Origin of the sequence: Bradyrhizobium genosp. L, assembly GCF_015624485.1 — a bacterium.
GTDB lineage: Bacteria > Pseudomonadota > Alphaproteobacteria > Rhizobiales > Xanthobacteraceae > Bradyrhizobium.
In genome coordinates, this window is the sequence record NZ_CP061378.1 from 625,713 (window position 1) to 681,419 (window position 55,707).

Annotated in this window: 54 protein-coding genes (2 of these 54 running past the window's edge); 25 read left to right on the forward strand and 29 right to left on the reverse strand. The window is 65.6% G+C overall.

What is annotated here, in order from left to right; all coding sequences use genetic code 11:
* Positions 1–362 carry the beginning of an HlyD family secretion protein gene (locus IC762_RS02870; RefSeq protein ID WP_195787151.1) on the reverse strand. 799 nt of this gene lie to the left of the window's left edge, so the window shows 362 of its 1,161 coding nt (coding positions 1–362); its start codon is at positions 360–362; its stop codon lies beyond the left edge, outside the window.
* The gene (locus IC762_RS02875; RefSeq protein ID WP_195787152.1) at positions 355–834 is read right to left on the reverse strand and encodes a MarR family winged helix-turn-helix transcriptional regulator; all 480 of its coding nucleotides are present in this window, start codon (positions 832–834) and stop codon (positions 355–357) included. The genes IC762_RS02870 and IC762_RS02875 overlap by 8 nt, the downstream gene beginning before the upstream one ends.
* 177 nt (positions 835–1,011) lie before the next feature.
* On the opposite strand from IC762_RS02875, the gene IC762_RS02880 reads away from it, so the two are divergent.
* Both IC762_RS02880 and IC762_RS02885 read left to right on the forward strand, forming a co-directional pair.
* A complete protein-coding gene (locus IC762_RS02880; RefSeq protein WP_195787153.1) occupies positions 1,012–1,497 on the forward strand; it encodes a Fur family transcriptional regulator in 486 nt (161 codons plus the stop codon).
* A gap of 153 nt (positions 1,498–1,650) precedes the next feature.
* Complete coding sequence (locus IC762_RS02885; RefSeq protein ID WP_195787154.1) at positions 1,651–2,607, forward strand: DMT family transporter; 957 nt, start codon at positions 1,651–1,653, stop codon at positions 2,605–2,607.
* A 173-nt stretch (positions 2,608–2,780) separates the two neighbouring features.
* Here the strand turns inward: IC762_RS02885 and IC762_RS02890 are convergent, their stop codons facing one another.
* On the reverse strand, positions 2,781–3,656 hold the full coding sequence (locus IC762_RS02890) for a sulfurtransferase (protein WP_195787155.1): 876 nt from the start codon (positions 3,654–3,656) through the stop codon (positions 2,781–2,783).
* A 258-nt stretch (positions 3,657–3,914) separates the two neighbouring features.
* On the opposite strand from IC762_RS02890, the gene ispG reads away from it, so the two are divergent.
* The 3 genes from ispG to IC762_RS02905 all read left to right on the forward strand — a co-directional run bounded on the left by ispG (position 3,915) and on the right by IC762_RS02905 (position 7,802).
* A complete protein-coding gene (gene ispG / locus IC762_RS02895; protein ID WP_195787156.1) occupies positions 3,915–5,201 on the forward strand; it encodes a flavodoxin-dependent (E)-4-hydroxy-3-methylbut-2-enyl-diphosphate synthase in 1,287 nt (428 codons plus the stop codon).
* A 248-nt stretch (positions 5,202–5,449) separates the two neighbouring features.
* Positions 5,450–6,343, forward strand: a complete 894-nt coding sequence (locus IC762_RS02900; RefSeq protein WP_195787157.1) for a TauD/TfdA dioxygenase family protein — start codon at positions 5,450–5,452, stop codon at positions 6,341–6,343.
* Positions 6,344–6,461: 118 nt separating this feature from the next.
* Positions 6,462–7,802 carry a Rieske 2Fe-2S domain-containing protein gene (locus IC762_RS02905; protein ID WP_195787158.1) on the forward strand — a complete coding sequence of 447 codons (1,341 nt, stop codon included), beginning with the start codon at positions 6,462–6,464 and terminating at the stop codon, positions 7,800–7,802.
* A gap of 164 nt (positions 7,803–7,966) precedes the next feature.
* Here the strand turns inward: IC762_RS02905 and IC762_RS02910 are convergent, their stop codons facing one another.
* Together IC762_RS02910 and IC762_RS02915 are read right to left on the reverse strand one after the other, a co-directional pair.
* Positions 7,967–9,574, reverse strand: coding sequence for a Na+/H+ antiporter (locus IC762_RS02910; RefSeq protein ID WP_195787159.1), 1,608 nt, complete (start codon positions 9,572–9,574; stop codon positions 7,967–7,969).
* Between the two features lie 265 nt (positions 9,575–9,839).
* Positions 9,840–10,214 carry a nuclear transport factor 2 family protein gene (locus tag IC762_RS02915; protein WP_195787160.1) on the reverse strand — a complete coding sequence of 125 codons (375 nt, stop codon included), beginning with the start codon at positions 10,212–10,214 and terminating at the stop codon, positions 9,840–9,842.
* A 101-nt stretch (positions 10,215–10,315) separates the two neighbouring features.
* Between IC762_RS02915 and IC762_RS02920 the strand changes: the two genes are divergently transcribed.
* Both IC762_RS02920 and IC762_RS02925 read left to right on the forward strand, forming a co-directional pair.
* A complete protein-coding gene (locus tag IC762_RS02920) occupies positions 10,316–10,750 on the forward strand; it encodes a GFA family protein (protein WP_195787161.1) in 435 nt (144 codons plus the stop codon).
* A 186-nt stretch (positions 10,751–10,936) separates the two neighbouring features.
* Entirely contained in the window at positions 10,937–12,817 is a 1,881-nt protein-coding gene (locus IC762_RS02925; protein ID WP_195787162.1) for a caspase family protein, read from the forward strand.
* A gap of 11 nt (positions 12,818–12,828) precedes the next feature.
* On the opposite strand, the gene IC762_RS02930 is transcribed toward IC762_RS02925, so the two are convergent.
* Positions 12,829–13,506: a DUF1345 domain-containing protein gene (locus IC762_RS02930; protein WP_195787163.1), complete on the reverse strand. Its 678-nt coding sequence runs from the start codon at positions 13,504–13,506 to the stop codon at positions 12,829–12,831.
* Positions 13,507–13,526: 20 nt separating this feature from the next.
* A complete protein-coding gene (locus IC762_RS02935) occupies positions 13,527–14,447 on the reverse strand; it encodes a polyprenyl synthetase family protein (RefSeq protein ID WP_195787164.1) in 921 nt (306 codons plus the stop codon).
* Positions 14,448–14,633: 186 nt separating this feature from the next.
* On the opposite strand from IC762_RS02935, the gene mtgA reads away from it, so the two are divergent.
* The 3 genes from mtgA (at position 14,634) to IC762_RS02950 (ending at position 16,442) form a co-directional block, all read left to right on the forward strand.
* Entirely contained in the window at positions 14,634–15,305 is a 672-nt protein-coding gene (mtgA, locus tag IC762_RS02940; protein WP_195787165.1) for a monofunctional biosynthetic peptidoglycan transglycosylase, read from the forward strand.
* A gap of 156 nt (positions 15,306–15,461) precedes the next feature.
* Positions 15,462–15,647: a 50S ribosomal protein L32 gene (gene rpmF / locus IC762_RS02945; protein ID WP_021077536.1), complete on the forward strand. Its 186-nt coding sequence runs from the start codon at positions 15,462–15,464 to the stop codon at positions 15,645–15,647.
* 165 nt (positions 15,648–15,812) lie between these two features.
* The gene (locus tag IC762_RS02950) at positions 15,813–16,442 is read left to right on the forward strand and encodes a hypothetical protein (RefSeq protein WP_195787166.1); all 630 of its coding nucleotides are present in this window, start codon (positions 15,813–15,815) and stop codon (positions 16,440–16,442) included.
* 13 nt (positions 16,443–16,455) lie between these two features.
* On the opposite strand, the gene IC762_RS02955 is transcribed toward IC762_RS02950, so the two are convergent.
* Positions 16,456–16,737: a hypothetical protein gene (locus tag IC762_RS02955; RefSeq protein WP_195787167.1), complete on the reverse strand. Its 282-nt coding sequence runs from the start codon at positions 16,735–16,737 to the stop codon at positions 16,456–16,458.
* A 232-nt stretch (positions 16,738–16,969) separates the two neighbouring features.
* Here IC762_RS02955 and IC762_RS02960 point away from each other — a divergent pair, with 232 nt between their 5' ends.
* The gene (locus IC762_RS02960; RefSeq protein ID WP_195787168.1) at positions 16,970–18,679 is read left to right on the forward strand and encodes a putative bifunctional diguanylate cyclase/phosphodiesterase; all 1,710 of its coding nucleotides are present in this window, start codon (positions 16,970–16,972) and stop codon (positions 18,677–18,679) included.
* Positions 18,680–18,802: 123 nt separating this feature from the next.
* On the opposite strand, the gene phaR is transcribed toward IC762_RS02960, so the two are convergent.
* A complete protein-coding gene (phaR, locus tag IC762_RS02965; protein WP_195787169.1) occupies positions 18,803–19,396 on the reverse strand; it encodes a polyhydroxyalkanoate synthesis repressor PhaR in 594 nt (197 codons plus the stop codon).
* A 312-nt stretch (positions 19,397–19,708) separates the two neighbouring features.
* Here phaR and IC762_RS02970 point away from each other — a divergent pair, with 312 nt between their 5' ends.
* From IC762_RS02970 to yddG, 3 genes are all read left to right on the forward strand, one after another.
* Positions 19,709–20,887: an acetyl-CoA C-acetyltransferase gene (locus IC762_RS02970; RefSeq protein WP_195787170.1), complete on the forward strand. Its 1,179-nt coding sequence runs from the start codon at positions 19,709–19,711 to the stop codon at positions 20,885–20,887.
* Positions 20,888–21,118: 231 nt separating this feature from the next.
* On the forward strand, positions 21,119–21,844 hold the full coding sequence (gene phbB, locus IC762_RS02975) for an acetoacetyl-CoA reductase (RefSeq protein ID WP_195787171.1): 726 nt from the start codon (positions 21,119–21,121) through the stop codon (positions 21,842–21,844).
* Between the two features lie 245 nt (positions 21,845–22,089).
* Entirely contained in the window at positions 22,090–22,962 is an 873-nt protein-coding gene (gene yddG / locus IC762_RS02980) for an aromatic amino acid exporter YddG (RefSeq protein WP_195787172.1), read from the forward strand.
* 86 nt (positions 22,963–23,048) lie between these two features.
* Here yddG and IC762_RS02985 read toward each other — a convergent pair whose 3' ends face one another.
* Together IC762_RS02985 and gloB are read right to left on the reverse strand one after the other, a co-directional pair.
* Positions 23,049–23,486: a cupin domain-containing protein gene (locus IC762_RS02985; RefSeq protein ID WP_195787173.1), complete on the reverse strand. Its 438-nt coding sequence runs from the start codon at positions 23,484–23,486 to the stop codon at positions 23,049–23,051.
* A complete protein-coding gene (gene gloB, locus IC762_RS02990; protein WP_195787174.1) occupies positions 23,483–24,250 on the reverse strand; it encodes a hydroxyacylglutathione hydrolase in 768 nt (255 codons plus the stop codon). Before gloB ends, IC762_RS02985 begins: the two co-directional genes overlap by 4 nt.
* Before the next feature lie 126 nt (positions 24,251–24,376).
* On the opposite strand from gloB, the gene IC762_RS02995 reads away from it, so the two are divergent.
* Positions 24,377–25,111, forward strand: a complete 735-nt coding sequence (locus tag IC762_RS02995; RefSeq protein ID WP_195787175.1) for a class I SAM-dependent methyltransferase — start codon at positions 24,377–24,379, stop codon at positions 25,109–25,111.
* A 431-nt stretch (positions 25,112–25,542) separates the two neighbouring features.
* On the opposite strand, the gene IC762_RS03000 is transcribed toward IC762_RS02995, so the two are convergent.
* Positions 25,543–26,292 (reverse strand): DUF4167 domain-containing protein, encoded by a 750-nt coding sequence (locus IC762_RS03000; RefSeq protein WP_195787176.1) that lies wholly within the window; start codon positions 26,290–26,292, stop codon positions 25,543–25,545.
* A 475-nt stretch (positions 26,293–26,767) separates the two neighbouring features.
* Positions 26,768–27,658 (reverse strand): peptide chain release factor N(5)-glutamine methyltransferase, encoded by an 891-nt coding sequence (prmC, locus tag IC762_RS03005; protein ID WP_195787177.1) that lies wholly within the window; start codon positions 27,656–27,658, stop codon positions 26,768–26,770.
* 104 nt (positions 27,659–27,762) lie between these two features.
* On the opposite strand from prmC, the gene IC762_RS03010 reads away from it, so the two are divergent.
* Both IC762_RS03010 and IC762_RS03015 read left to right on the forward strand, forming a co-directional pair.
* Positions 27,763–28,188, forward strand: a complete 426-nt coding sequence (locus tag IC762_RS03010) for an HIT family protein (protein WP_195789971.1) — start codon at positions 27,763–27,765, stop codon at positions 28,186–28,188.
* 199 nt (positions 28,189–28,387) lie between these two features.
* The gene (locus tag IC762_RS03015) at positions 28,388–29,530 is read left to right on the forward strand and encodes an ISNCY family transposase (protein WP_210338412.1); all 1,143 of its coding nucleotides are present in this window, start codon (positions 28,388–28,390) and stop codon (positions 29,528–29,530) included.
* 260 nt (positions 29,531–29,790) lie between these two features.
* On the opposite strand, the gene IC762_RS03020 is transcribed toward IC762_RS03015, so the two are convergent.
* The 4 genes from IC762_RS03020 to IC762_RS03035 form a co-directional block, all read right to left on the reverse strand.
* Positions 29,791–30,489, reverse strand: a complete 699-nt coding sequence (locus IC762_RS03020; protein ID WP_195787179.1) for an ABC transporter ATP-binding protein — start codon at positions 30,487–30,489, stop codon at positions 29,791–29,793.
* Complete coding sequence (locus IC762_RS03025; RefSeq protein ID WP_195787180.1) at positions 30,486–32,366, reverse strand: branched-chain amino acid ABC transporter ATP-binding protein/permease; 1,881 nt, start codon at positions 32,364–32,366, stop codon at positions 30,486–30,488. The genes IC762_RS03020 and IC762_RS03025 overlap by 4 nt, the downstream gene beginning before the upstream one ends.
* A 10-nt stretch (positions 32,367–32,376) precedes the next feature.
* On the reverse strand, positions 32,377–33,252 hold the full coding sequence (locus IC762_RS03030) for a branched-chain amino acid ABC transporter permease (RefSeq protein WP_195787181.1): 876 nt from the start codon (positions 33,250–33,252) through the stop codon (positions 32,377–32,379).
* Between the two features lie 109 nt (positions 33,253–33,361).
* A complete protein-coding gene (locus tag IC762_RS03035) occupies positions 33,362–34,714 on the reverse strand; it encodes a substrate-binding protein (protein WP_195787182.1) in 1,353 nt (450 codons plus the stop codon).
* Positions 34,715–35,050: 336 nt separating this feature from the next.
* Here IC762_RS03035 and IC762_RS03040 point away from each other — a divergent pair, with 336 nt between their 5' ends.
* On the forward strand, positions 35,051–35,440 hold the full coding sequence (locus IC762_RS03040) for a hypothetical protein (protein ID WP_246801405.1): 390 nt from the start codon (positions 35,051–35,053) through the stop codon (positions 35,438–35,440).
* Between the two features lie 128 nt (positions 35,441–35,568).
* Positions 35,569–36,039, forward strand: coding sequence for a MarR family winged helix-turn-helix transcriptional regulator (locus tag IC762_RS03045; protein ID WP_195787183.1), 471 nt, complete (start codon positions 35,569–35,571; stop codon positions 36,037–36,039).
* A gap of 11 nt (positions 36,040–36,050) precedes the next feature.
* Here the strand turns inward: IC762_RS03045 and prfA are convergent, their stop codons facing one another.
* The 3 genes from prfA to IC762_RS03060 form a co-directional block, all read right to left on the reverse strand.
* A complete protein-coding gene (gene prfA / locus IC762_RS03050; RefSeq protein ID WP_195787184.1) occupies positions 36,051–37,130 on the reverse strand; it encodes a peptide chain release factor 1 in 1,080 nt (359 codons plus the stop codon).
* A 57-nt stretch (positions 37,131–37,187) separates the two neighbouring features.
* A complete protein-coding gene (ptsP, locus tag IC762_RS03055; RefSeq protein ID WP_195787185.1) occupies positions 37,188–39,455 on the reverse strand; it encodes a phosphoenolpyruvate--protein phosphotransferase in 2,268 nt (755 codons plus the stop codon).
* Between the two features lie 441 nt (positions 39,456–39,896).
* Positions 39,897–41,153: an aspartate kinase gene (locus IC762_RS03060; RefSeq protein WP_195787186.1), complete on the reverse strand. Its 1,257-nt coding sequence runs from the start codon at positions 41,151–41,153 to the stop codon at positions 39,897–39,899.
* A gap of 197 nt (positions 41,154–41,350) precedes the next feature.
* Here IC762_RS03060 and IC762_RS03065 point away from each other — a divergent pair, with 197 nt between their 5' ends.
* The 4 genes from IC762_RS03065 (at position 41,351) to IC762_RS03080 (ending at position 44,007) form a co-directional block, all read left to right on the forward strand.
* Positions 41,351–41,818 carry a PH domain-containing protein gene (locus tag IC762_RS03065; protein ID WP_195787187.1) on the forward strand — a complete coding sequence of 156 codons (468 nt, stop codon included), beginning with the start codon at positions 41,351–41,353 and terminating at the stop codon, positions 41,816–41,818.
* Between the two features lie 14 nt (positions 41,819–41,832).
* Entirely contained in the window at positions 41,833–42,591 is a 759-nt protein-coding gene (ubiG, locus tag IC762_RS03070) for a bifunctional 2-polyprenyl-6-hydroxyphenol methylase/3-demethylubiquinol 3-O-methyltransferase UbiG (RefSeq protein WP_195787188.1), read from the forward strand.
* Between the two features lie 97 nt (positions 42,592–42,688).
* Complete coding sequence (locus IC762_RS03075; protein WP_195787189.1) at positions 42,689–42,970, forward strand: GIY-YIG nuclease family protein; 282 nt, start codon at positions 42,689–42,691, stop codon at positions 42,968–42,970.
* Positions 42,971–43,107: 137 nt separating this feature from the next.
* Positions 43,108–44,007, forward strand: a complete 900-nt coding sequence (locus IC762_RS03080) for a DMT family transporter (protein ID WP_195787190.1) — start codon at positions 43,108–43,110, stop codon at positions 44,005–44,007.
* Here the strand turns inward: IC762_RS03080 and IC762_RS03085 are convergent.
* From IC762_RS03085 to IC762_RS03105, 5 genes are all read right to left on the reverse strand, one after another.
* Positions 44,004–44,444 (reverse strand): EamA family transporter, encoded by a 441-nt coding sequence (locus tag IC762_RS03085; protein WP_195787191.1) that lies wholly within the window; start codon positions 44,442–44,444, stop codon positions 44,004–44,006. The genes IC762_RS03080 and IC762_RS03085 overlap by 4 nt on opposite strands.
* A gap of 126 nt (positions 44,445–44,570) precedes the next feature.
* Positions 44,571–45,062 (reverse strand): DUF1178 family protein, encoded by a 492-nt coding sequence (locus IC762_RS03090; RefSeq protein WP_195787192.1) that lies wholly within the window; start codon positions 45,060–45,062, stop codon positions 44,571–44,573.
* On the reverse strand, positions 45,059–45,937 hold the full coding sequence (locus IC762_RS03095; protein ID WP_195787193.1) for a carbon-nitrogen hydrolase family protein: 879 nt from the start codon (positions 45,935–45,937) through the stop codon (positions 45,059–45,061). The genes IC762_RS03090 and IC762_RS03095 overlap by 4 nt, the downstream gene beginning before the upstream one ends.
* On the reverse strand, positions 45,937–46,209 hold the full coding sequence (gene grxC, locus IC762_RS03100) for a glutaredoxin 3 (protein ID WP_195787194.1): 273 nt from the start codon (positions 46,207–46,209) through the stop codon (positions 45,937–45,939). The genes IC762_RS03095 and grxC overlap by 1 nt, the downstream gene beginning before the upstream one ends.
* A 30-nt stretch (positions 46,210–46,239) precedes the next feature.
* Positions 46,240–47,049, reverse strand: a complete 810-nt coding sequence (locus IC762_RS03105) for a ComF family protein (protein ID WP_195787195.1) — start codon at positions 47,047–47,049, stop codon at positions 46,240–46,242.
* Positions 47,050–47,126: 77 nt separating this feature from the next.
* Here IC762_RS03105 and IC762_RS03110 point away from each other — a divergent pair, with 77 nt between their 5' ends.
* Entirely contained in the window at positions 47,127–47,969 is an 843-nt protein-coding gene (locus tag IC762_RS03110; protein WP_195787196.1) for a methyltransferase domain-containing protein, read from the forward strand.
* A 157-nt stretch (positions 47,970–48,126) separates the two neighbouring features.
* Here IC762_RS03110 and IC762_RS03115 read toward each other — a convergent pair whose 3' ends face one another.
* Positions 48,127–48,537 (reverse strand): (deoxy)nucleoside triphosphate pyrophosphohydrolase, encoded by a 411-nt coding sequence (locus IC762_RS03115; RefSeq protein ID WP_195787197.1) that lies wholly within the window; start codon positions 48,535–48,537, stop codon positions 48,127–48,129.
* A gap of 178 nt (positions 48,538–48,715) precedes the next feature.
* Here IC762_RS03115 and IC762_RS03120 point away from each other — a divergent pair, with 178 nt between their 5' ends.
* Complete coding sequence (locus IC762_RS03120) at positions 48,716–50,044, forward strand: TadE/TadG family type IV pilus assembly protein (protein ID WP_195787198.1); 1,329 nt, start codon at positions 48,716–48,718, stop codon at positions 50,042–50,044.
* On the opposite strand, the gene IC762_RS03125 is transcribed toward IC762_RS03120, so the two are convergent.
* From IC762_RS03125 to argJ, 3 genes are all read right to left on the reverse strand, one after another.
* Complete coding sequence (locus tag IC762_RS03125) at positions 50,041–51,330, reverse strand: FG-GAP repeat domain-containing protein (RefSeq protein ID WP_195787199.1); 1,290 nt, start codon at positions 51,328–51,330, stop codon at positions 50,041–50,043. The genes IC762_RS03120 and IC762_RS03125 overlap by 4 nt on opposite strands.
* A gap of 251 nt (positions 51,331–51,581) precedes the next feature.
* Positions 51,582–54,098 carry an FG-GAP repeat domain-containing protein gene (locus IC762_RS03130; protein ID WP_195787200.1) on the reverse strand — a complete coding sequence of 839 codons (2,517 nt, stop codon included), beginning with the start codon at positions 54,096–54,098 and terminating at the stop codon, positions 51,582–51,584.
* Between the two features lie 392 nt (positions 54,099–54,490).
* Positions 54,491–55,707 carry the 3' portion of a bifunctional glutamate N-acetyltransferase/amino-acid acetyltransferase ArgJ gene (gene argJ, locus IC762_RS03135; protein WP_195787201.1) on the reverse strand. It continues 25 nt past the right edge of the window, so the window shows 1,217 of its 1,242 coding nt (coding positions 26–1,242); the start codon falls outside the window, past its right edge; its stop codon occupies positions 54,491–54,493.

Below are 55,707 nucleotides of genomic sequence, written 5' to 3' on the forward strand. Positions count from 1 at the left end.
AGCGCCGCCTTGGCCTGCGCCACCGCAAGGCGATAGGGTACCGGATCGATCTCGAACAGCTCGTCGCCCTTCTTGACGTGCTGGCCTTCCTTCACGACGATCTTGTCGATCTTGCCGGAGATTTCCGGCGTGATCAGCACCTTCTGCGCGCCGACATAGGCATCGTCGGTGCCGACATAGCGGCCGCCGTTGAGATAGAACGCGAGGCCGCCGATCGCAGCCACGATCGGCAGCACCACCAGCAGCAGCGTGCGGCGATAGCGCCGCCAGAAGCTGCGGCGCGGCGCGGCTTCGACCTTCTCCGGCGGTGCGGCGGGATTGCTCTTCTGCTCCGGCGCCAGCTTGAGCGCGGGTTCAGCCATAGCGCTGTTCCTTTCGGGAGGGTTCGCTGGCTGGGCTTTGGATGGCATTGCGAACGTTTTCCTTGATCGATTCCAATTGGGTGAGCAGGCGGTGCGCGTCGGTCGGGCCGATGCCCTCGAGCGCGGTCGCGGTGAGTTCGGAGCGCAGGCCGGCGAGCTTGCCCAGCAGCGGGCGCGCGGCCTTTTTCAGATAGAGGCGGTTGACGCGGCGGTCGCTGTCGTCGCTGCGGCGCTCGATCCAGCCATTGTCGCAAAGCTTGTCGATCAGCCGGGTCAGCGTGATCGGCTGCACCTCGAGCAGCTCGGCGAGCTCGGTCTGCTTCATGCCCTCGTTGCGCTCGATCTTGGACAGCACCGCCCATTGCGCGCGGGTGATGCCGTAGCGCGCGGCTTCCTTGTCGGCATAGACCCGGATCAGCCGAAACAATTCGCCGAGTGTGAACAAGAATTCCGTGTCGACGGAACCGGTCATGGACCCTGCCTCCTTAAGCTTGGGATATAATAAGCTTGCTTATGATGTCTTCACACCCGATTAACGCGAGGCTGCCCCGCAGCGCACACATGGCTGACATCGGGCGCGCATGTGCCCGCCGCGCGGGCCGGCCGCACGGGCTTTGGGAATGCGGGCGCGGATGCTATCTTTCTGCCGATGAGCCTGGCCAAGCCGACATTCCCCGCGCCCGATCACGACCACGGCCGCTGCGCCGCGGATGCGATGATGCATGCCGAGCAGGTTTGCAGCCGCCGGGGCCAGAAATTCACCCCGATCCGGCGTCAGGTGCTGCAGGCGCTGCTGTCCAGCCACCGGCCGCTCGGCGCCTATGAGGTGATCGACGAACTCGCGAAATCGATGCCGCGCCCGGCGCCGATTACCGTCTACCGCGCGCTCGACTTCCTGATGGAAAACGGCCTCGTCCACCGCATCGAGAGCCGCAACGCCTTCCTCGCCTGCGCCCACGATCACGACGAGGCCTCGATGGTCGCGTTCCTGATCTGCGACCATTGCGGCTCGGTCGGCGAGATCCCGGCGGCTCCCGTCGCGCAAAGCCTGACCGCCGCGGCGCGGGCGACGGGGTTCGTTCCAAAACTCTCCGTCGTCGAGATCGCAGGGACCTGCGCGCATTGCCAGAAATAGCTGGCCCAAGATGCTTCATCCGTCATTGCGAGCGAAGCGAAGCAATCCATTTCTCCGCTTGCGGCGCGATGGATTGCTTCGCTCCGCTCGCAATGACGGGATAGATCAATACGAACCAGAACAACACGGCGCCAAGCCGGCCCGCGAGGACACATGACGACGCAAGCAATTTCCGCCAACTCTGCCAGGCCCGTCAGCGTCGGGCATGGGCTGCCGCCCGGCGCCATCGCGCTGATGCTGATGCTGTGCGTCAGCTGGGGCTTCAACCAGCTCGCGGTCAAGCTCGCGCTGCCCGACGTGCCGCCGATGTTGCAGGCGATGATCCGCTCCGCCGGAGCGCTGCCGGTGATGCTGTTCATCGGCTGGCTGCGCGGCGTGAAATTCTTCGAGCGCGACGGCTCGCTGCTGCCCGGCCTCGTCGCCGGGCTGATGTTCGGCTTCGAGTTCGTGCTGATCTTCTCCGGCCTCGTCTTCACCTCGGCCTCGCGCGGCTCGGTGTTCCTCTATACCGCGCCGTTCTTCGTCGCGCTCGGCTCGCACCAGTTCCTCGGCGAGCGGCTGAGCGCCGTGCAGTGGGGCGGGCTGGCGCTGAGCTTTGCCGGCGTGGCGCTCGCGATCGGCGTGCCGCAGCCGAATGTCGACGCCAAGGTGCTGCTCGGCGATCTCCTGGTGGTCGGCGGCGGCGCGCTGTGGGCCGCGACGACGCTGGTCGCCAAGGGCACGCGGCTGCGCAACGCCGCGCCGGAAAAGGCGCTCGGCTATCAGGTCGCGGTCTCGATCCCGATCCTGGGCATCGCGTCCTGGATCGCGGACGAGCACATCACGCATGCGCCGAGCGCGCTGTCGATCTCGCTCCTGGTCTACCAATCGGTCTGGGTGGTCGGCTGCACCTTCGTGATCTGGTTCGGAATGGTGCGTGCCTATTCGGCGAGCAAGCTCTCCGCCTTCACCTTCATCACGCCGTTGTTCGGCGTGGTCGCAGCCTATTTCGTCATGCACGACACGCTGACGGCGGTGTTCGGCGTCGCCGCGCTGCTTGTCATCGCGGGGCTTTATCTGGTCAACAAACCCGACCCCAAGGTGACGCCGGATCCGAATGTGCCGGCGTGAGGGAGAGAGCGGCGCCACACACTCGGTGTCGTCCCGGCGCAGGCCGGGACCCATAACCACAAAAATTGATTGTTGCGCGACGCTGCGGCCCCAGCTTGTTTCAACGACTCCACCCTGCGGTTATGGATCCCAACCTTCGCCGGGACGACGTGGGGAGAGGGCTGTGCGCCTCTCTACCCCACCTCGATCGGCAGGCTTGCATCCTTCGCCCATTCGCCCATCGAGCCGTCATAGAGCGTGAGATCGTCGTAGCCGAGCCGATGCAGCTGGAACAGGTCGATCGTCGCCGAGATGCCGCCGCCGCAATAGGCCACCACGCGCTTGTCCTTTGTGATCCCCTGCGCCGCGAAGGTCGCGGCGGCCTCACTGAGCGGCGCGAAGGTCTTGCTCCTGGCATCGATCAGGCTCGCCGCCGGCACGCTGACGCTGCCGGGAATGCGGCCGGGCCGGCCGTAGCGGCTCGGCTCCAGGCCTTTGTAGAATTGCGGGCCGAGCGCGTTGACGATCACGGTGTTATCAGCGCCGGTCGCGGCCAGCACGTCGTGCTTGCCGACGAACAGGCCGGCGCGCGGCCGCGCGGAAAATGTCGCGGGCGGATAGCCGCCGGCGAGGCCGGTTTCGATGTCGCGTCCCTCGGCGGTCCATTTGTCGATGCCGCCGTCGAGCACCGCGGCGCCGTCGAAGCCGAGCGAGCGCAGCATCCACCAGAATCGGGTCGCCCACATCGCGCTGCCGATCGAATACAGCACGACACGGCTGTTCGCCGAAATGCCGTGACGGCCGAACGCGGCCTCGAGCTGCGCGACATCGGGCATTATGAAGCGCAGCTCGGTACGAGAATCGGAGAACTCGGCCTGCAGATCGAGGAAATTCGCGCCCGGGATATGCCCGGCCTCGAACGTTTGGCGGCCGGAGACCACGACATAGGGCGCGCTGCTGCCGGCCGGCGCCGGCTCCAGATAGGTCGTGCAGTCGAACAGCCGCAACCCGGGCTCGCCGAGGATGTCGGCGAGTTCCGCCGTGGTGATCAGTTCGCTATGTGCGGCCATCTCACGTCCTCCCGGCATCGTCTTAATAGGACGCTAAGATGCGCCAGATCACAAGAAAAGCCGCGACTTTGCCCTTTGAATCGGCGAAATCCGGTCCAATATAGCTCCCATGCAGGACGCCGCTGCATGGCTTGCGTATCGCCCCGATCGGCGCCATAAGCTGTTGAATTCACACCGGAACACGCCCGTTCGGCCGCGCCGCCCCGCTGCCCATCGCCCCCTTGGTGAATGTCACCAAAACCTGATATTCGAGACGCCATGAACAAGCCCGAGATTTTGCCGCAAGACGACGTCGCAGGCCCCGCGCCGCGGCACCACACCACGCAGGTCATGGTCGGCAACGTCGCCGTCGGTGGCGGCGCGCCGATTGTCGTGCAGTCGATGACCAACACCGACACCGCCGACATCAAGGGCACCATCGCCCAGGTCGCGGCGCTGTCCCGCGCCGGCTCCGAGATGGTGCGCATCACCGTCGACCGCGAGGAGGCCGCCGCTGCCGTCCCGCACATCCGCGACGGGCTGCGCAAGCTCGGCCTCACCACGCCATTGATCGGCGACTTCCACTATATCGGCCACAAGTTGCTCGCCGAGTATCCGGCCTGTGCCGAGGCGCTCGACAAGTACCGCATCAATCCGGGCAATGTCGGCTTCAAGAACAAGCGCGATACGCAATTCGCCGACATCATCGAGATCGCCAACAAGAACGACAAGCCGGTGCGCATCGGCGCCAATTGGGGCTCGCTCGACCAGGAGTTGCTCACCAAGCTGATGGACGAGAACACGGCCTCGCCGAACCCGCGCGATGCGCGTGCGGTGACGCGTGAGGCGATGGTGCAGTCGGCGCTGCTCTCGGCGGCGCGGGCGCAAGAGCTCGGTATGCCCAAGAACAAGATGATCCTGTCGGCCAAGGTCTCCGCCGTGCAGGACCTGATCGCGGTCTATCAGGAGCTGGCACGCCGCTCGGATTACGCGATCCATCTCGGCCTGACCGAGGCCGGCATGGGCTCCAAGGGTATCGTGGCCTCGTCGGCTGCGCTCGGCATCCTCTTGCAGCAGGGCATCGGCGACACCATCCGCATCTCGCTGACGCCGGAGCCCGGCGGCGATCGCACGCTCGAAGTGCAGGTCGCGCAGGAATTGCTGCAGACCATGGGCTTCCGCACTTTCGTGCCGCTGGTTGCGGCCTGCCCGGGCTGCGGCCGCACCACCTCGACCACGTTCCAGGAGCTGGCGCGCTCGATCCAGGATTTCATCCGCGACGAGATGCCGGCCTGGAAGACCAGATATCCCGGCGTCGAAGAGCTCAACGTCGCGGTGATGGGCTGCATCGTCAACGGCCCCGGCGAATCCAAACATGCCAATATCGGCATCTCCCTGCCCGGCACCGGCGAAGCGCCGGCCGCGCCTGTGTTCGTCGACGGCAAGAAGTTCCGCACCCTGCGCGGCCCCGGCATCGCCGCCGACTTCAAGGCGCTTGTGATCGACTACATCGACCAGCGCTACGGCAACGGCGCCAAGCTGCCGGAGAGCGCGGGAGCGGAGTAAGCCGCCGCTCGCGCAACACACTCCGCCGTCGTCCCGGCGCAGGCCGGGACCCATAACCCCAGGCAGCGGTTGTGGTGCGAGACGTGGGTTGCGAGCCTTCGCCAAACACAATCCTGTGGTTATGGGTCCCGGATCTGCGCTCCGCTTCGCTGCGCTTGTCCGGGACGACGGATATGTTTGCAGCGCAGATTGCGCTTCGCTCCATCCGGGCTACGATGGTTAAAACAAAAACCATCGGGAGCACGCCCATGAGCTCACTGTCCGGCAAGCAGGGCCCGCGTTACCGGCACACCGCCGACTCCACCGAGCCCTTTGAGACCATCGGCGTCGAGAAGCTGACGCCGATCATCGGCGCGGAGATCTCCGGCGTCGACATCGGCAAGCTCGTCGATGGTGATGCGCGCTCCAACCGCCAGATGGACGAGATCCATCGCGCGCTCGCCGAAAACCTCGTCATCTTCTTCCGCGACCAGCACATCAGCCCGCAACAGCACCTCGCCTTCGGCCGCAAGTTCGGCGAGCTGCATGTGCATCCGGCGGCGCCCAACGAGGGCGATCCGGCGCTGATGAAGATCTACGCCGACAAGGATTCCCCGCGCGCCAATGGCGAAGGCTGGCACACCGACGTGTCCTGCGACCTCGAGCCGCCGATGGGCTCGATCCTCTACATCAAGCAGTGCCCGCCGCGCGGCGGCGATACGCTGTTCGCCAACATGTACGCCGCCTATGAGGCGCTGTCGGACCGGATGAAGGCGTATCTCGACGGGCTGACCGCGCTGCATGACGGCGAGCAGACCTATCGCGGGCTGTATGCGAACTACGGCGTCGCCGACAAGCGGGACTATCCCCGCGCCGAGCATCCGATCGTGCGCACCCATCCGGTGACGGGCAAGAAGGCGCTCTACGTCAACCGCGGCTTCACCCGCTTCATCGTGGGTATTCCCCGCGACGAGAGCGACGCGGTGCTGGCCTATCTCTACCAGCATGCCGAGAACCCGCTGTTCCAGTGCCGCTTCCGCTGGACCGAGAACGCGATCGCGTTCTGGGACAACCGCTGCGCCCAGCACCGCGCGATGTGGGACTACTGGCCGCACACCCGCTCGGGCACGCGCGTGACGGTGAAGGGGGAGCGGCCGGTGTGAGACAATTGCGTAGGATGGGTAGAGCGGAGCGAAACCCATCATCTCACCGCGCGGATAAAAGTTGATGGGTATCGCTCCGCTCCACCCATCCTACGAAAAATAAATCGGGAGGTCGTCCATGCTTCGCGCCGAAGACAACGTATTCCTCACAGAATCCGGTGCCGGGACAGGAATGGGCGAACTGCTGCGCCGGTTCTGGATCCCGGTGCTGCTCTCCGAAGAGCTCCCGGAGCCCGACAGCGACCCGAAGAAGATCGTTGTCATGGGCGAAGAGCTGCTCGCCTTCCGCGATTCGCGCGGCGTGGTCGGGATCATCGACCAATACTGTCCGCATCGCGGCGCCAATCTCTGGCTCGGCCGCAACGAGGAATGCGGCATCCGGTGCGTCTATCACGGCTGGAAGTTCGACACCGACGGCCGCTGCGTCGACATGCCGACGTCCTATCCCGACCTGAACGCGAAGGACCTGATCCGCATCAAGTCCTATCCGGTGCGCGAATGGGGCGAGATGATCTGGGCCTATATGGGTCCGGTCGAATTGATGCCCGAATTGCCGGCGCTGGAGATGGCGCTGCTGCCGGCCTCGCACCGCTTCGTCACCAAGAAATGGCAGGACTGCAACTGGGTGCAGGCGGTCGAAGGCTCGATCGACACCGCGCATTTCACCTTCGCGCATCTCTCCTTCGAAAAGGAGGAGAACGAGATACTCGACATCAAGAAGCACTTCGTCAACCCGCTGACCCGGGTGGCGACCGACCACATGCGCTGGATCGCCGAGGACCCGCGGCCGGTGATCAAGATCAATCCGCATGACGCGGGACTGACGGTCGCCGGCGGGCGGCTTACCGGCAGCGACAATATCTATTGGCGCATCGCCCAGTTCCTGATGCCGTTCCATTCCTACGCGCCGAGCTCGATGCCCGGCGAGAACATGTTCGGCCAGACCTTCGTGCCGGTCACCGACACCAATTGCTGGATCTACACCTATGCGTGGAATCCCGACCGGCCGCTGACCGAGGCCGAGCGCAACGGCTATGCCAATGGCAACGGCGTGATGGCTGTCGTCGACGAGAACTACGTGCCGCTGCGCAACAGGGCCAACGACTATCTGATCGACCGCAAGCTGCAGCGGACCAAGAGCTACACCGGCATCAAGGGCGTCTCCGAGCAGGACGCCGCGGTGCAGGACAGCCAGGGCCCGATCGCCGACCGCACCCGCGAGCATCTCGGCCCGACCGATCTCGGCATCATGCATTTCCGCAAGCTGGTGATGGAGGCGGCGCGCGCGCTGGAGAAGGGCGAGGCCCCGCCGCATGTCGCGCGCCAGGACCGCTACACCGTGCGCTCCGGCGCCTGCGTCACCAGCAAGAGCAAGGACCTCACATCGGTGATGATCGAACGCTTCGGCGATCCCGCGGGGTTTGTCGGCGGTCCCGGACAGAACGCGGCGGCGGAGTAAATCGCTGGCGGAGTAATAACACTGGCGTCGTCCCGGCGCAGGCCGGGACCCATAACCACAGCTGGAATTTGTGGGAATGCGCTGTGGCCCCAGCGTGCTTGGTGACTCGACCCTGTGGTTATGGGTCCCGGGTCGCGCTTCGCTTGCCCGGGACGACATCGGGGTTAAAGCGGTATCCGCCGATACTCCCGGTTGCTCAGGCTCGCCTCCTCCAGATCGAGATCGCGCTCGATCCGCCGCCGCGTCTCGTCGGTGATCTTGCCGTCGCGCAGCAGGGCATGGATGAACTTGCGCTCGGAGGCGATCAGTTCGCGGGTCAGGTCGGTCCCGGCGGCCGAGGCGTCGTGCTTGTCGGGATCGAGCGAGTCGGGCAGCTGGTTGGAGCGGATCTCGTGCCGCGAGCGCAACAGCTTGATCACCTCGTCGGACAGCTCGCGGTCGTCGGTGATGGAGTCGAGCGACTTCAGCGCGGCCGCCAGCGCTTCGCGCCGCGCCGATATTTCCTGCTCATGCTCGGCGACGTATTCGCTGCGTCCGTCCTTGGCGAGCCCGAGCCAGCGCACCACCGGCGGCAGGCCGAGGCCAAGCCCGACCAGGGTCACGAAGATCACGCCGAAGGCAACGAACAGGATCAGGTCGCGATACGGGAAGGCGTCGCCACTCGGGAGCGTCAGCGGCAGCGCCAATGCGGCCGCAAGCGACACCGCGCCGCGCACGCCGGTGAACGCGACCACGAACACTGCCCGCCACGACGGCAGCGGATCGCGCTCGCGGACCCGCGCGCTGACCCAGCGCGGCAGATAGGTGCCGGGGAACACCCAGAGGAAGCGCGCCAGGATGACGATGACTGCGACCAGCGCGGTGGCGGCGAGGATGTCGTGCAGCGGGAACGCCTTCGACTTCTCGTACAGCGAACGCATCTGGAAGCCGGTCAGCAGGAACAGCAGGCCTTCGATCAGATAGATGATCAAGTCCCAGAAGAAGATGCCTTGCAAACGGGTCGCGGCCGAGATCAGCAGCGGACCATTCCAGCTCATGTAAAGCCCGCAGGCCACGGTCGCGATCACGCCGGAGCCGCCGAAATGCTCGGGGATCCAGTAGGCGAGATAGGGCGTGATCAGCGACAGCGTGATCTCGACCTGCGGATCCCGGGCGCGGTTGCGGGCGCGCAGGCTGAGCCAGCCGACTGCGGTGCCGAACGCCACCTCGCCGGCGACGATGACGAAGAACGTGCCGGTCGCCTTCGGCAGCGAGAACAGGCCGGTGGTGATCGCGGCCAGCGCGAAGCGGTAGAGGATCAGTGCGGTCGCATCATTGGCGAGGCCCTCGCCCTCGAGCACGACCAGGATGCGGCGGGGCATGCCGAGCTTGCGCGCGATCGCGAGCGGCGCCACGACGTCGGGCGGTGCGACGATGGCGCCGAGCAGGAAGCCGACGCTCCAGGGCAGGCCGATCAGGTAGTGGGTCGCGGCCGCGACCATGAAGGCGGTGAAGATCACGCAGCCGACCGACAGCAGCACGATCGGCCGCAGGTTGGCCTTGAACTCGCGCCAGCTCATCGCGACGCTCGCCGAATAGATCAGCGGCGGCAGCACCACCAGCAGCACCAGCTCCGGCGGCAGTTCCAGCATCGGCATGCCCGGCACGAAGGCGAGCACGACGCCGACCAGCAGCAGCAGGATCGCCGGCGCGATATCGGTCCGGCGCGCCACCAGGGCGGTTCCCGCCAGCACGCCGAGCAGGATGAGAAAGATCTGAAACGTGGCTTCCATGACCGGCTCACTTCGCCCGGAAACCGGCCTCAGTCAATGCAGTCTGGCCATCGCCGAACCGCTCCGGCGGTCATTGGAGCACGGTGAGATCAAGTTGAATTGGAGCGGCATCGGAAGTTCACCTCTCCCTTGGGAGAGGTCGGCGCGCAGCGCCGGGTGAGGGGATATGGTCTCTCGTGAGAGCTGCGGCCCCTCACCCGATTTGCTGCGCAGATCGACCTCTCCCCGCTGGGGAGAGGTGAACCGAACCCGCGGCATCAACCTATTAGTCCCTGACGTCGTAGCGGTACGACTTCGAGACGATCTGCCAGCCGTCGGCGAGCTTCATCGCCACCAGATAGTCGGTGAAGAAGCGCGGCGGCAGCTGGCAGCGCACCTTGATGAAGGCGGTGTTGTCGTCGGAACGGTCGATGGTGACGATGAAATCCTCGCGCGCCTTGCCTTCGGCCTTCCCCGACGGCCGCTTGCGCACCCAGGCGAGCCAGTCCGGCACCGTCAGCACTTTGAGCTCGCCTTTCTCGACCCAGCGCAGGTCGGCGCTGGGATGGAACGCGGCCGCGAGCTTGTCGGCGTCGCCCTCGTAGAGACCGTCGAAATAGGTCTGCACGACGCTTTCGACACTGGATCGGTTCTGGCTCATGGGTTGTCCTCCCGGCAGGAAATTGCTCTGCTCGAATTAAGCCACGAACCGCCCGATCGCGCCACGGGCGGTTGCGCAAAATTCCGCGTGAGGAGGAAGCCGTGACCGCATCTGCACATTCGAAGGCGCGCATGCTGATCGGCGAATGCTACTGCCGCGCGGTGCGCTACGAGGTCGCGGACGCGTTCGGCTACGCGCTCAACTGCCACTGCTCGGACTGCCGCCGCACCACGGGCTCGGCGTTCAAGCCGTTCGCCGGGATCGAGCGCGAGAAGCTGTCCGTGGTCAGCGGCGCCCACTGCATGATGATCTACGGCGACCCCACCGGCCACAACGCGCATTGCCGGCTCTGCGGCTCGCTGCTGTATTCCTTGGTCCGCGACGGCGGCTTCGTCCATGTCGCGATGGGGACGCTCTGCGATGCACCGACGATCCGGCCGAGCGCGCATATCTTCGTCGGCTCCAAGGCGCCGTGGTACGCGATCACCGACAACCTGCCGCAATATCAGGAGCACGTGACGAGTGGCGGGGAATAGATTCTTGCGCCGATCGGTCTGCGGAGTCGGGGCATAGCCGGCGGTATGGAACCGAACCTCGCGGGATTGTCGCAGACAAATAATGAAGACGCTTCCGTCGGTTCCGATCGCGAGCGTGAGGCACCTCACACAGGCCGGCCGCAGCTTCTGGTAGTCGGACCTTGTCGTAGAAGTGGAAGGGTCGCCATGAATGCGCCTCGGCTGTTCAGATTGAATCGATTGGTGCTCGCGGCCACGGCCTTCCTGCTGCTGGTCTGCCAGCCGGCCTTCGCCGAAAAGCGCGTGGCGCTGGTGCTCGGCAACTCCGCCTACCGGAACACGGCACCGCTGGCGAACCCGGTCAACGATGCCTCGGTGATGGCCGCGACGCTGAAGAAGGCCGGCTTCGATTTCGTCGATTTCCGCCATGATCTGCCCGCCGTCGAGACCCGCCGCGCGCTGCGCGAATTCGCCGACCGCGCCCGCGATGCCGATATCGCGGTGGTCTATTATGCCGGCCACGGCATCGAGGTCGACGGCGCCAATTATCTGATTCCGGTCGATGCCAGGCTGGAGCGCGACACCGACGTCTACGACGAGGCGCTGTCGCTCGACCGCATCCTGGTCGCGATCGAGCCGGTCAAGACATTGCGGCTGGTGATCCTCGATGCCTGCCGCGACAACCCGTTTGCCAAGACCATGAAGCGGACGCTGGCAACGCGCGCGATCGGGCAGGGCCTCGCCAAGGTCGAGCCGACCAGTCCGAACGTGCTGATCGCCTATTCGGCGAAGGCCGGTTCCACCGCGGCGGACGGCGACGGCAAGAACAGCCCGTTCACGACGGCGCTGGCGAAATTCCTGCCGACGCCGGGGCTCGATGTGCGCCGCGCCTTCGGCTACGTCCGCGACGACGTGCTGAAGACCACCAGCAACCGGCAGGAGCCGTTCGTCTATGGCTCGCTCGGCGGCGAGGACGTGCCGCTGGTGCCGGCAGCCGCCAAGCCCGCTCCGGTGACCGCCCCGCCCGCTGCGGCAGCGCCGGCGTCGCGATCCGAGGCTCGTCGCGACTACGAGCTGGCGCTGCAGGTCGGCAACAAGAGCGCGATGAACGCCTTCCTCGCGCAATATCCGGACGGCTTCTACGCCAACCTCGCCCGGCTGCAGCTGGAGAAATTCGCGGCCGAGGATGCCCGCGTCGCCGCCACCGAGAAGGCGCGCCTTGCAGAGCAGGAGCGCGCGCGGCTCGCGTCTGAAGGTGCGCAGCGGACGCAGCAGGCCAAGGCCGACGCCGACGCGAAGGATGCCGAGCAGGCGCGTCTCGCCGCCGAGAGGGCCAAGGAGATCGCCCAGCAACAGGCCGCGGCCGCCGAGCAGAAGCGGCTTGCCGCCGAAGCTGTTGCCGCCGATCAAGCCGCAGCCGCGTCGCCGGCCGCGCCGGCGCCCGTCGACAAGCCCACGACTGTGGCCGCGCTGGATGCCGGCTCGCCGCAGGCCGATGTCGCCAAATCGGTGCAGACCGAATTGCGCCGGGTCGGCTGCCTCGCCGGTGCTGCCGATGGTGACTGGAACGCGGCTTCGCAACGCTCGCTGACGCTGTTCAACCGCTATGCCGGCACCAGACTCGATGTCAAGACCGCAAGCCTCGACACGCTCGATGCCATCAAGCTGAAGCCGGCCAGAGTCTGCCCGCTGGTCTGCGAGCATGGCTATCGGGCCGATGGCGAGCGCTGCAGCAGGATCGTCTGCGCCGCTGGCTCGTATCTCAACGACGACAATGAATGCGAGAAGCGGCGCGAGCGCAGGCCGGTCGCCACGCGCGACAGCGACGATGAACGCCCGTACCGGCGTGACGAGCGCCCGTCGCGGCGGGAGCGCGACCGTGCTTTCCATCCGACACGTGAACCACAGGGCCCGTCGGCGGAGACCAGGCGTCCGCAGGCCCGTGCGCGAGCGGAAGGTGGTGGCGGCCAGGTGGTCTGCGACAATGGCGGCTGCCGCCCGATCTCGCACGGCTGTCATATCGAATACCGCGGCGGCGGCGGCATCCCGACCTTTGCCGGCTCCGGGAACGTGCAGGTGTGCAACTAATGCGACTGCAATTAGATCGCGCTCGCCGCGATGTTCACCATCAGCGCCAGCAGCGCCGTATTGAACACGAACGAGATGATGCCGTGCACGGTCGCGGTGCGACGGATTACCTTGTCGGTGATGCCGACATCGGAGACCTGCGCGGTCATCCCGATCACGAAGGAGAAATACACGAAGTCCCAGTAGTCGGCCTCGACATGCTCGTCGCCGCTCGGAAATTGCAGGCCGCCGGGCGTCTTGCCGCGATAGAACTCATGGGCGTAGTGCAGCGCGAAGGCGGTATGCACCACCGTCCATGACAGCGCGATGGTGATGACGGCAATCGCGAGCGCCGTTGGATCGTTCTTGGCGACGCCGAGCTCGGAGACGATGGCGGCGAGGCTCGCAAAGGCGCCCAATGCCGTGAGCAGCAGGATCAGGAAACGGCCGTCGTCCTGGACGATCGCGTCGCGCTTGATGTGGCCGGTGTCACAGCGCAGCATCATCACATAGGCGAGCACGAGATAGAGTGCAGCGAAAGTATCCCAGCCCGCCAGCATGTGCGAGACGGTGCGCGACGCCGGCGCCAGAAGCGCCACCACGATGCCGACCGCAATCGAGGAGAACGTGCGTGGCCGGCCCACGACCACGCGGACCGGCATCGGCAGCTTGCGGAAACGAACAAGGTGGTCGGCGAAATCCTTGTCCATTTTGCTGCCGGTGTCCGCGCCTAGTTCTTGCGCTCGGCGACGAAACGGGCTGCCGCGCGCAACGCGTCGCCCCTGGTGCCGAACACCGACAGCGCGGCGTCGGCGCGCGCCAACAGGTCGCGCACGCGCTGCTTGGCGCCGTCGATGCCGAGCTGGGTGACGAAGGTGGTCTTGCCGAGCGCGGCATCCGCGCCGGCCGGCTTGCCGAGCGCCGCCGCATCGCCCTCGACGTCAAGCAGGTCGTCGGCGATCTGGAAGGCCTCGCCGAGCGCTTTGCCGTAATCGTCGAGCGCCTGGTATTCCTTCGCGGAGGCCTGGCCGAGGATCGCGCCCGCGATGCAGCCGAAGCGCAGCAGCGCGCCGGTCTTCATCTGCTGCAGCCGGGCGACGTCGACCGGCTCGCGGTCGCCGAAGCGGCCTTCGCCGGCGAGGTCGAGGATCTGGCCGCCGGCCATGCCGCCGATGCCGGAGGCGCGCGCCAGCGCACGGGTCAGGAGCAGGCGGACAGTGGCATCCTTGTGGATCGCGTCGCGGGTGATGATGTCGAAGGCGATCGTCAGCAGCGCGTCGCCGGCGAGGATCGCGGTGGCGTCGTCATAGGCCTTGTGCAGGGTGGGGCGGCCGCGGCGCAGGTCGGAATTGTCCATCGCCGGCAGATCGTCGTGGATCAGCGAGTAGCAGTGGATGCATTCGAGCGCGGCGCCGGCCAGCAGCGCGGATTCGCGCGGGATGCCGAACACCGCGGCGCTCTCGACCACCAGGAACGGCCGCAGCCGCTTGCCGCCGCCGAGACTGGAGTAGCGCATCGCCTCGATCAGCCGCTTCGGGCGCACGATCTCGTCGCTTTCGGTCGCATCAGACAGCAATTTTGCGAGCAGGGCCTCGGTATCGTCAGCGGTCTGGTCCAGCCGCTTGGCAAACTCTGCAGTACCGGTCGTCATTAAGAATAGCTCCAGATCGATTTTCGGCCGGACAATCGTTGATGAGACGGGCTTCGTCAATTCCGCCCTGCGACGGATCGCGCCTTAAAAGTGCTGGAAAAACCGTGAATTATCCCACAGACGTGTGGTGGTGCCGGCCGCTCTCTGGCGCACGGGGCCGTTAATCCCAGCCGGGAAACCTCCGTTTTGCGCATCATCCGAATTTTGTTGCTGATTTTGCTGGCCTTGCTGCTGCTGCCGTATCTGGTGACGCCGTTCTATCGCACCGGCCACCCGGTCTCGGCGCTGATGGCATGGCGGAGCCTAACCGGCGCCCCGATGACGCGGCACTGGATCGATTTCGGCGCGTTTTCGCCGGCGCTGCCGCGCTCCGTGATCGGCGCCGAGGATGCGCATTTCTGCAAGCACCACGGGGTCGATTGGGGCGCGCTGCGCGAGGTCATGAACGACGCCGAGGACGGCGAGGTGGCGCGCGGCGGCTCGACCATCACCCAGCAGGTCGCCAAGAACCTGTTCCTGTGGAACGGCCGCAGCGTCATCCGCAAGGGCTTGGAGCTGCCGCTGGCGCTGTGGATCGACTTCGTGCTGCCGAAGCAGCGGATCCTGGAAATCTACCTCAATACCGCCGAAATGGGCCCGTCCGGCCAGTTCGGCGCCGAGACCGGCGCTCAATATGCCTTTGGCCGGTCGGCGGCCGCGCTGTCGCCGCGCGAGGCGGCGCTGCTGGCGGCGATCCTGCCCAATCCGGTCAAACGGAGCGCTCGGAACCCGGGGCCGGGGGTGCGCCGGCTGTCCGGGACCTATATGGCGAGGGGCAACAACGTTCAGCGCTGCTGGAGCGAAAATCAGCGTTATTGAGCCGATTTCGGGCGCTTTTTGCTGTATCCGGCCCTAGCTTTACGCGATCCCTTCCTCTATAAGCGCGGCCTTACCGGCATTGCAGCTTGCGCGCTCAAAGCGCTGAGCCGTCCCCATTTCGGACGATGCCTCCGCAACACCCTAGAGGACACCGTCATGGCCGTTCCCAGAAGAAAAACCTCGCCGTCGCGCCGTGGCATGCGCCGTTCGGCCGACGCCATCAAGACCCCGACCTATGTCGAGGACAAGGACTCCGGCGAGCTGCGCCGTCCGCACCACCTCGATCTCAAGACCGGCATGTACAAGGGCCGCCAGGTCCTCAAGGCCAAGAAAGAGTCCTGATCGGACGTTCGACCCTCACGCGCGATGACGATTGCTCGATCTCGTCGCGCTCAAGGGCTGCGCGCCTGAATTCGGCCCCACAGGTGCGGTCATGACGGGCGTATCAGCGGCGAGGCCGATGCATCGCCGTGTTGCATGGTCTCTCCCTGAAAAGGCGCAAGCCCGATGGTCGGTTTTCCGCTGCTGCTGATCCCGCTCGCGGTCTACAACATCATCGTCTTCCTGATGCCCAGCCTGTCCTTCACGGATCCGCTGGTCACGGTGACGTTGATGTCGGGCACGCCGTGGGCGGTGACGTTGAACGACGTGCTGCTCGCGATCGGCGTACTGCTGCTGTTGCTCGAGGTCATCAAGAGCGGACGGCCCGGTGCGAAATATCTGATGGATCACCTGCTGTCGCTGATCGTGTTCGGCGCGGCCGCGCCCGAATTCGTGATGTGGTCGAAGTTCGGCAATTCCACCTATTGCCTGCTCGTGCTGCTGGCGCTGGTCGATTTCATCTCCGGCATCGCACTGCGGACGCGCCGTCGGGCGTTGGCCGTGCGTGGCAACCAGTTCGAGCCCGCGCCGGAGGTTGCGCAGCCCGCGCCTGCCCCGGCGGCTCACGTTCCCGCTGCACCTGCGCCCACGCCGGTCGCGGCACCGGCTCCCGCAGCGCCTGCGCCGGCCGCGCCGATCTATCCGACGATAGAGATGCCGGCGGTCGAGCCCGCGCCGAAGCCTGTGCCACCGGCGGTGGCTTCACCCGATCTGCAGCCGGGCAGCCAGCCGTCGTCCGACACGCCACCGCGCTGACGGATATTCTCGCTTAGATCACTTGCCGCGTCCGCCGCGTCACGCTGCGGCGCTCGCTTGCGTGCGGGCCGTAGGCGCTCTGCGCGTCGGCCGGCGATCCCCGCCGCAGGCCGCGGGTCTGCGGTTCATGCGCGGCGGTGGCGATCAGCTGGGTGAGGAATGACGGGTCGGCGTGCGGCAGCGGGATCTTCGGCGCCCATTGGGTGGTCGCGGCCAACGGCACCAGGTCCGCGCCAGTCGCGCGCGGCTCCTCGGTGACCTCGTCCCAAACATCCGTCTGATCGATATCGAGCATCGTACGCAAACCCGGTTGAACCGTCGCATTTTGGGACATCGCGTCCCTCTGCAACCCCCATATGGCAAGCGTCATGCCGGCGAGGTGCGATCCGTTCCCGGGCACTCGCAAATGTGGTTTCCAGATTATTTATAAACTTCACCTAGCGTCGGATTCGACGGAACCGGTATCCTCGGTCACAGGAATCAGGCTCAGGATCATCCGGGAGACGTTCCAAATCGAGGCAAGTTCGATGCCCCCTGTCCCGCCAGCTGCCAGCATCCTCGCCGCGCTCGGCCAGGCCACTTTCGCCTGGGACCTGGCGAGCGACGCGATCGCCTGGAGCGACAATGCGGCGGCGGTGTTTCCCGACATCCCCGCGGCGGCGCTCGCCAGCGGCGCGGAGCTTGCCAGGCTGATCGAGCCGCATCCCGCGGTGCGCTCCGAGGCGCTCCACCAGGCCGCGTCGACGCATCACGGCGCGCCGGTGCGGAGCGGCGACCCCGTCGCCTACCGGATCGAATACGGCGTGCGCGCGGTCACCTCGGCACCGGTGATCTGGATCGAGGAGACCGGCTGCTGGTTTGCCGGGCCTGACGGCCGGCCGGCGCGCGCGCAAGGCATCGTCCGCGTCAACAACGAGCGCCACGCGCGCGACGAGCAGCTGGTGAAGCTGTCGCGGCACGATCCGCTGACCAACGAGCTCAACCGCACCCATCTGATCGCCTCGCTGGCCGAGACCATCGAGGAGTGCGCGCGCTTCCGCACCTCCTGTGCCTTCATGCTGATCGGCATTGATCATCTGGCGCGGGTCAACGATGCCTTCGGCTTCGACGTCGCGGACGCCGTGATCGCCGAGATCGCCAAGCGAATTCGCGCCCGGCTGCGCAATGGCGACATGCTCGGCCGCTTCTCCGGCAACAAGTTCGGCCTGATCCTGCGCAACTGCACCGTCGACGACACCAATGTCGCGGCCGAGCGCTTCCTGGCCGCGGTGCGCGACGAGGTGGTGCCGACCAGATCCGGCCCGGTCTCGGTGACGGCCTCGATCGGCGCCGTCACCATCCCGCGCCACGCGCGTTCCGCGGAGGAGGCGGTCAACCGTGCGCAGGAGACGCTGGACGCCGCCAAGAGCCGGCGCGCCGGATCGTTTGCGCTGTGGAAGCCGAATGTCGAGCGCGACGCCCAGCGCCGCGTCAACATCCGCGTCACCGACGAGATCGTCACCGCGCTGAACGAGCGGCGCATCGTGATCGGCTTCGAGCCGGTGGTCGATGCGTTCTCGCGAGCGCCTGCATTCTACGAATGCCTGGTGCGGATGGAGCAGGAGGACGGCCGCGCGCTGCTCGCGCCCGACATCGTGCCGGTCGCCGAGCGGCTCGGCCTGATCCGGCTGGTCGATCACCGCGTGCTGGAGCTTGCGATCGCCGAGCTCGCCGCCGCGCCCGGCGTGCAGCTCAGCCTCAACATCTCGCCCGACACCACGATGGATCCGGACTGGTGGACCACGATCGAATCGCTGATGCGCGCGCATCCCGGCGTCGGCGAACGGCTGATCGTGGAGATCACCGAGACGGTCGCGATCCAGGACATCGACGATATCAGAGGCTTCATCACCCGCCTCAAGAGCTTCGGCAGCCGGATCGCGATCGACGATTTCGGCGCCGGCTACACCTCGTTCCGCAACCTGCGCAAGCTCGGCGTCGATCTCGTCAAGATCGACGGCGCCTTCGTGCAGAACATCGTGCGCTCCTCCGACGACCGCGCTTTCGTGCAGACCCTGATCGACCTCGCGCGCCGGCTCGAGATCAAGACGGTGGCCGAATGGGTGCAGGACGAAGAAGCCGCCGCGATGTTGCGCGAATGGGGCTGCGACTTCATCCAGGGCCGCCTGATCGGGCTGGCGTCGCCGGACCGGCCGTGGAGCGGCCAGGCGGAGAAGACGGTGCCGGCCGCGGGTTAGCCGTCATTCCGGGGCTCGCGCAAGCGAGAGCCCGGAATCCATATCTACGATCGGGTGTATGGATTCCGGGCCTGCGCCAAGAGACGCATCCCGGAATGACGAAATCCAATTGACGACGAAAACCTATTCGTCCTTCTTGGCCGGCTGCGACATCCGTTCCAGCCGGTCCTGCATGTCCTTCATCTGGCGGCGCAGGTCGTCGATGTTGCTGCCTTCGTCGGCCGCGGGCTCCGGCACCTTCTCCGGCTCGGCGCCGCCGCGCGGCGGCACGAACGGCTTGAACATCGAGAAGGTCTGCTGGAACAGCTCCATGTTGCGGCGGACCTGTTCTTCCAGCGGCGCAAACGGCGTGCCGCTCAGGGCGCCCGCGATCTGCTTGCGGAACTTCTCCTGTTCCCTGGTCAAGGTCTCGATCGACTGCTCGAGATATTTCGGCACCACCATCTGCATGCTGTCGCCATAGAAGCGGATCAGCTGGCGCAGGAAGGTGGTCGGCAGCAGGTTCTGCCCGGCCTTGTTCTCCTGCTCGAAGATGATTTGCGCGAGCACGGAGCGGGTGATGTCGTCGCCGGTCTTGGCGTCATAGACGAGGAAATCCTCGCCCTCCTTCACCATCGCCGCGAGATCTTCGAGCGTCACATAGGTGCTCGTACCGGTATTATAGAGCCGCCGGTTCGCGTATTTCTTGATCGTGGTCGGTTGTTCAGATTTTGCCATGGGCTCTCACTTCAACACCGAAGAACCTGGAACCCGGCGGCATCGCCGCGGGGCTAAATGCAACGCATCGCAGCAAAGGTAAGCATTTTCAAAGCGGTTCGGCTAGAGTTTTGTGCTATGCGGTTAATTCCAAAGCATCGCTATTGCTCAGGAAACGGCCAAGGGCGTCATTTTGAGTGCGCTGCCACGCAAATTCGGCCACTGCGCAATTGACACGCGATAACTAGCTTAACAGGATGCAACCAAGAGACAGGCCCGCCAGTCCGGCTGCCCGCCGTCGAAAAAATCCAAGCCCAACCACAGGAGATGTCCATGTCAGACGATGTCGTCATCGTCAGCGCCGCCCGCACCCCGGTCGGCAGCTTCAACGGCGCGTTCGCCACCACGCCCGCCCATGACCTCGGCGCGATCGCGATCAAGGCGGCGCTTGAGCGCGCGGGCGTCGAGCCCGGCCAGGTCTCCGAAGTCATCATGGGCCAGATCCTCACTGCGGCGCAGGGCCAGAACCCGGCGCGCCAGGCCTCGATCGCGGCCGGCATTCCGGTGGAGAGCCCGGCCTGGGGCGTCAACCAGCTCTGCGGCTCGGGCCTGCGCACGGTGGCGCTCGGCTATCAGGCGCTGCTCAACGGCGACTCCTCGGTCGTCGTCGCCGGCGGCCAGGAATCCATGAGCATGGCCCCGCACGCGCAGTATCTGCGCGGCGGCGTCAAGATGGGCGGCTTCGAGCTGGTCGACACCATGATCAAGGACGGCCTGTGGGATGCCTTCAACGGCTACCACATGGGCAACACCGCCGAGAACGTCGCGCGGCAGTACCAGATCACCCGCGCGCAGCAGGACGAGTTCGCGGTGCATTCGCAGAACAAGGCCGAGGCCGCGCAGAAGGCCGGCAAGTTCAAGGACGAGATCGCGCCCGTCACGATCAAGACCCGCAAGGGCGACATCGTCGTGGCCGACGACGAATATCCGCGTCATGGCGCGACGATCGAGGCGATGGCCAAGCTGAAGCCGGCCTTCGAGAAGGACGGCACTGTCACCGCCGGCAGCGCGTCGGGCATCAATGACGGCGCTGCCGCCGTGGTGCTGATGACCGCCAAGGAAGCGGCCCGCCTCGGCAAGACACCGCTCGCCCGCATCGTCTCATGGGGCCAGGCCGGCGTTGATCCCAAGATCATGGGCACCGGCCCGATCCCGGCGTCCCGCACCGCGTTGAAGAAGGCCGGCTGGAGCATCGGCGACCTCGATCTGATCGAGGCCAACGAGGCATTCGCGGCGCAGGCCTGCGCGGTCAACAAGGACCTCGGCTGGGATACCGCCAAGGTCAACGTCAACGGCGGCGCGATCGCGATCGGCCATCCGGTTGGTGCGTCGGGCGCCCGCGTGCTGGTGACGCTGCTGCACGAGATGCAGAAGCGCGACGCCAAGAAGGGCCTCGCCACGCTGTGCATCGGCGGCGGCATGGGCATCGCGATGTGCATTGCACGCGACTGAACAAAAGGCAGCGGGGCGGGTTAGGTGATGAAAAGATCATCTGTCAACCGCGGCGCGAGCTGATAAACAAGATGCCCGGCTTCGCGCCGGGCATTTTCGTTTTTGCGCGAGCATGATCCGGAAGAGTGTGAAGCGGTTTTCCGGAAAGATCATGCTCAAACAAACCAAGTGAGTGAGTGCGAAGGCCGGGGGCAATTCCGGCTATAAAAGACGGCCAAGGAGGAGACGGACATGGCACGTGTTGCATTGGTGACGGGCGGAACGCGGGGCATCGGAGCTGCGATCAGCAAGGCGCTGAAAGCGGCGGGCTACAAGGTGGCGGCGAGCTACGCCGGCAATGACGCCGCGGCGGAGAAGTTCAAGGCGGAGACCGGCATCCCCGTTTACAAATGGGACGTCGCCTCGTTCGAGGCCTGCACGGCCGGCATCAAGCAGGTCGAGACGGATCTCGGTCCTGTCGAGGTGCTCGTCAACAATGCGGGCATCACCAAGGACACCGCCTTCCACAAGATGACGCACGAGCAGTGGACCGCCGTCATCAACACCAATCTCGGTTCGCTGTTCAACATGACCCGCCCGGTGATCGAGGGCATGCGCGCCCGCAAGTTCGGCCGCATCATCTCGATCTCCTCGATCAACGGCCAGAAGGGCCAGTTCGGTCAGGTCAACTATTCCGCCGCGAAGGCCGGCGACATCGGCTTCACCAAGGCGCTCGCGCTCGAGAACGCCAAGGGCGGCATCACCGTGAACGTGATCTGCCCGGGCTATATCAACACCGAGATGGTGCAGGCGGTGCCGAAGGACGTGCTGGAGAAGAACGTGATCCCGCAGATCCCGGTCAACCGCCTCGGCGAGCCCGAGGAGATCGCGCGCGCGGTGGTGTTCCTCGCCGCCGACGATGCCGGCTTCATCACCGGCTCGACGCTGACCATCAATGGCGGCCAGTATCACGCGTAGTCGTCTTGACCGTCATTGCATCGACAAGGTTGTTGTCGGCGGCCACTCCGAAATGTAATCCGTCATCCTGAGGAGCGCGTAGCGCGTCTCGAAGGATCGGCGGCCCCGATCTCTCCGCATGAATGGTCCCTTCTTGCGGAGGCGCGGGGCCGTGCATCCTTCGAGGCTCGCTGCGCGAGCACCTCAGGATGACGGTGACAGAGCGATGTCCTGGCGCCGACCCCTTGGCTCGCAATGACAAGACGATGACCCCCCGAACTGCCACCCTCGTCGGACTGACCGCCATCTTGATGTGGTCGCTGCTGTCGGTCATGACGGTTGCGACCGGCACGATTCCGGCGTTCCAGCTCGCCGCCATGACGTTCGCGATCGGCGCGGCGGTCGCTTTCACAAGCTTCCTGTTTCGCCCCTCGGCGTTCGGCGCGTTGAAGCAGCCGCTGGTGGCCTGGGCGGTCGGCGTCGGCGGATTGTTCGGCTATCACGCACTGTACTTCCTGGCGCTGCGCTTCGCGCCGCCGGCGGAAGCAGGATTGCTCAACTACCTCTGGCCGCTGTTGATCGTGCTGTTCTCGTCCCTGTTGCCGGGGGAGAAGCTCGCCGCCCATCACGTCATCGGCGCAGTGCTTGGCCTGCTCGGCACGGTGCTGCTGTTCGCCGGCAATACCGGAAGCTTCACGACCGCGCAGATCCCGGGATTTGCGGCAGCCTTCGTCGCGGCTTTCGTCTGGGCATCCTATTCGGTGATGTCGCGCCGGCTCAAGGCGGTGCCGACGGATGCGGTGGCTGGCTTCTGCCTGGCCACCGCGGCGCTCGCAGCCCTCATGCACGGGATGCTCGAGACCACGGTGTGGCCCGCGACCTCGCTGCAATGGCTCGCCGTGATCGCGCTCGGCATCGGTCCGGTGGGCGCCGCGTTCTTTGCCTGGGACATCGGCATGAAGCGCGGCGACATCCGCGTGCTCGGTGCCGCCTCCTACGCCACGCCGCTGCTGTCGACCGCGTTCCTGATCCTCGCCGGCTTTGCCAAGCCGAGCGCCAACATCGCCATATCAGCGATCCTGATCGCCGGCGGCGGCCTGATCGCCGCGAAGGACATGGTGTTGAGGAAAAGAACGTAGGATGGGTAGAGCGCAGCGAAACCCATCGCGCATGCGGATAGAAAGTTAATGGGTATCGCTTCGCTCCACCCATCCTACGAAGGTGGTTACGAAGTCGGCTCCCAGCCTCTCGGCGCCAGCTCGAACTTTTCAAACTCGAATCCCGGCGCGACCGTGCAGCCGACCAGCGTCCAGTCGCCGGTGCTTTCCGCGGCTTGCCACGCGCCCGGCGGCACGATGATCTGCGGCTGTTCGCCGCCCGCGACATCGGGGCCTAGCGTGATGCGGTGCTGCATACGGCCGTCTTGCGAAATCCGCAGCGTCAGCGGCGCGCCGGCATAATGATGCCAGACCTCGACGGCGTCGATGCGGTGCCAGTGCGAGCGCTCGCCGCGCGCCAGCAGGAAATAGATCGCGGTCGACGCGGCGCGTCCGCGGCAGTCGCTGTTCTGGTCGCGAAACGTCTCGCGATAATGCCCGCCCTCGGGATGCGGCGCGAGCGCGAGCCGCGCGATGATCTCGGCCGCCGAGTGCTTGGCCGTCACGACTTGTTCTTGCGCTCGCGCAATTCGCCGAACACCTGGGCCGGGTCGGCGCCCTTCATGTGCAGCTTGGCGGCGACCGCGGGCTCGTCGGCGCGCAGGAACACGTTGGCCTGCTTCTCCTCGCCGAGCAGCGTCGGCACGGTCGGCCTGTTCTCGGCGCGCAGCTTTGCGACCTCCGCGGCGCGGGCCTGCAGCGCCGCATTGTCGGGCTCGACCGTGAGCGCGAACTTGACGTTGGAGGCCGTGTATTCATGGCCGCAATAGAGCCGGAAATCGTCCGGCAGCGCGCGCAGCTTCAACAGCGAATCCCACATCATCGGATAGTTGCCCTCGAACACCCTGCCGCAGCCGATCGAGAACAGCGTGTCGGCGGCGAACACCGCCTTCTCGCCGTCGAACACGTAGGAGATATGGTCGAGCGTGTGGCCGGGCGTCTCGACGACGCGCGCCAGCAGGCTGCCGATCTTGATCACGTCAGCATTGGCGGCGCGCAGATCGACATTGGCGATCTTCGCCGATTTGTCGTGCGGCGCGACGACGCGGCAGCCGTATTTCTGCTTCAGCTCGGCGACGCCGCCGACATGGTCGCCATGGTGATGGGTGATCAGGATGTCGGTCAGCGTCCAGCCCTCGCGCTCCAGCGCCTTGATGATGGGGGCTGCCTCCGGCGCATCGATCGACGCCGTCGCCTTGGTTGCGGGATCGTGGATCAGGTAACCGAAATTGTCGGTCAGGCAGGTGAAGGTACGAATTTCGGCGGCCATGATATCTCCACGAATTGCAGCGGCGAGGAACACGCCAAATATGGGGATGAAATATGGCGTTAACGCTCCCGCGGCAACGCAAATTTCCGCGCGCCGCGGCTTGAGGCGGCATGGTAGATTGGGGCCATGGACGTCATCGACCTCCGGGATTTCTATTCGCAGCGCCTCGGCATCGTGGCGCGGCAGCTGATCAACCGCGGCATCCGCGAGCGCTGGCCCCATGCGGATGGCCAGCGGGTGCTCGGGCTCGGCTACCCGACGCCCTATCTCGGCCTGTTCCGCGAGACCTGCGAGCGCTGCATCGCCTTCATGCCGGCGGCCCAGGGCGTCCTGAAATGGCCGACCGGGCGGCCGGCGCTGGCGACCCTGATCGACGAGTTCTCGATGCCGCTGCAGGATGCCACGGTCGACCGCGTGCTGCTGGTGCATGCGCTGGAGATGTCCGACGATCCCGAGCGGCTGCTGCGCGAGGTGTGGCGGGTGCTGGCGCCGTCGGGGCGGCTGATCGCCATCATCCCGAACCGGCGCGGGGTGTGGACCCGCACCGACAACACGCCGTTCGGCCATGGCCGGCCGTATTCGCGCGCGCAGATCACCCAGCTGTTGCGGCAGACCTGGTTCACGCCGACGGCATGGGGCGAGGCGCTGTTCATGCCGCCGGTGCAAGGCAATTGGTTTCTGCGCTCGGCGATGGCGTGGGAGCGCGTCGGCGCCGCGCTGTCGATGCCGTTCGCCGGCGTGCATATCGTGGAAGCGAGCAAGCAGGTCTATCGCGCGATCCCCGCCCATCGCGAGCGCACGCGGCTGATCCCGTCGCTGCAGCCGGTGCTGGTGCCGTCATCGACCGGGGCACGCAGCTAAAGGGAAAGGGGCGTCGTGGACGATCTTGTTACCCTCCCCTGGAGGGGGAGGGCAATCGCATATGCCTTGCGCGAAATCTGGCACTGACGTTCCCACATCGTCATGGCCGGGCTCGTCCCGGCCATCCACGTCTTCCCCGCCCTAGAAACGAAGACGTGGATGCCCGGGACAAGCCCGGGCATGACGAGTTTGTGGCGAGGGCCAGGACCACACCAACTGCGCCGAGTTCGCTGCGTGATCCCCATATGCGATAGCCCTACCCTGGAGGGGGAGGGTCGTTACGCATGCAGCGAAGCGGAATGCGCAACGGGGTGGGGTGAAGGTCTCTCAACACGGGCACTGCCCGATGCGAGAGACCTTCACCCCACCCCGCCGCTCATTGCATTCGCGTCGACCCTCCCCCTCCAGGGGAGGGTGATTGCGCGTGCTGCTTACTCGTTGCCCGGATTGAAGTCCTCGCTCGGCGCGGGCGCGGCCATGTCGGCACGCGGGCCGTGCGGGCGGCGGCGCCGGCGCGGGAAGCGCTCGCCACGCTCGCTGCGTTCTGCACCGCCATTGCCTTCAAAGGCGCCGTTGACCTGCGGCTGCGCGCCGCCGGTGATGAAGGAGGGCAGGCGATCGACGCCGCCGGCATCGGCCAGCACCGGCTGCGGCTGATTCGCCGGTTGCGGCTGCGGCTGATATTGCGGCTGCGGACGATGCTCGCGCTCACGGTGCTCCCGCTCGCGATGCTCGCGCGGCTGCTGCTGCTCGCGCTGATACGGCGGCTGGCCGTTCTCGCGTGCGAACGGCTGCGGCACGAAGCCCGGCTCCTGGCCGAAGCTCGAATAGCCGTCGCCGTCGTCATCACTGTCGTCGGAGACCGCGACTTCTGCATCAGGACGCGGCTGCTGCTGGTTCTGCCGGAATTGCTCCTGGGCGGCCGCGATGACCCGGAAATAATGCTCGGCGTGCTGATAGTAATTCTCGGCCGCGACGGGATCGCCGGACGAGCGCGCATCGCGCGCCAGCTGAACGTATTTTTCGGCCACATGGGAGGCCGTGCCGCGGATCTTGATGTCGGGACCGTTCGATTCGTACACCCGAGTCAGGGGATTCTGGCCGCGCCGGTTATTGTTGTTATTGTTGTTGTTATTGTTATTCCGGTTACGCATCCGCTTGTTGTTCTGACCGTTTCTCATCTGTCGCCTTTTATTCCAGCCCTGAAGTTATTTGCCGTTCACTGCCTGGTTCGATTCGGGCACGCAACCGCGCGCACGGAATCGCAAGTACCGTTCGAATTGGCTACCGTTCGAATTGGCTTCGATGTCGCCGACCATCTCGTTCAGCAAAATCGCGTGCAACAAGGACGCGTTCCCCAACCGCCGGCGGCTCCGCCAGCGACCAAATCATTCCGCCCGTCGAAACAGGCTCAGTTCTCTCACGTAAGTCTTCAAGCGCAATAACAGGCTTTCGTTCGCTTGGCGGTCGCGAGCAGCACAGCTTCAGCTCTTGCGCTCAATATGACCTGCGGTCGTGGAACCTTTTGATCGGCGGGCTCTCTTGGAGAACCCTGGTCATCACCCGTAGGCTACGGGGCCAGCACCGATGTTGTGAGCGGAACGTAGTCGTTCCCGGGGGATATTCCAAGAGGTTTTTTTGCGTTCCAATAGGACTTTATCGGGGCAAAGGGCGGCCGGAAACCGCCCTTGGGATGCCCCCGAGATCGGCCCTGGGCGGTCCTGTTGGGGATAAGCCGGAAGCCGTCATCAAGGCTTCAACGTCGCCGTCCTGGCCCTGGCCGACCTCGACGACCAGCGCCCCATACGGCGCCAGAAGTGGCGCCGATTGCGCAATCAGCGCGCGGTAGGCGTCGAGCCCGTCGGCGCCGCCGTCGAGCGCAGCCGAAGGATCGTGGTCACGCACCTCGACCGTCAGGCCGGCAATGTCGGCGGAGCGGATATAGGGCGGATTCGACACGATGAGGTCGAAGGGGCCGGCCAGCCCCATCGCATAATCGCAGCGGACGAACGTGACGCGGTCGGCAAGGCCGAGCTGCTCGGCGTTCTCTCGCGCGGTTTGCAGCGCCTGCTCCGAAATGTCGGTGCCGAAGCCGACGGCGTGCGGCAGCTCCGAAAGCAGTGCGAGCAGGATCGCGCCGGTGCCGGTGCCGAGATCGGCGATCCGCAAGGCGCGCTCGGTCGCGCCACCGGCGCGGATCAGCTCGAGCGCGCGCTCGACCACGGTCTCGGTGTCCGGTCGTGGCACCAGCGTTGCCGCGGAGAGCTGTAGCGGCAGTCCCCAAAACTCCTTCATGCCGAGAATGCGCGCGACCGGCTCGCCCGCCATGCGGCGCTGCGCGAACGCTTCGAGGCGATCCGTCTCGGCGGGCGTGAGCGTGCGCGCCGTCGCGGTGATCATGCCGGTCAGGTCGAGGCCGAGTGCCGCGCCGACCAGCAGCCGTGCGTCGAGCTCGGCGGAGCCATTGCCATCGGCCCTCAGGCGCGCCGCAAGGGCGCGCCTGGCACGCTCGACGGTCTGGCTGCCACGCTCTGCGGGTTCGCTCATGGCGGGTTGTTAGCCGATGGCCGCCGCGGCGTCGATATCACTTGCACCGTATCCAGGCGGCGCGCACGGTGATGGCCGAACGTGTCGATCCGGAAGCCGCGACCATGACCGCCTATGACGACCAGAATGTCTTCGCGAAAATCCTGCGCGGCGAGATTCCGAGTTTCAAGGTCGATGAAACCGACCGGACTTTCGCTTTCCTCGACATCATGCCGCGGTCGCCGGGACACACGCTGGTGATTCCGAAGGCGCCGGCGCGCGGCATCCTCGATATTGCAGAGGACGATCTTGCCGCGGTGGCGCGGACAGCCAAGCGCATCGCGATCGCAGCGATAAAAGCCTTCGGTGCCGACGGCATCATCATCCAGCAGTTCAGCGAGCCCGCCAGCGGCCAGGTGGTGCTCCACCTGCACATGCATGTGATGCCGGTGAAGACCGGCGTCGCGCTGCTGCCGGCCCAGACCCACAAGCAGGACATGGATGTGCTCGCCGAGCACGCCCGGCGGATGGTCGCGGCCCTGGACGGCTGAGCCGTTGCAAGCGCAGCTCGCACGATTTCGGAATATTGGAATGATAACGCTGAGTTGCCCGACGTGTCAAGCGGCCGTGCTGAGCGTGTCGGTAGCACACGATATGTCCGGTTTACGTAGCACACGATCTGTCCGGTAATTCTCGTGCCCTTTGGAGGGGCATGTGATGCGCCGGACGGAAGCCCTTCAGGGTGTGCGCATGATCAAGTTTCTGGACATTTTGGGCCGGTACGAGGCTTTGGAGTTCAACCAGTTGGAAGCAGCGGAGCTTTTGGGTGTCGGTGAACGGACGTTTCGGCGGTGGTGTCAGCGCTACGAAGAGGACGGCGAGGCGGGGTTGCTGGATCGTCGGCTCGGCAAGGCTTCCGGCCGGCGGGTTCCGGTTGACTGTGCAGACGAGGTGGAAGCGCTTTATCGCACGCGCTACGCCGGCTTCACGGCGAAGCATTTTCACGAGCATCTGGTGAAGGATCATCGCTTCAATTGGAGCTACACCTGGACCAAGACCTTCCTGCAGTCGAAGGGGCTTCTGAAGAAGGCCCGCCGCCGCGGCGCACACCGACGCAAGCGTCCGCGCCGGCCGTTACCGGGGATGCTTCTGCATCAGGACGGATCGCGGCATCAATGGCTCGAAGGGCAGCCGATGTTCGATCTGATCGTGACCCTGGATGACGCGACGAGCGCAATCTATTCGGCGTTCCTCGTCGAGGAAGAAGGTACCGGCTCGACCTTCCGCGCGCTGGAGGAAGTGTTTGGCCGGCATGGCCTGCCATTGAGCCTCTACACCGATCGGGGCTCGCATTACTTTCAGACGGCGACGGCTGGCGGCGCGGTCGATCGCGTGGCGCTGACCCAGGTCGGCCGGGCGCTGGCACATCTGGGTGTCGAACATATCGCGGCTTATTCGCCGCAAGCGCGGGGCCGTTCCGAGCGTGTCTTTCAGACGCTGCAAGACCGGCTGACCAAGGAGCTGGCATTGGCCGGGATCGCCACGGTGGAGGCCGCCAATTTATTTATTCGCGAGGTCTACCTGCCGGCCCACAACGCCCGTTTTGCCATCAAGCCCGAGCAGGACGGCAGCGCTTTCGTCGCGATTGCGGGTATCGATCTCGGCGAGATTCTTTGCGTGCAGGAGGAGAGGCAGGTCGGCAACGACAATTGCGTGTCGTTCAACCGCTTGAAGTTGCAGATCCCGGAGAGTCCTTTGCGCGCGCATTTCGTCAAGGCGCGGGTCAAGGTCCGTCAGTACCACGACGGCACCCACGCCATCTTCCACGGCCCGCGTTGTCTCGGTCGCTATGACCGCAGCGGCGCGGCCGTGGACATACCGATTGCCGCTTAAATCCGCTCGGCGGCGAGCCTGTGGACGGCATGGACAAGTCTGCGACTTGCCCACCCCGCCCACACGAGAACAAAAGCAGACGAAGCGGACATTTGATGTGCTACCAAAACCGGCCAACTCAATTAGCTATCGACAGCGGCCGTGCTGAGCGTGGCCGTGTCGAGCGCCGGCAGCCGCCGGCTCCTTTGCATGGGGTTGTTTTTCGATATTTTGCCGGCGCGCCCCTGCACTCGCGGGAGCGCAGCGCCTTCGCGGTTGCCTCAAACCCCGAGATAGCGCTGCAGGACCTCGGGCTGCGCCTTGATCTCCTGCGCCGGCCCCTCGTGGACGATGTGGCCGTTGTTGATGATGTAGATGCGCTGGGCGAGCGCGAGCGTCGCCGCCAGGTTCTGCTCGACCAGCACGATGGTCTGTCCGGCCGCGGCGAGATCGCGGCAGGCCTTCATCAGGTCGCGCACGATCACCGGCGCCAGTCCCTCGAACGGCTCGTCGAGCAGGATGATCTTGGGATCGCGCACCAGGGCGCGCGCGATCGCCAGCATCTGCTGCTCGCCGCCGGAGAGGTCGGTGCCGCGATTGCCGCGGCGCTCCTTCAGGCGCGGGAACATCTCGTAGATGCGATCGAGCGGCCAGCGCTTTGAGGCGGTCAGCCCGGCGATGACGAGGTTCTCCTCGACGCTGAGGCTGCCGAAGATGCGACGCTCTTCATGCACCAGCTGCATGCCGGCCTGGGCGATCTTGTGGCTCTTCTTGCCTGCTATCTCGGCGCCGTCGAACATCACCGAGCCGGCGCGCGGCGTCACCACGCCCATCAGGCTCTTCAGCGTCGTGCTCTTGCCGGCGCCGTTGCGGCCGAGCAACGCGACCACCTCGTTGCGCTCCACGCGCAGCGAGACGTCGAACAGGATGTGGGAATCCCCGTAATAGCTGTTCAGTCCGTTGACCTCGAGCAGGCTCATGCGGCGAGGTCTCCATGCACGCCGCCGAGATAGGCTTCCTGGACGGTCGCGTTGTTCTTGATCTCGTCGGGCGTGCCTTCGACCAGCACGCGGCCTTCCTGCAGCACGGTGACGCGTTCGGCGAGCTCGAACAGTGCGTCCATGTCGTGGTCGATGATGATCATGGTGCGGCCCCGGCTGATCGACTTCAACAGCTTCACGGTCTCGACGCGCTCGCGCGGGCTCATGCCGGCCAAGGGTTCGTCGAGCAGTAGCAGGCTCGGCGAGGTCGCCAGCGCCAGTCCGATCTCCAGGCGCCGCTTCTCGCCATAGGCGAGCTCGGCGACCGGCGTGTCCGGCCGCGCGGCGAGGTTGACCAGTTCGAGCGTGTGCTGCACGCGCTCGGACAGGCCGGGAATGCCGTCGATGCTGCGGAACAGGTCGAGCCGGAATTTTCCGCGCAACCCGGACAGCGCCGCGATCACCAGGTTCTCGCGCACGGTCAGGCCGGCGAACAGCTGGTTGACCTGGTAGCTCTTGGTCAGGCCGAGCTGGCAGACGTCGGTGACGCTCATCCCGGTGATGTCGCGGCCGGCGAAGGTGATGGTGCCCGAGGTCGGAGCGACCTCGCAGGTCAGCATCTTGAAGAAGGTCGATTTGCCGGCGCCGTTCGGACCGATGATGCCACGCAGCTCGCCATGATTGACCGTGAAGTCGATGTTGCTGTTGGCGAGCAGGCCGCCATAGCGCTTGGTCAGGCCCCTGGCCTGCAGGATCGGGCCGGACGGGTTGTTGTCGGGACGCGGATCGGCCGGCATCGGTGCCGCGGCGATCTCCTGCGCGAGATCGACCTTCGCGGCGCGTTGCTCGTCCTCGGCCGTCGCGCCGGACTGCGCGGCGTCCTGCTCCGGCGCCCTGGCGCGGTGCTGGCCGCTCAGGAGCCCGTAGAGGTCGACGAGGCCGCCGATGATGCCGCGGCGCAGGAAGCACACCAGCAGCACGAACACGACGCCGAGCACGAGCTTCCAGGCCGCGCCGAGCCCGAGCGCCGCCTGCAGGAAGTCCTGCAGCGACAGCCAGACCGCGGCGCCGACCAGCGGTCCGAACAGCGTGCCGCGGCCGCCGATCGCGGTCTGCATCACGAGTTGCCCGGAGGTGTCGAAGGTGAAGGCGTCGGGGGGCATGAACGCCTGCAGCACGCCGAGCAGCCCGCCGGCGAATCCGGCATAGGCGGCGGCGATCACGAAGGCGGTCAGCTTGTAGCCGTGGATGTTGTGGCCGACCGCGGTCGCCCGCAGCGGATTGTCCCGGATCGCGTTGAAGATGGCGCCGACCGGCGAGCGCACGATGCGCAGCGCGACGACGACTCCGATGAAATAGCACAGCGCGAGGAACTGGTAGAGCGACCAGCCGGTGGTGAAATGCAGCGTGGTGAAGCCGAGATTGAAGCTCGGGGTCGGGACACCCGGCAGCCCGTTCTCGCCGCCGGTGAAGTCCGACAGCGGATTGAACTCGACGAAGAAGAACACCTCGGCGATCGCGACCGTGATCATCGCGAAGTAGATGCCGGTGCGACGCAGCGCGATCAGGCCGATCAGGTAGCCCGTGGCAGCGGCGGCGATCATGCCGATGATCAGCGCCAGCACGACATTCGGAAAGCCGGCGCGGGTCAACAGCCAGGCCGCGACGAAGCCGCCGGTGCCGTAGAACGCCGACTGGCCGAACGACAACAGTCCGGTGAAGCCGAACAGGATGTCGAAGCCGAGGCCGAACAGGCCCCAGACCAGGATTCGGTTGACCGTGTTGGGCGCGAAGCCGAGCCATGGCAGCACGAAGGGGGCGGCGATCAGGCCGACTGCCGTCAGGGTCTCGATCAGGAATGGGCGCTGTTTCAGCATTGCAAATCCGTCATTCGCGGCCCTGCGTGCCGAGCAGGCCGTGCGGTCTGAGCACGAGCACGAGCGTCATCGCCGCGAACAGCATGACGTAGGCGTAACCGGGGTTGAACATCGAGGTGACGCTGATGATCTCGCCGGCGATCAGGCCGCCGAGGATGGCGCCGGGAAACGAGCCGACGCCGCCGATCACCACCACCACGAAGGTCTCGACCAGGATGTCGTCACCGACGCCGGGCGTCAGCGACACCACCGGCGCATTGACGATGCCGGCGAAGCCCGCGGCCATCGCGCCGATGCCGAACACGATCATGAAGACGCGGTAGACGTTGATGCCGAGCGAATCGACCATCACCGAATCCTCGATGCCGGCGCGCACGATCATGCCGAGCCGGGTACGGTACAGCACGATGAACAGTGCGCCGAGCGCGACCGCGACGATGCCGACCACCGCGAGCCGATAGGTCGGGTAGAACAGGAAGCCGAGCGAGGTGATGCCCTGCAACATCGCCGGTGGCGGCACGAGCTGCGACTGGCTGGTGAAGATCAGCCGCACGATCTCGACGAAGCAGATGCCGAGGCCGAAGGTGACCAGCAACTGGTCCTCATGCGGACGGTGGTAGAAGTGGCGGATGATGAGGCGCTCCATCGCGATGCCGAGCAGCATCACGAACAGCGATCCCGCGATCACAGCGACGATGAAGGAGCCGGTGTAGCTGTAGGCCACGTAGCCGGCGTAGCCGCCGATCATGAACATGGCGCCGTGGGCGAGGTTGAGCACCCCGAGCGTGCCGTAGATGATCGTCAGTCCGGAACTGATCAGCGCCAGCAGCGCGCCGAGCGCCAGGCCGTTGAACAGTTGCGAGACGAAATTAGGCCAGTTGATCATTGCGACAGCTCACATGTCCGCTCGATGAAAGTCGTCGCGCGCAGTCTGACACAAAACGACGCCGCGGAACGGGTTGTCCCGCCCACGGCGCCGAGTTTCCCACGTCTGATCAGGTGTAGTCGCCGAGTTGGCAGCCGAATGCGTCGGGCTTCTGCATCAGTCCGTCGCCGGGGACGATTTCGACGATGTCGTAATAGTCCTCCTTGTTCTTCATGTCCTTTTCCATCTTGCCCTTGACGATGATGACAGGGCGGACGCACTGATGGTCCTCGGGGCGATAGTGGACGTCGCCGACCAGCGAGGGGATGGTCTCGCCCTTCTCATAGGCCTTGATGACGTCGGGCGGATAGAAGCTGCCGGCCGCCTCGACCATGCGGGCCCAGTGAGCGAAGCTGACATAGGCGTTCTCGGCGCCCCATTCCGGCTGGTAGCCGAACTTCTTGTTGAAGGCTTCGTTGAACATCTTGGCGAGCGGATACTTGTCCTCGATCGTCCACCAATAGTCGGTCGCGGCGTAGACGCCCTGCATCAGGCCGCCGGTCTCGCGGGCGATGAACGGCACCTGGTAGGGCACGACCAGCTTCATCTTGTCGAGCACGCCGAACTGCTTGGCCTGCTGGGTCGACAGCACCGCGTCGTGGCCCCAGTTGACGTTGATCAGGACGTCGGCGCCGGAGTTCGCGACGTTGAGCAGATAGGACGAGTAGTCGGGCGCGCCGAGCGGCGAGACCTGGTTGGTGACCGTCGTCCAGCCCGCCTGGGCCAGGAAGTCCTGCATCGATTTGGTGACGGTGTGGCCGTAAGTGTAGTCCGGCGTCAGATAAGCGGCCTTCTTGTTCTTGCCGAACTCCTTGATCATCACGGGCGCGATCGCGGCCGCGGCGGTCTGGCCGAACAGGTTCTGGCGGAAGCCGTAGCGCACGCAGTCCTTGCCGGTGGTGTCGTTGGAGCCGGAAATGCCGCAGACGAAGATTACCTTCTCGCGTTGCGCCAGCTTGTTGAGCGCGACCGCAACCGCGCTCGACGTGCCGCCGGTGATCATCACGGCCTTGTTCTCGCTGATGAAGCGCTGCTGCGCCTGCACCGCCTCGTTGGGCTTGGCCGCGGAATCCGCGACGCCGAACTTCAATTCCTTGCCGAGCACGCCCTTGGTGGTCTTCGGCGATATCTTCTTGATCAGGTCGTGCCCACTGTTGATGTGCTCGATCGCGAGCTGGTAGCCCTTGAGCTCGTCCTCGCCCTGCACCGCATAGGTGCCGGTGCGCGGCACCGAGATGCCGATGAAGACCGATGAGCCCGACGAGCCGGCGGGATAGGTCCCGATCGCCGGTTTGTCCTCGGCAAAGGCCGGCGAGACCGCGGCCGGCAGCACCGAGCTGCCGATCAGGCCGGCGCTGGCCTGCAGCAGGGTGCGACGCGAAACGTTCAGTGCGCTGCCCGGCCGAAACTCCTTGGTGCTCATCGCTCGGTATCCTCCAAATGATCGATTATTGGCGCACATGAACAGACCTCGGCGGATCGGGGCGATCGGCCGCAAGGTGCGCCGGCTGCGCTGCGGCAACCTGTCGCCGCTACAATTCCCCAGCGGCACATTTAGTCAATGTCACTTTCGTCGAATCATGTCGGCCTACGATACGATTAATATCGGTCAACGATATTTCGACGCATTGCCGCGCGGACGCACGTTCGATAGTTAATGGCGATGATCCGGGAAGGCGCGACACGGGAGGACGGTCCTGACGGAGGCGTGGCGGCAGGAGACGCCGCCGCGCAGCCTTGTGCCTTGAGCGGCCGTGCGATGAACGTGCTGAAGGAGCTGGCGGCGGAGCTGCTCGACGAGGTGCCGCCGAAGACCGGCTGGACGCCGCCGGACGAACTGCTGCGCCGGCTGACCGCGCAGCACCTTGCGACCGCGCGCAATTGCGGCCAGCGAACCGGGCGCGAGATCGTCGATTGGGCGCAGTCGCGCGGCGTCACGATCCCCTCGCCGTATCACGCCGGCAAATCGCTGTCGGAAGTCTGGGGCAGCCTGATCGAGCGCGCGTCGGCCGGCCGCCTCACCAAGAGCGAGATCACCGAGGCGCTGGAGAAGTCGATCCGCCGCCGCAGCCCGCGGATCCCGGTGGCCTTCCAGATCGTCCTCCTGAAAATCCTGAGCTCGGGCTACGATCAATTGCCCCCGACGTGAGGGTGTCCGGCCGGTCCGCTGCGACACTCTGCGCGTTGAAAACGAGCGGGCGGTGGTATCCCGGGGTGGTTTGCGCCACCGCTGCTTGGTAACCTTGCCAACCGGCGGATCGGCCTAGGGACGCGTGCATGCCACGACCAAAGCAGCGACGGATGACGGCCGGGACCGCGAAGCGCGGTGGTGCGGCCGACACGGTCGACTATGCGACGCTGGCGCGATTTCGCTACCGGTTGCGGGCGTTTCTCGCCTTCAGCGAGCAGGGGGCGCGGCAGGCCGGACTGACGCCGCAGCAGCATCAGGCGATGCTCGGCATCAAGGGATTCGTCAGTCCGGGACCTGCGACCGTCGGCGACGTCGCGCGGTTTCTCTTGATCCGGCATCACTCCGCCGTCGAGCTGGTCAACCGCATGGTGAAGCTCGGGCTGATCAGCCGGGTCGCCGATCCCGAGGACGGAAGGCGGGTTCAGCTCAGGCTGACGCAAAAGGGCGAGCGGAAGCTGCAGGCGCTGTCGCGGAAGAACATCGAGGAGTTGCGCCGCGCCGCGAGCCCGGCGCTGCGCCGAGCGCTGAAGGCATCCCCGCAGCCCAGCGAGCACTGAGTCACGCGCCGCTATGCCGCAGCGCCCTGTGCGGCGAGTTGTGCGGCCTGGTGCTCGGTGGTCAGCGCATCGATCAATTCGCCGAGCGCTTCGCCCGCGATCACCTGCGGCAACTTGTAGAGCGTCAGATTGATGCGGTGGTCGGTGACGCGGCCTTGCGGAAAGTTGTAGGTGCGGATGCGCTCCGAGCGGTCGCCGGAGCCGACCTTCTCCTTGCGGTCGGCGGAGCGTGCCGCATCGACGCGCTGGCGTTCGGCGTCGTAGATGCGCGAGCGCAGGATGTTCATCGCGGATGCGCGATTCTTGTGCTGCGAGCGGCTGTCCTGCATCATCACCACGATGCCGGTCGGGATGTGCGTGATGCGGATCGCCGATTCGGTCTTGTTGACGTGCTGGCCGCCGGCGCCGCCCGCGCGCATCGTCTCGATCCGCAGGTCTGTGTCCTTGATGTCGACGTCGACATCCTCGACTTCCGGCAGCACGGCGACCGTGGCGGCCGAGGTATGGATGCGGCCCTGTGTCTCGGTATCGGGCACGCGCTGCACGCGGTGCACGCCGGACTCGAATTTCAGCTTAGCGAAGGCGCCGCGGCCCTGCACCTCGGCGATGATTTCCTTGTAACCGCCGACGGTGCCTTCGCTCGCCGAGATCACCTCGACCTTCCAGCCCTGCAAGCTGGCGAAGCGCTCATACATCCGAAACAAATCGCCGGCGAACAGCGAGGCCTCGTCGCCGCCGGTGCCGGCGCGGATTTCCAGCACCACGTTGCGGTCGTCCATGGCGTCCTTCGGCAACAGCGCGACGCGGATCTTCTGCTCGAGCTCGCCGATGCGCGCCTGCAGCGTCTCCAGCTCGGCCTCCGCCATGCCGCGCATCTCGGGATCGTCGGCCGAGTCCGCCAGCAACGTCTTGGCGCCGGCGAGCTCGGTGAGCGCCGAACGATAGGCCTTCACCGCATCGATCAGTGGATTGAGCTCGGCGAGCTCGCGGGTGATCGCGACATAGCGGTCGGAATTGACCCGGCCCAGCAGCTCGGCCTCGAGCGAGGCGTGGTGGGCGAGCAGGATATCGAGCTTGGCTTCGGGAAGCATGGGAAAATCTCAGAATTGCGCATGACAGAAGAGCGGCAGCAGGCGACGCGAGCCTCGCTACAAGGCCAGCCCTTCGGTCTCGGCAAATTTCGTCAGCGCCTCGCGGATCGAGACGCTGCCGGACGGAGCTTCCAGCAGCGGATTGATCATCGCCTCGGCCTTCTTGGCGTCGAGGTCGAGGATCATCGCTTTCACCGGGCCATGCGCGGTCGCGGACAGCGACAAAGATCGATAGCCGAGCGCGATCAGCGCCAGCGCGCCGATCGGCTTCGAAGCCATCTCGCCGCACAGCGAGGCGACCTTTTTCGCCGACTTGGCCTTGCGCACGATGTCGTGCAGCGCGCGCAGGATCGGCGCCGACAGGATGTCGAAGCGCTCCGACACCTTGGCATTGCCGCGGTCGACCGCGAACAGAAACTGGAACAGATCGTTGGAGCCGACCGAGACGAAGTCGACCTTCTTCAGGAGCTCGTCGAGCTGGTAGAGCAGGGCCGGCACCTCGACCATGGTGCCGACATCGATGCGCTCGGGCAGCGAATGGCCGTGCTGGCGCAGGTAGGTCAGCTCGCGCTCGACGATCGCCTTGGCCTGGTCGAACTCGGCGATGTCGGAGATCATCGGGAACATGATCTTCAGCGCGCGGCCGCCGCCGGCGCGCAGCAGCGCGCGGATCTGGCCGCGCAGCAGGCCCGGACGGTCGAGGCCGAGCCGGATCGCGCGCCAGCCGAGCGCGGGGTTTTCCTCGACCACAGTCTCCATGTAGGGCAGCGCCTTGTCGCCGCCGATGTCGAGCGTGCGGAAGGTGACGGGCTTGGTGCCCGCGGCGTCGAGCACGGTGCGGTAGAGCTGCAGCTGATCGGTCGAGCGCGGCAGGTTCGGGCTCACCATGAACTGCAGCTCGGTGCGGAACAGGCCGATGCCGGCGCTGCCGGTGTCGTCGATGTGCGGCAGGTCGATGGTCAGGCCGGCATTGATCAAAAGCTCGATCGGCTGGCCGTCCTTGGTGACGCAGGGCTTGTCGCGCAGCGCCGAATATTGCGCCTGCCGCCGGGCGCGGAAACGGACGCGCTCGGCATAGGCGGATTCGATCTCGGTCGAAGGCCGGACATAGATCTCGCCCGAAATGCCGTCGACGATGATGGCGTCGCCGGGATCGGCAATGCCGGGCGCGTTCGGCACCTCGCCGACCGCGGGAATGCCGAGCGCACGCGCCACGATCGAGACGTGGGAATTGGCGGTGCCTTCCTCCAGCACCAGGCCGCGCAGCCGCTTGCGGTCGTAGTCGAGCAGCGCCGCCGGGCCCATGGCGCGGGCGATCAGGATGGCGTTGTCGGGCAATTGTTCACGCGACGGCGCATGATCCTGGCCGACCAGCTGCCGCATCAGGCGATGGCCGAGATCCTCGAGATCGTGCAGCCGGTCGCGCAGATAGGGATCGGTCGAGCGCAGCATGCGCGCGCGGGTGTCGGACTGCACGCGTTCGACCGCGGCCTCCGCAGTGAGGCCGGTGGCGACCGCTTCATGCAGCTTGTGCGACCAGCCCTGGTCGTTGGCGAACATGCGGTAGGCTTCCAGCACCTCGCGGTGCTCGCCGCCCTCGGCGACGTCACCGCGTTCCAGCATGCGGTCGAGGTCGGCGCGCAGATTGGCCAGCGCTGCGTCGAGCCGCTTGACCTCCTTCGGCAGGTCCTCGGCGATGTAGTTGGTGATGACGACGCGCGGCTCGTGCAGCACGACATGGCCGAGCGCGATGCCGTCGGAGAGCACCGCGCCGGTCCGGTGCATCGCGTGTCGCGCCGCGGGCTCCGCGCCGGGCTGCGCCAGCGCGGCGAGCTCGCCGGAGGCGATCATCTCCGCCACCACCATCGCGGTGGTCTGCAGCGCCTCGACCTCCTCCTCGACATAGGTGCGCTTGGCGCGGTTCTGCACCACAAGCACGCCGAGCGTGTTGCCGGCGCGCAGGATCGGCACGCCGAGGAACGAGTGGTAGGCCTCTTCGCCGGTCTCCGGCCGATAGGAGAAGGCGGGATGGCTTTGCGCGTCGGACAGGTTCAGCGGATTGGCGTCGCTGGCGACGAGGCCGACCAGGCCCTCATGCGCGCTCAGCACGGTGCGGTGCACGGCGTCGCGGTTGAGGCCTTCGGTGGCGTAGAGCTCGAGCGTGTTGTCGACGCGCAGCACATAGGTCGAGCAGACCTCGGCCACCATGTTGGCCGCGATCAGCACCACGATCTTGTCGAGCCGCTCCTGGGCGGAGACCTGCTCCGCCATGGTTTCGCGGAGTCGTCTCAACAGGATGCGGGGGCCTCCCGACGCGCTCCGCATATGCTCCAGTCCCTCCCCCGTCAGGCCAGCGCACGGGGTTGCCGGCCGCTGGCGCAAAACGCACTAAACCAAACAATTTTAATCATTCGGCGTTGCTGCAAGCGCCAGTTCCCGCCGAATCGGGATCGCCAAAACTGTGGCACAGTTTGCGGCAGCCCACCTGACTGGCCGTATAGCCAATCGAGGCTTGCTTTGCCAAGCAAAACGCCTGCCAGTAGCAAATAACGTCTGCGTCAGCCCAATGCTGCGCCCGCTAAGAGAAATTCTAACTCTGGGTGCGGGGGCTGGAGGAGATGGTCTCTAACCTCGTTATTCCGGGGCGTGCCGCTTGGCGCGAGCCCGGAATCCATTTCACCGCAGAAATCGTGGCCCGATGGATTCCGGGCTCTCGCTTCGCGAGCCCCGGAATGACGGGGAGGGATTTACCGGCCGGCCAGCGCCCTACGCCTGATCGAGCCCGTACAGCGTATGCAGCGTGCGCACCGCGAGTTCGGTGTAGGCGGCGTCGATCAGGACCGAGAACTTGATCTCGGACGTCGTGATGGCGCGGATGTTGATGTTGCGCTCGGACAGCGCCTTGAAGGCCTTGGCCGCGACGCCGGCATGGCTGCGCATGCCGCTGCCGATCACCGAGACCTTGGCGACGTCGGTCGCGGTGTCGAGCCTGGCGTAGCCGATTTTGGCCTTGGCGGAGGTAATCGTATCCTTGGCGCGGTTATAGTCGGTGGCCGGAACGGTGAAGGTCAGGTCGGTGGTTTTGCCGTCCTCGGACACGTTCTGCACGATCATGTCGACGTTGATGTTGGCATCCGCCAGCGGCCCGAAGATCGAGGCGGCGACGCCCGGCTTGTCCTCGATCTGGCGCACCGAGATCTGGGCTTCGTCCTTGGAGAAGGCGATGCCGGTGACGACGTGGCTTTCCATGATTTCCTCCTCGCTGCAGATCAGCGTGCCCGACGGCTGGTTGGCGTAGGGGTCGATATCCTCAGGCTTGTCGAAGCTGGAGCGGACGAAGATCGGCATGTTGTGCACCATGCCGAGTTCCACCGAGCGGACCTGCAGCACCTTGGCGCCCTGCGAGGCCAGCTCCAGCATGTCCTCGAACGCGATTCTGTCGAGCCGGCGGGCTTTCGGCACCACGCGGGGATCGGTGGTGTAGACGCCGTCGACGTCGGTATAGATGTCGCAGCGGTCGGCGCGCAAAGCGGCCGCGATCGCCACCGCCGAGGTGTCGGAGCCGCCGCGGCCGAGCGTGGTGATGCGGCCGTTCTCGGGATTGATGCCCTGGAAGCCGGCGATCACGGCGACTTCCTTGCGGTCCTTGAAGCGGGTCAGGATCTCGCTGCCGTCGATCTCGAGGATGCGCGCCGAGGCGTGGGCATCCGAGGTCTTGATCGGGATCTGCCAGCCCTGCCAGGAGCGTGCCTGGATGCCGAGGCCTTGCAGGGTGATCGCAAGCAGGCCGGAGGTGACCTGTTCGCCGGAAGCGACCACCGCGTCATATTCGCGCGCGTCGTGCATCGGCGACGCCTCGGTGCACCAGGCGACCAGCTCGTTGGTCTTGCCGGACATCGCCGAGACCACGACGGCGACCTCATGGCCGGCGTCGACCTCGCGCTTCACATGCTGCGCGACGTTGCGGATGCGATCGATATTGGCGACGGACGTACCGCCGAATTTCATCACGAGGCGGCCCATGACGACGCGTCTGTTCCTTTAAGAGGATAAGTAGGTTAACCCACGCCGAAAACCGCAAGCGCGGGGACCGAAACGCGCGTATACATAGCGCCGTGCCCGGGGGCAAGACGGTTGCTTGTGGTCTTTTGGGGTGTTTTGGGCGCGTTTTTACCGGTTGTGGCGGGCTGTGGCGCAGCGGCGACTCGAAGGCGGATTGGATGGGGCGTTACATCGACGAAATCCTGCAGCCGGGCGAGAAGGTGCTGTACTCGACCAATGCGCACTGGATCTTCTATTGGCAGGCGATCGCGGCCTGGGTCGTGGCGCTGGCGCTTCTGATCGCCTCCCGGCTGACGACGGTCGACGGGCTCGTGCTGGCGTGCTTCGCAGCGGCCGCGGTGGTGGCGCTTGCGGCGCTGTTCTGGACCATCAAGGCCTGGTTCCATCGCCTTACCACCGAGACGGACGTCACCAACCTGCGCGTCGTCCACAAGACCGGTTTCATCACCCGCAAGACGTTCGAGATGAGCCTCGACAAGGTCGAGAGCGTTGATGTCTACCAGAGCATCCCGGGCCGCATCCTGAACTACGGCGATGTGACCATCCTGGGCGTCGGCGAGGGCAAGCAAAGAATCACAACCATCGCCTCGCCCTTGGCGTTCCGCAGTGCGATCACCGCGCGATAGGGGCGCGCGTAACCATGGCCATGCAATCAACCGTTTCCTCATCATCCGCCAGCTCGGTCGATCCGGCCGAGGTCGCGAAATTCTCAAAGCTGTCGGCGGAATGGTGGGATCCGCGCGGCAAGATGGCGCCACTGCACAAGATCAATCCGTTGCGCCTGACCTATATCCGCGACGCCGCCTGCCGCAAGTTCGAGCGCAATGCCAAGAGTCTGAGCTGCCTGTCCGGCCTGCGCGTGCTCGACATCGGCTGCGGCGCCGGGCTGCTGTGCGAACCGCTCAACAGGCTCGGCGCCCAGGTGATCGGGATCGATCCCGCCGCCAGCAACATCGCCGCGGCGAAGCTGCACGCCGACAAGAGCCATCTGTCGATCGACTACCGCTGCACCACGCTGGAGGAGATGGATCCGCGCGAGCGCTTCGACATCGTGCTGGCGATGGAGGTGGTGGAGCATGTCACGGACGTCGGTGCCTTCCTCAAACGCTGCGCGGCGATGCTCAAGCCCGGCGGGCTGATGGTGGTCTCGACGCTCAATCGCAACTGGAAGAGCTTCGCGCTCGCCATCGTCGGCGCCGAATACGTGCTGCGCTGGCTGCCGCGCGGCACCCACGAGTGGGGCAAGTTCGTCACGCCTTCGGAGCTCGAACGCTACCTCGCCGACCTCAACCTCACCATCACCGAACAGGCCGGCGTGGTCTACAACCCGCTCGCCGACAAATGGACGATCTCGTCCGACATGGACGTGAACTACATGGTGGTGGCGGAGGGGGTGTGAGGCTGGCGAAGCAATCTCCACAAGGCGATGTCGTCCCTGCGAAAGCAGGGACCCATAACCACCGGCCCTCATTGTTGGGCGAGATCGCGTTCCGGGCATGTACTACGTCTACATACTCGCGAGTCGGCGCAATGGTACGCTGTATATCGGCGTGACAAATTCCATCCAGAATCGGCTTGAGCTGCACAAGATTGGCAAGGGCTCGTTATTCGTCAAAAAATACGGCGTCTACCGCCTCGTTCACGTGGAATCGTATCAACGCGCCGAAGAAGCCATCACGCGCGAAAAGCAGCTCAAGAAATGGAAGCGTGACTGGAAGATCGAGCTCATCGAGCGCGACAATCCGGAATGGCGGGATCTCAGCGATCTGCTTGTCTGAGCGGTATGCCCTGAACGTCTCCCTGTGGTTATGGGTCCCTGCTTTCGCAGGGACGACAGTGAATTTTTGGCGCCCGCGCAATCTAGTCATGCACCGCTTCGGTTGACCGCATTGCGCGCGCCCGGCACGCTCCGCACATGCTCACCATCGCCTCGCTCTGGATTCCCTTCACCATCGTCGCTGCGTTGGGGCAGGTGGCGCGCAATGCGATGCAGCGCCAATTGACCGGGCCGCTCGGGACCTGGGGTGCGACCAATATCCGGTTCCTGTTCGGCCTGCCGTTCTCGATCCTGTTCTTCGCACTCGCCGTGATCATCACCGGCGATCGCGTACCGTGGCCTTCGACGGCGTTCTGGCCGTGGCTGCTCGCCGGCGCACTGAGCCAGATCGTCGGCACCGGCTTCATGCTGCTGGCGATGAACGACCGCTCCTTCGTGGTGACCACGGCCTATATGAAGACCGAGGCGATCCAGACCGCGATCTTCGGCTTCTTTTTCCTCGGCGACCACCTCACGTCGGCGAAGGTGATCGCGATCGTGATCGCGACGATCGGCGTCATCGTCACCGCGCTACGGGGTGGCGGGCAGAGGAGCTTTGCCGATTGGCGCCCGACCGTGCTCGGCCTCGGTGCGGCTGCGGTGTTCGCGATCTCGGCGGTAAGCTTTCGCGGCGCGATCATCGCGGTGCCGGGCGCCTCCTTCGCGACGGCAGCCTCCTACACGCTGGTGTGGAGCCTGTTCGTCCAGACGCTGATCCTCTCGGTCTATCTGTTGCTGCGCGCGCCCGACGTGCTGCGCAAGATCCTCGGCCTGTGGCGCCCGTCGATGTTCGCGGGCTTCATGGGCGCGTTCTCCTCGCAATTCTGGTTCCTGGCGTTCGCGCTGACGGCGGCCGCCAATGTGCGCACGCTGGCGCTGATCGAGGTGCTGTTCGCGCAAGGCGTGGCGTATTTCTCGCTCAAGCAGCCGTTCTCGCTGCGCGAGCTCGCAGGCATTGTCCTGATCGTGATCGGCGTGGCGCTGCTGATCGCAGCTTAACCCTTGGCCGCGATCAGCACCGCTCCGGCGGAGATCAGCGCGATCCCGATCCAGCCATAGGTCGAGGGGCGTTCGCCCAGGAAGATCACGCCGAACAGCGCCACCAGCACCACGCTCAGTTTGTCGATGGGCGCGACCAGCGTCGCCGGGCCGAGCTTCAGCGCGCGAAAATAGCAGAGCCAGGACGCGCCGGTACCGAGCCCGGACAACAGCAGGAACAGCCAGCTTTTTCCGGAGATCGGTCCGGACTGCGCAAACTGCCCGGTGGCGAACAGGATCGCCGACAGCGTGATCAGGACGATCACGGTGCGGATCAGGGTCGCAAGATCGGAATTGATGCCCTCGACGCCGACCTTGGCGAAGATCGCGGTCAGCGCCGCGAAGATGGCGGAGAGGAACGCCCAGACCTGCCAGGAAGAGAAAGTTTCGGGAGGCATGCTACGCCCTCTCGTCATTCCGGGGCTCGCCTCTTGGCGAGTGCCCGGAATCCATTGGGCCGTGCAGTCTGTGTCGGAACGGATTACGGGCTTGCGCTGCGCGGGCCACGGAATGACAAAAGGAGATCAATTGCGGTCTTCCGGCAGCGTCGGCAGCGGCGATACTTCGACGCCTTCGTCGACCAGCGCGCGTGCTTCCTCCGGCGAGGCCTCGCCGTAGATCGGCCGATGCTCGATGTCGCCGTAATGCATCTTGCGCGCCTCGTTGGGGAAGCGGTCGCCGACATTGTCGGCGTTCTTGACGATGTGGTCGCGCAGCTCTTTCAGCTTGGCGCGCAGCTCGCGCTCCTGTGCCATCATCAGCGAGGTCGGCTCGCCGGCCGTGGCTTCCGCCGGCACGGCCGGCGTTGCCTCGGCGGGCACCGATTGCGCCGCTGCGCGGCTCTTCTTTTTGCTGCTGATGATCTGCGGCGCCATGATCGCGCGCTCGACCTCGGCCGAGCCGCAGGATGGGCAAGCGATCAGATGACGCCGCTCCTGCTGCTCATAGGCCGACGAGCTCTGGAACCAGCTCTCGAACTGATGGCCCTGCTCGCAGCGCAGGGTGTAGCGGATCATGCCTGACCCCGGACCAGATGCAGATGCTCCGGGCCGGCCTTGGGGTCGGCGATGCCGAAGCGGCGTCCGTGCTGCAGCGAGGGGACGGTTTTTCGCGCGGTCTCGACCTTGCCGGGATCGATCTCGGCCAGGATCACGCCGGGCTCGACACCGCCTTCGGCGAGGATCTCGCCCCAGGGGGAAATGATCAGTGAATGCCCGAACGTCTCGCGCTTGTTCTCGTGCAGGCCGGCCTGGGCTGCGGCGAACACGAAGCAGCCGGTCTCGATGGCGCGGGCGCGCAGCAGCGTGTGCCAGTGCGCCTCGCCGGTCTTGCGGGTGAAGGCCGAGGGCACCGTGAGGAAGGCGGCGCCGGCCTCGGCCAGCGCGCGGTACAGCGCCGGGAAGCGCACGTCGTAGCAGATCGTCAGCCCGATCCGGCCCCAGGGCAGGTCAGAGATCACGGCGGTCTCGCCGGGCTGGTAGTTGGCCGATTCGCGATAGCTCTCGCCGCCGGGCAGATCGATGTCGAACATGTGGATCTTGTCGTAGCTCGCGAGCAGGTTGCCCTCGGGCCCGATCAGGAAAGAGCGGTTGACCGCCTTCTCGGGCGAGTAGCGCAGCGCCAGCGACCCGATATGCAGATGGATCTTCAATTCGGCGGCGAGCGCGCGGTAGGCTTTCAGCGACTTGTCGTCCTCTTCGCTCGCCAGGTGCTCGAACAGCGCCTTGCGGTTCAGCTGCATCATGTTGCTGACTTCGGGCGTCTGCACATATTGCGCGCCCTGGGCTGCCGCCTCGCGGATCAGCCGCGTGCCCTGCTCCAGGCTCGGCTCGGGCAATAGCGAGGTGCGCATCTGCACCATCGCGGCGGTAAAGGTGGTGTTGTCGGCCATCAGGCGCCGCCTCCGTTGGCGAGCAGACCATCGAGCTTGCCGTCGCGGTCGAGCGCATAGAGCTCGTTGCAGCCGCCGACATGGGTCTTGCCGATGAAGATCTGCGGAAAGGTCGAGCCGGCGCCGGCGCGATTGTACATCTCGTCGCGGTAGGCCGGGTTGCTGGCGACGCTGAGTTCGGTGAATTCGGCGTTCTTGCGCGTCAGCAACGATTTGGCCGCGGTACAATAACCGCAGCCCGGGCGGGTGTAGATTTCAATGGCAGCGGTCATGGTGCGCTCGGTTGAACCAGAATGCCTGGATTATATGGGAGCACGGTGGCCATCGACAACCCGGGCGAACACCAGCACGTCGACCTGCGCGGCCTTGGCCCGCAGCAGCGCCCGGGCGCAGGCATCCACGGTGGCGCCCGAGGTCAGGACATCGTCGACCAGGATCACGCGGCGGCCCGCGATCTCAGCCTTGCGTTCGGAGGCGACCCCGAATGCGCCCTGGACATTGCTGGCGCGGTCCTTCCGCGACAGTCCGATCTGCTGCTCGGTGGCCCGGACCCGCCGCAGCGCCTCGGAGGCCATTTTGACGCCGCTCTGGCGCGCGATCACCTTGGCCAGCGCACCCGACTGGTTGTAGCGCCGGCTCCAGCCGCGCCGCCAGTGCAGCGGAACCGGAACCAGAACATCGGCGTCGTGGAGCAATTCCTTCCCCGCCCGCGCCATCCAGCGGCCCATGGTTGGCGCCAGGTCGGTGCGGTCCTGGTATTTCAATGCGTGCACCAGCGTGCGTGCGACGTCGTCGTAACGCACCGCGGCACGGGCGCGCTGGTAGGTCGGCGGATTGGCGATCGCCTCCATCGACAGCAGGTCGGGCCCGGGATCGTAGACAAAGGGAATGCCGAGCCGCGGGCAGAGCGGCGGCGCGATGAACGACAATTTCGCCCAGCATGCCGCGCAGACGCCCTCGCCATGAACCGGCTCGCGGCAGGCGACGCAGAGCGTCGGCAGCGCGATATCGAGCGCCAGCCGCGCCGTGCGCATGCATCCGCCGCCGACCGCGCCCAGCGCGCGCCGCAGATGGCTTGCGATCGAAGGTGATGGTGATGCTTCGGCGTCCATGGGAGCGAGGCTAGCGCCTGAGCCGTGTCTGCTCAACCCGCATTGCCTGCCGATGTCATCCGGCGTAACCAGCCGCCATGGCATCGAGCCCGGCTATAGCCCCGATCCTGTTCGACCGCGCGCTGCTCGGCGCGCGGCTGGCGCGTGCGCGACGCGAGGGCGCAGTGACGTTTCTGCTCGAGCGCGCTGCCGAGGACATGGCGGACCGGCTGCTTGCGGTGTCGCGCGGCTTTGCCGCGGCGGTGGATGTCTGGACGCCGGGCGGTGGGCTTGTCGAGGCGTTGCGGGGGCGCGTCGGTTCGATCGCGCGGATTGCTTTCGCGGAGCCGGAAGGGCTCGGCCTGGCGCCTGAATCGCTCGACCTCGCAGTCTCCGCGCTGGCCTTCCAGTTCGTCAACGACCTGCCCGGCGTGCTGGCGCAGATCCGCCGTGCGTTGAAGCCCGATGGGCTGCTGCTCGCGGCGATGCTCGGCGGCGACACGCTGACCGAGCTCAGGCAAAGCTTTGCCGCGGCGGAGGCCGAATGCGAGGGCGGGGTGTCGCCGCGCGTCGCGCCGTTTGCCGATCTGCGCGATATCGGCGCGCTATTGCAGCGCGCCGGCTTTGCGCTGCCGGTGACCGACGTCGACCGCGTCGTGGTGCGCTACGCCAGCGCCTTCGCGTTGATGGCCGATCTCCGCCGGATGGGTGCGACCAATGTGCTGTGCGAGCGCCGTCGCGCCCCGACCCGCCGCGCCACCATGCTGCGGATGGCGGAGATCTATGGCGAGCGCTTCGCCGACGCCGACGGCCGCATCCGCGCCACCTTCGACATCGTCTGGCTCTCCGGCTGGGCGCCGCATGACAGCCAGCCGAAACCGCTGAAGCCGGGATCGGCGAAAGCGAGCCTGGAGGCGGCGGTGAAGGGTGTGAAACGTTAGGGACGCACGTTGCGCGGGCTCCCTCTCCCCTTGCGGGAGAGGGTTGGGGAGAGGGGGGCCGCATCGGGACTGCCGCCGTGGCCACCCCTCTCCCGGATCGCATCTGTCGACGCGATCCGACCTCCCCCGCAAGGGGGGAGGTGGCGACGGAGCAAGACTACAGCAGCAGATCGATCAGATGCGGCAGCAGTGGAATGTCCGCCGGCGGCATCGGATAGTCGCGCAGCCTGTTGGCGCGCACCCAGGCGAGGTTCTGGCCTTCGCGCGCCACCGCCATGCCTTCCCAGCGGCGGCAGATGTAGAGCGGCATCAGGAGATGGAAAGTCTCATAGGCATGGCTGGCGAAGGTCAGCGGCGCGAGGCAGGGCTCGCTGACGGTGATGCCGATTTCCTCGTGCAGTTCGCGGATCAGCGTCTCTTCCGGCCGCTCGCCGGGCTCGATCTTGCCGCCGGGGAATTCCCAGAGGCCGGCGAGCGCCTTGCCTTCGGGGCGCTGCGCCAGCAGCACGCGCTTGTCGGCGTCGACCAGCGCGCAGGCAACGACGAGGGTGAGCTTGATGGAGGCCATGTGATGCGGGCGTCTTCGGTTGCGGTCTTCAAGCTTCATTAACCAGCAATCGCCGCAGCAACAAACGAATTGTTTTCACACGCCTTTCTGCGATCGCAATAAAGTTCCCTTTAATTCGTTACCGGCAGGGTGAGGGCCGCATTCCTATCCTCATCAAAACCCATATACCGATCAAATCATGCGCACCTTGCTCCGGACCGCCAGCCGTTTCCGCCGCGACCGCTCCGGCAATGTCGCGATGATCTTCGGTCTTGCTGCGCTGCCGATCATCGTCGCGATCGGATGCGCGATCGACTATTCCCGCGCCAATCAGGTCCGCAGCAAGCTGATCGCCGCCGCCGACTCGGCGAGCGTCGGATCGGTCGCCAAGGCGTCGCCTGCCTTCGTCGCCGCCGGTGCCATGACCTCGGACGGCCCGATCCCGGCAGGCGTCAGCGACGCCAAGAAGATCTTCAAGGGCAACATCGCCAACCAGACCGGCTTCACGCTGAACAATGTCAAGCCGACCGTGACCAAGAGCAGCGGCACCGTCACCTCGACGGTCACGTTCTCCGCCAACGTCCCGACCATGTTCCTCGGCGTGATCGGCAGCAAGACCATCACGGTGACCGGCTCCTCGACGGCGACGGCCAACATGCCGTCCTACATCGACTTCTATCTGCTGCTGGACAATTCGCCGTCGATGGGCGTCGCGGCGACGCCGACCGACGTGACCACGATGGTCAACAACACGTCGGACCAGTGCGCCTTCGCCTGCCACGACTACAATGATCCCAACAACTACTACAATCTGGCCAAGACGCTCGGCGTGACGACGCGGATCGACGTGTTGCGCAGCGCGACTCAGCAATTGATGGATACGGCGTCGTCGACCGAGACCTATTCCAACCAGTACCGGATGGCGATCTACGATTTCGGCGCCGCCTCGGCGACGATCGGCCTGCGCGCGCTGTTCTCGTTGTCGACCAGCCTGTCGAGCGCGAAGTCAGCAGCCAGCGCCATCGACCTGATGGGCGTCTACGGCAACAACGATGCCTATACCGCCGACAAGGATTCGCAGTTCTCGACCGTCCTCCCGGCGATCAACAACGTGATCGCCTCGCCGGGCACGGGCACCTCGTCGGCGCCGCTGAAATATCTGTTCTTCGTCTCCGACGGCGTGGCAGATGAGCCCAATGCAGCCTGCCTGAAGCCGATCACCGGCACCAACCGCTGCCAGTCGCCGATCGACCCGACGCTCTGCACCACCATCAAGAACCGCGGCATCAAGATCGCGGTGCTCTACACCACCTATCTGCAGCTGCCGACCAACAACTGGTACATGACCTGGATCGATCCGTTCAATCCGGGTCCGTTCGGTCCCTCGCCGAACAGCCAGATCGCGCAGAACATGCAGACCTGCGCCTCGCCGGGGCTGTATTTCGAGGTCAGCCCGACCCAGGGCATCGCCGCGGCGATGACCGCGCTGTTCCAGAAGGCCATCGCCGACGCGCGGATCTCGAGCTAGACCGCGATGTGCCATTCCGCCGGCACCACGCCGGCGGCGGCAACGATGTGGGCGAAGCCGATCTGGCCCCTATCCCAGATCGACACCGCGCCATTGTCGTTGTGCCAGAGGATGTCGGTGTGGCCGTCGCCGTCATAGTCGCCGGTGTCGGCGATGTGCCAGTCGTTACCCACCACGCCGGCGGCCGCGACGATATGGGCGTCGCCGATGACGCCGTAATCCCAGATCGACACCGCGCCATTGTCGTTGCGCCACAGGATGTCGTCGTGATGGTCGCCGCTGAAGTCGCCGGTGCCGGCGATGTGCCAGTCATTGCCCACCGCGCCGGCGGCGGCGACGATGTGGGCGCGGTTGATCTGGCCGTCATCCCAGATCGACACCGCGCCGTTGGCGTTGCGCCACAGGATGTCGCTGGTGCCGTCGCCGTCGAAATCCCCGACGCCGGCGATTTGCCAGTCGGTCGACACCACGCCCGCGGCGGCGATGATGTGGGCATTCTGGATTTGCCCGCCATCCCAGATCGACACCGCGCCGTTGTCGTCGTGCCACAGGATATCGCTCTTGCCGTCGCCGTTGAAATCGCCGGTGCCGGCGATATGCCATTCCGCCGGAATGACGCCGAAGCTTTGCGTGAGGCTGATCGACGGATAGGTGATGATCACCGAACCATCGTCAAGTCGCCACAGGATGTCGCTGCTGTGGTTGGCGTCGAAATCGCCGGAGCCTGCAATATGCCAGCTGTTCGGGATGACGTTGGGATTGGCGGTGATGTGCGCCTGGGTGAGCTGGCCGCTGTTCCACACCGACGTCGAGCCGTTGATGTCGTCACGCCAGAGGATGTCGGCGTGGGTGTCTCCGTTGAAGTCGTTCCGCGCCGGAAAGATAATGGTCGTCGGGGGCGGCGGAGCGGGGAGGTCGTTCGTGACAGCGCTGCCGGTGCCGAGCGTGTCTGACGTCATCAGGGTGGCGCCGGAGAGGCTCAGGCTTGACTGGTGAGCGGCTCCGAAATCGTGCGACGAGTCCGGCGCTGCGATCGTCAGCGGATCGTGTCCGTCGGTGGAGAGCGATAATTCTCCCGCATTCGCGACGGTGGCCGCTGCCACATGGTGGTCGGCGTCGCCGACGAACAGCTCTCCTATCGGCACCAAAACGAAACCATCATCGACGGTCCCGCCGAACGCGAAGCTATCCCAGCTTTGCGGCAACTGGCCGTCGCTATCGGTCTGCGCGGGTGTGAAGCCGTAAAAATGGATACTGCCGTTCGGATGAAAAGGCGATGCTGCCATCGTCAATGCTCCAAATCGAAATTGATGGGTCGACATGGATCAGCCGGAACCGGATCGAATGTCGACCAGTGAAGCAAAGCACAGATCAAATCACGGGCACGCGCTGCGCGCCCATGCCGACTGTAGCACCCGAGCCGATCAAGCGGGAGTCGCGATCGGCCGTGTCGTGTCGACGAATGGCTTCGTTGTGTGACGTCGCTCTGTGACGTGGCGGCGTGACGTGCCCGTCACTGCCTGTCGCGCTGGCGGAGCTAGATCGTGAGGTGCCACTCCGCCGGCACCGTGCCCGCAGCGGCGACGATGTGGGCGCCGGAGATCTGGCCGTTGTCCCAGATCGACACCGCGCCGTTGTCGTTGTGCCAGAGGATGTCGGCGCTGCCATTGTCGTCGTAGTCGCCGGTGTCCACGATGTGCCACCCGGCGGGGACGACGCCGGCATTCGCGACGATGTGGGCGCCGGTGATCTGTCCGGAGTCCCAGATCGACACCGCGCCGTTGTCGTTCTGCCAGAGGATGTCGGTCTTGTGGTCGCCGTTGAAGTCGCCGGTGCCGGCGATGTGCCAGCCTCCAGGCACCACGCCCGCGGCGGCGACGATGTGGGCGTTGTTGATCTGTCCGCCATTCCAGATCGACACCGCGCCGTTGTCGTTCTGCCAAAGAACGTCGTCTTGCGTGTCGCCGTTGAAGTCGCCGGTGCCGACGATGTGCCAGCCGGCGGGCACCGCGCCCGCGCTGGCGACGATGTGCGCATTGTTGATCTGTCCGGAGTCCCAGATCGACACCGCGCCATTGTCATTCTGCCAGAGGATGTCGGTCTTGGCGTCGACGTTGAAATCGCCGGTGCCGACGATATGCCAGTCGGTGGAGACGCCGTTGAAGACTTGCGGCGTGCTTGCGCCGGTCGTCATCACCGAGCCGTTGTCATTGCGCCAGAGCAGCTCGCTGTCATGGTCGCCGTTGAAGTCGCCCGAGCCTGCGATGTGCCAGTCGTTGGAGATCGCGCCCGGCGCGGAGACGATCTGGGCGCCCGAACTATCGCCACTGCTCCAGATCGACACCGCGCCATTGTCGTCGCGCCAGACGAAATCGGCATGATGATCGCCGTTGAAATCGTTGCGCGGGTGATAGTTGGAGACATCGATGACGCCGGAAGCGGTCAGGCCGCCGTTCGCGCCATCGTCTGGTGCGGCGATCGCGCTGCTTGTTGCGAGCTCGCCTTGATGGCTGCCGCTCGCCGCGGCCTGGCTGTCGGTGTCGACGATATGCCAGTCCGCCGGTACGGCACCCGCGGCCGAGACGATATGCGCGCCCGAGAGCTGGCCGTTATCCCAGATCGATACCGCGCCGTTGTCATTGCGCCAGAGGATGTCGGCCTTGCCGTTGTCGTCATAGTCGCCGGTGTCGGCGATGTGCCAGTCATTGCCGACGACGCCCGCGGCGGCGACGATATGCGCGCCGGAGATCTGCCCGCTATCCCAGATCGACACCGCGCCATTGTCGTTGCGCCAGAGGATGTCGTCGTGGCCGTCGCCGTTGAAGTCGCCGGTGCCGGCGATGTGCCAGTCATTGCCGACCACGCCTGCGGCGGCGACGACGTGGGCGCGGCCGATCTCCCCGCTGTCCCAGATCGACACCATGCCGTTGTCGTTGCGCCACAGGATGTCGGCCGAGCCGCTGCCGTCGAAATCGCCGGTGCCGGCAATGTGCCAGCTCGGCGCCACGACGCCGGCGGCGACGTTGTCGGTGGTGTCGTAGTATTGAGACGCCCAGACCTGGATTGCGCCGTTGGTGTTTTGCCAGAGGATGCCGGTCGTGCCCTCGCCGTAGAAATCGCCGGTGCCGGCGATGTGCCAGCTCGAATCCAGTTGCGCTTGATCGGTGATAATCCTGGCGTTGTCGATGCTGCTGTTGAGCCAGACCGACGCCGCGCCGTTGTCGTTGCGCCATAGAAGGTCGCCGATTCCGTTGCCGTCGAAATCGCCGCTCCCGACGAGATGCCAGGAACTCGGTACGGCGCCTGCACCGGATATGATGTGGGCCTGGCCAAGCTGTCCGCTGTTCCAGACCGACACTGCGCCGTTGTCATCCTGCCAGAGGATGTCGGCGTGTTTGTCGCCGTTGAAGTCGTTTCTGCGCGGGATCGGGTAGAAGGTGGTGGTGAGCGAGAAGTCGTCGATGGCAAGCCCGCTGCCGAAGTTGTTGGATGGCACCCAGCGAATGTAGAGAGACTGGCCCGGCCCGATGGAGACGGGGATCTGGCCACCGGCAAAAGCCTCGTTCTGGAAGGCATTGCCGTCCAGGGCCTGGCCTGGCCGAGCGCTCGTATTCGGCGCGGTGAAATCCAGCGCGTTGACGTCTTCCCATTGCCCCGTCGTGAGCGACGTTGCGCCGCGGATATTGGAGCTGAACTGGAAATCCAGCCGGTCGGATGCGCCGCCAGCTTCCCACTGCTCTCCGGTATACGAGATCGTGATGTTCTCGTCGCGATCGGTGGTGTTCGTGAACACCGCGCCCAGGATCGTATCGTTGCTGCCGATCGAGAGCTCGCCGAACGCACGGTCGATGCTGCCGTCCGCGCCGTAGCTGTAGGTATCGTTGAAGGGTGAGCTTCCGTCGTCCGCTTGAAGCGTGGAATTGGCGCCGGCGCCGCTCTCGACGAAGGTCCAGCCCTGCGGGAGCTGGCTGACACTTTCGCTGCCGAAGACCGTCAGCGTATCGAAATTCTGGAAATAGGAGCTTCCGGTGAGGGAGATGGGCGAGAATGGCATCGTCGACGCTCCGGTCAAAATCGATGGTGCTCGACCGGAGCGGCATCTCGGACCGGCGAGGCTGAAAACACTCAAGATGCAATGCGAGCGTAACGCGCATGTCCGTAGCCGGCATCACCCGAACGGGCGATGCCGAGATTGTCGGATGGTCAGGAGTTGCTTTTCGTGGATGCTGTGCGGCTCTCTTCCCGCCGTCGTCCCGCAGGGACCCATAACCACCGAACGTCATTGTTGTGCGACGTTGGGATGACGAGTGCCGTTCGCAACATCCGCCGCGGCGTATGGGTCCCTGCTTTCGCAGGGACGACAGCGAATGTGTTGCGCGACTGTCCGATCCGTCACCCGAAAGATGACGGAGCCGGAAGCGTCGCGCCTTGCAATGGCGGAATCTACTACGACCTGTAGTCGCCGTTGATCGCGACGTATTCCTTGGTGAGGTCGCAGGTCAGCACGCGGTCGCGGGCCTTGCCGAGGCCGAGCGCGACCTTGATCTGGATTTTGGGCGCCTTCATCGCCTCCGAGACCTCCTTCTCGTCGTAGGACGGATCGCGCGCGCCGCTTTTCGCGACACGGATGCCGTTGAACGAGATCGAGAGCTTGTCGCGGTTGGCAGGTTCGCCGGCCTTGCCGACCGCCATCACGACGCGGCCCCAATTGGCGTCCTCGCCGGCGATCGCGGTCTTCACCAGCGGCGAATTGGCGATCGACATTGCGATTCGGCGCGCCGACGGTTTTGTGGTGGCACCCTCGACCACGACCTCGACCAGCTTGCGGGCGCCTTCGCCGTCGCGCGCCACCTGCTCGGAGAGGTCGGCGAGGATCGCCTGGAACGCCTTCGCAAAGGCCTTCAGGCGCGGATCGCTGGCGCGCGAGATCTTCGGCGCGCCATGCGCCGCGGCGGCGCCGGTCGCGAACGCCAGCAGCGTATCCGAGGTCGAGGTGTCGCCGTCGATGGTCAGCGCGTTGAAGGTGTCCTCGACGCCGGCCTTGAGCAACGCCTGCAGCACGCCCGCCGACAGCGGCGCGTCAGTGAAGATGAAGGACAGCATGGTCGCCATGTCGGGCATGATCATGCCGGCGCCCTTGGCCATGCCGTTGATCGTCACTTTGGCCTTGCCGAGCTTCACGGTCGCGGTTGCGACCTTCGGGAAGGTGTCGGTGGTCATGATCGCCTTCGCCGCGTCCATCCAGTGGTCGGGCGTCGCTGCATCAGTGAGCTGCGCCAGCACGCCGTCGAACTTGGTGGCGTCGAGCGGCTCGCCGATCACGCCGGTCGAGGCGAGGAACACTTCTGATGTCGTGCAGCCGGCCGCCTTGGATGCGATCTGCGCGGTCAGCGCGGTCGAGGCCTTGCCGGTCTTGCCGGTGAAGGCGTTGGCGTTGCCGGAATTGACCACCAGCGCGCGAGCTTGACCGCCCTTCAGCTTGGCGCGGCACCACTCGACCGGCGCCGACGGGCATTTCGACTTGGTGAACACGCCGGCCACCGTGGTGCCCTTGTCCATGAGCGCCAGCAGCACGTCGGTGCGCCCCTTGTAGCGGATGCCGGCGGCGGCGGTCGCAAGCCGCACGCCAGCGATCACGGGCATCTCGGGGACATCAGGCGGGG

Excerpts from the sequence above, each read along its gene's own strand:
- IC762_RS02875 (WP_195787152.1), bottom strand. The coding sequence starts at position 834 with ATGACCGGTTCCGTCGACACGGAATTCTTGTTCACACTCGGCGAATTG.
- IC762_RS02880 (WP_195787153.1), top strand. The coding sequence starts at position 1,012 with ATGAGCCTGGCCAAGCCGACATTCCCCGCGCCCGATCACGACCACGGC.
- IC762_RS02885 (WP_195787154.1), top strand. The coding sequence starts at position 1,651 with ATGACGACGCAAGCAATTTCCGCCAACTCTGCCAGGCCCGTCAGCGTC.
- IC762_RS02890 (WP_195787155.1), bottom strand. The coding sequence starts at position 3,656 with ATGGCCGCACATAGCGAACTGATCACCACGGCGGAACTCGCCGACATC.
- ispG (WP_195787156.1), top strand. The coding sequence starts at position 3,915 with ATGAACAAGCCCGAGATTTTGCCGCAAGACGACGTCGCAGGCCCCGCG.
- IC762_RS02900 (WP_195787157.1), top strand. The coding sequence starts at position 5,450 with ATGAGCTCACTGTCCGGCAAGCAGGGCCCGCGTTACCGGCACACCGCC.
- IC762_RS02905 (WP_195787158.1), top strand. The coding sequence starts at position 6,462 with ATGCTTCGCGCCGAAGACAACGTATTCCTCACAGAATCCGGTGCCGGG.
- IC762_RS02910 (WP_195787159.1), bottom strand. The coding sequence starts at position 9,574 with ATGGAAGCCACGTTTCAGATCTTTCTCATCCTGCTCGGCGTGCTGGCG.
- IC762_RS02915 (WP_195787160.1), bottom strand. The coding sequence starts at position 10,214 with ATGAGCCAGAACCGATCCAGTGTCGAAAGCGTCGTGCAGACCTATTTC.
- IC762_RS02925 (WP_195787162.1), top strand. The coding sequence starts at position 10,937 with ATGAATGCGCCTCGGCTGTTCAGATTGAATCGATTGGTGCTCGCGGCC.
- IC762_RS02930 (WP_195787163.1), bottom strand. The coding sequence starts at position 13,506 with ATGGACAAGGATTTCGCCGACCACCTTGTTCGTTTCCGCAAGCTGCCG.
- IC762_RS02935 (WP_195787164.1), bottom strand. The coding sequence starts at position 14,447 with ATGACGACCGGTACTGCAGAGTTTGCCAAGCGGCTGGACCAGACCGCT.
- rpmF (WP_021077536.1), top strand. The coding sequence starts at position 15,462 with ATGGCCGTTCCCAGAAGAAAAACCTCGCCGTCGCGCCGTGGCATGCGC.
- IC762_RS02950 (WP_195787166.1), top strand. The coding sequence starts at position 15,813 with ATGGTCGGTTTTCCGCTGCTGCTGATCCCGCTCGCGGTCTACAACATC.
- IC762_RS02955 (WP_195787167.1), bottom strand. The coding sequence starts at position 16,737 with ATGCTCGATATCGATCAGACGGATGTTTGGGACGAGGTCACCGAGGAG.
- IC762_RS02960 (WP_195787168.1), top strand. The coding sequence starts at position 16,970 with ATGCCCCCTGTCCCGCCAGCTGCCAGCATCCTCGCCGCGCTCGGCCAG.
- phaR (WP_195787169.1), bottom strand. The coding sequence starts at position 19,396 with ATGGCAAAATCTGAACAACCGACCACGATCAAGAAATACGCGAACCGG.
- IC762_RS02970 (WP_195787170.1), top strand. The coding sequence starts at position 19,709 with ATGTCAGACGATGTCGTCATCGTCAGCGCCGCCCGCACCCCGGTCGGC.
- phbB (WP_195787171.1), top strand. The coding sequence starts at position 21,119 with ATGGCACGTGTTGCATTGGTGACGGGCGGAACGCGGGGCATCGGAGCT.
- yddG (WP_195787172.1), top strand. The coding sequence starts at position 22,090 with ATGACCCCCCGAACTGCCACCCTCGTCGGACTGACCGCCATCTTGATG.
- gloB (WP_195787174.1), bottom strand. The coding sequence starts at position 24,250 with ATGGCCGCCGAAATTCGTACCTTCACCTGCCTGACCGACAATTTCGGT.
- IC762_RS02995 (WP_195787175.1), top strand. The coding sequence starts at position 24,377 with ATGGACGTCATCGACCTCCGGGATTTCTATTCGCAGCGCCTCGGCATC.
- IC762_RS03000 (WP_195787176.1), bottom strand. The coding sequence starts at position 26,292 with ATGAGAAACGGTCAGAACAACAAGCGGATGCGTAACCGGAATAACAAT.
- prmC (WP_195787177.1), bottom strand. The coding sequence starts at position 27,658 with ATGAGCGAACCCGCAGAGCGTGGCAGCCAGACCGTCGAGCGTGCCAGG.
- IC762_RS03010 (WP_195789971.1), top strand. The coding sequence starts at position 27,763 with ATGACCGCCTATGACGACCAGAATGTCTTCGCGAAAATCCTGCGCGGC.
- IC762_RS03015 (WP_210338412.1), top strand. The coding sequence starts at position 28,388 with ATGATCAAGTTTCTGGACATTTTGGGCCGGTACGAGGCTTTGGAGTTC.
- IC762_RS03020 (WP_195787179.1), bottom strand. The coding sequence starts at position 30,489 with ATGAGCCTGCTCGAGGTCAACGGACTGAACAGCTATTACGGGGATTCC.
- IC762_RS03025 (WP_195787180.1), bottom strand. The coding sequence starts at position 32,366 with ATGCTGAAACAGCGCCCATTCCTGATCGAGACCCTGACGGCAGTCGGC.
- IC762_RS03030 (WP_195787181.1), bottom strand. The coding sequence starts at position 33,252 with ATGATCAACTGGCCTAATTTCGTCTCGCAACTGTTCAACGGCCTGGCG.
- IC762_RS03035 (WP_195787182.1), bottom strand. The coding sequence starts at position 34,714 with ATGAGCACCAAGGAGTTTCGGCCGGGCAGCGCACTGAACGTTTCGCGT.
- IC762_RS03040 (WP_246801405.1), top strand. The coding sequence starts at position 35,051 with ATGAACGTGCTGAAGGAGCTGGCGGCGGAGCTGCTCGACGAGGTGCCG.
- IC762_RS03045 (WP_195787183.1), top strand. The coding sequence starts at position 35,569 with ATGCCACGACCAAAGCAGCGACGGATGACGGCCGGGACCGCGAAGCGC.
- prfA (WP_195787184.1), bottom strand. The coding sequence starts at position 37,130 with ATGCTTCCCGAAGCCAAGCTCGATATCCTGCTCGCCCACCACGCCTCG.
- ptsP (WP_195787185.1), bottom strand. The coding sequence starts at position 39,455 with ATGCGGAGCGCGTCGGGAGGCCCCCGCATCCTGTTGAGACGACTCCGC.
- IC762_RS03060 (WP_195787186.1), bottom strand. The coding sequence starts at position 41,153 with ATGGGCCGCCTCGTGATGAAATTCGGCGGTACGTCCGTCGCCAATATC.
- IC762_RS03065 (WP_195787187.1), top strand. The coding sequence starts at position 41,351 with ATGGGGCGTTACATCGACGAAATCCTGCAGCCGGGCGAGAAGGTGCTG.
- ubiG (WP_195787188.1), top strand. The coding sequence starts at position 41,833 with ATGGCCATGCAATCAACCGTTTCCTCATCATCCGCCAGCTCGGTCGAT.
- IC762_RS03075 (WP_195787189.1), top strand. The coding sequence starts at position 42,689 with ATGTACTACGTCTACATACTCGCGAGTCGGCGCAATGGTACGCTGTAT.
- IC762_RS03080 (WP_195787190.1), top strand. The coding sequence starts at position 43,108 with ATGCTCACCATCGCCTCGCTCTGGATTCCCTTCACCATCGTCGCTGCG.
- IC762_RS03085 (WP_195787191.1), bottom strand. The coding sequence starts at position 44,444 with ATGCCTCCCGAAACTTTCTCTTCCTGGCAGGTCTGGGCGTTCCTCTCC.
- IC762_RS03090 (WP_195787192.1), bottom strand. The coding sequence starts at position 45,062 with ATGATCCGCTACACCCTGCGCTGCGAGCAGGGCCATCAGTTCGAGAGC.
- IC762_RS03095 (WP_195787193.1), bottom strand. The coding sequence starts at position 45,937 with ATGGCCGACAACACCACCTTTACCGCCGCGATGGTGCAGATGCGCACC.
- grxC (WP_195787194.1), bottom strand. The coding sequence starts at position 46,209 with ATGACCGCTGCCATTGAAATCTACACCCGCCCGGGCTGCGGTTATTGT.
- IC762_RS03105 (WP_195787195.1), bottom strand. The coding sequence starts at position 47,049 with ATGGACGCCGAAGCATCACCATCACCTTCGATCGCAAGCCATCTGCGG.
- IC762_RS03110 (WP_195787196.1), top strand. The coding sequence starts at position 47,127 with ATGGCATCGAGCCCGGCTATAGCCCCGATCCTGTTCGACCGCGCGCTG.
- IC762_RS03115 (WP_195787197.1), bottom strand. The coding sequence starts at position 48,537 with ATGGCCTCCATCAAGCTCACCCTCGTCGTTGCCTGCGCGCTGGTCGAC.
- IC762_RS03120 (WP_195787198.1), top strand. The coding sequence starts at position 48,716 with ATGCGCACCTTGCTCCGGACCGCCAGCCGTTTCCGCCGCGACCGCTCC.
- IC762_RS03125 (WP_195787199.1), bottom strand. The coding sequence starts at position 51,330 with ATGGCAGCATCGCCTTTTCATCCGAACGGCAGTATCCATTTTTACGGC.
- IC762_RS03130 (WP_195787200.1), bottom strand. The coding sequence starts at position 54,098 with ATGCCATTCTCGCCCATCTCCCTCACCGGAAGCTCCTATTTCCAGAAT.